Origin of the sequence: Psychrobacter piscatorii, assembly GCF_043641605.1 — a bacterium.
Taxonomy (GTDB): Bacteria; Pseudomonadota; Gammaproteobacteria; order Pseudomonadales; family Moraxellaceae; genus Psychrobacter; species Psychrobacter piscatorii_C.
Genome location: NZ_JBHZRK010000019.1, coordinates 1 through 52,028, shown reverse-complemented (window position 1 = coordinate 52,028; position 52,028 = coordinate 1). Strand labels below are relative to the sequence as shown.

Sequence of the window (52,028 nt, the reverse complement as noted above, 5' to 3'; positions counted from 1 at the left end):
ACTTGCATCTTAAAGTCCAGATCGTAACGCATAAAAATACCCCATAAGTTGTGTCCAACTTATGGGGGTCAGTTCATTAGCGGGGTTTTTTAATGCCTATCAATAAATATTTGATAAAGAAAGTGTGTGCTTAAGATTGTATTAAACAGACCTCAAATATAAAAAATGTACGCACTATTCATTATTACTATTATTAAAAAAACAAAACTTATGTTTATATTATTTTATCTTTAGATGGTATAAAACTACTATTAAATCGTTTATTCAAGATATATGGCTACGGCTATTCATTTATAAAATTAGTCTTATAAAGACAATATTTATCATTGTTTTCATTATCAGTTTTTATATTGAAATTTATAAAAACTACCTTTCATACCTTATATAAACCGTTTGTGCTATCCAATTCATTTAGTGCTAACAGTCTATTAATGACATTGATATACTCTATTTAATTAAATAGTGTAGCTGATTTTAAGCGCCAAGGTTGCATGTAAAGCATCAGTTAACAATGAATTTAAATCTATCAGAGTTTGGCCATTCATGGCTGAAAAGAACAAAAATTATCTGGGTCGGCGTCTTATGAGTAAAGTGCCTACCTTGCTGTCAATATTGAGTATAAAGAATGAACTACGGTGACGTGTTTCGCAAAAGCGATTTAGGTAGAGCAGAAATAAAGTCTCAAAGTCTCGGTATATTGCCTCGAGAAGCGAGAACATTGCTGATTATGATTGATGGCAAGCGCACGTATCAAAACTACCTTGATACACTTGATAATAGCAAAATGTTTGCTGATTTTGGCGGTGTCGGGCCTTTATTTGAATTGCTTGTAGAGCTTGAGTGTATTGAACTGATTGGTGCTGCTAACTCTAGTTCGCAAATCCAAAAAGCGCCTCAGGTATCTACTGTAACCGAAGCACCTACTATTCCTCAAGTACCAGTCGCAGAGCAACCTCAATCTACAGACAACTCATTTGATGTCAGTACTGAGATAGAGTTCGATCGTACTTTTAATAGCAAACCGCCAAGCAAAATTGCAGAGGTTGGCAAAAAGTCTATCGGTAATATGTTTAAGGCAAAAGTTGCTGGTGCCAACTATGGAACCCTTAAATCTGACTTGGCGACCTACATTGAAAAAAATGCACCACCTGCAGAAGCTTGGGGCTATTTACTGAGTCTAGAGCAGTGTGAGGACAGCGCGCAATTATTATTACTGGCACAAGAAGTACAAAAGAGCAGTAACGCGAATCTAGCACGTGGTATGAGCGAATTTATCAAAAAGATTCAACAGTCACGTTAGTACGGCCATTGATGAGTGATTAGCAATACCTGCACCGCCTTTTTTTATAAATCTAGCAAATTAATTGGGAAAAATTATGGAATCAGTCGATCTTTCAGAGTCAAATAGTCTAAAAATGCGGCAGGGTGAGCATATCATTCTACGTTTGACTTATATCAGTCGTTATAACAACGATAACCTCAACGGTGAGGTGACTCGTATCCTTGAGCAGGCTCAGCAAAATAACGAGCGCAATGGCATCACTGGTGCTTTGGTATTTAACCATAACTACTTTTTACAAAGTATTGAAGGAGCAAGGCCAGTTATCAATGGCTTGCTTAGAAAACTTGTGCAAGATGAGCGTCATCATTCTTTGCAGGTGATAGAGTGCCGTGAAGTTGAGCAGCGTCATTGGAGTAAGTGGTCAATGAAGTACTTGATTCCAAGCGAGGAGAATAAAGGACTGGCGTTAAAATTCTCGACAGGAAGTGAGTTCAATCCTTACTTAATGAGTACCAACCAAATCACGATGTTGATTGATACATTATCTGAGCTGCAAGAGCAACAAGCAAAGAGTGACGTGCAGACCATTCAGAAGAAAAAACCTTGGTACGATTTTAGCTAGTCTATCGATTCTGATAACCAGACCTGCACCCACGACACTTGTATAAGAGAAAAGCTATGAACTCAGTAACGACAGATGCACACATTTTAGTTAGCATGACCTATGCCAGCCGCGCAAACCCAAATGTATCAGCGACCGATTTCAATGAAATACTACAGCAAGCTCAGACAAATAACGCTGCTAATGGTATCACTGGAATGCTCACGTTCAATAAAGATTATTTTTTGCAGACGATAGAAGGCCCAAGAGCGCAAATTAATCGATTGCTATACAGTCTCATTTCCGATGAGCGTCATCACGATCTACAGATTATTGAAACACGTGAGTTAAAGCACAGAGAGTGGTCAAAATGGTCGATGAACTATGCGTCTCCGACTGAAGAGAACGCTGCAATTTATTTGAAGTACTCTACGACTATTGGTTTTAACCCTTACCTGCTAAATGCTGAATCTGCCCATGGGTTAATGAATGAGCTGAGTGCACAAAAAGGCTAAATAAAAGTAATCAGGGTTTAGACAAGCGTTCGCAAGTTCATACACTCTTGCTACAATGCTTAATTACACTATATTAATAAATCTGATTTATTAATATAGTGTATTAATGAATATTATTTTATTAAAAAACAAAAAAGTACTAATATTCAAGAAATACCGCATTCAAGAAACACTATAGAAAATAGAAATTTGTTGGGTTAAGTTTCAATAAGTAATTATTGTCGATAGATATTTTCTATATAAGGTATAATGAATGCTTGTGGTTACCAGCAATATTTTTATTATTCATGTTTATTAAAATAATTATGAATAATCTTTGATTAATTAAAAATCAAATGAACCCTTAAAAACTATTAATTTTTAATAATGAATGAGTCATCATTCAGGTATCTCAATAGGTACAATGTCTCTATTGAGGTGATATTTTTTATCCGACAGTTGGACTTACTATGAGTAAAAATAGCGCAATCGATTTAGATAACTTAAACGTAGATGAACTACGTGCCATCACCGAAAATGCACAACAGCTTATCGCCAAAAAACAGCATCAGCGTTTGTACGATGCTTATATGCAATTCGAACAAATTGCAGAAGACAGCAATGCTACGATTGAAGAGATCTTAAAAGCTGGTGAAAAGCTAGAGAAAAAACGCAGTATTAAGTACCGTAATACTGATAATAAGGAAGAAACTTGGACGGGCCGTGGACGTAAACCAACGTGGTTGGTTGAAGCCCTAGCAGCAGGTCGTGACCTTGAGGATTTTGCTATCTAATTAGGCTATCCAATTAAATAGTTTCGAGTCGTGACACAGTACGAGGCGGAGCTTATCAGTCTTATGGATAATGGTTTATTTACAATCATTTAGTCATAAACGCTGAAGCTTTGCCAAATAAAAAAGCCAGTATCTCTATTGCCAATATTTTGGTAAAAAGATACTGGCTTTTTTTCTGTCATCTATAGGTCATTGTTTGTTATGATAATGACGTTTTTGTCTTATATAAGAGTTGTGCAACCGTGGCCCAAGTATCTGAGTTGTCTCATAAGCGTCCCCGCAAGCTTTGGTGGCTGATCGGATTCGTATTGTTCGCATTATTTGCTGTATTGCAAATGCCAGCGGCATGGCTGCTTCAAAAGTATGCACCCAATACGCCTTATGTGCAGCATGTGTCTGGCAATGTATGGCAGGGCTCTGCCATTTGGCAAATTCCTCTATCATCGACACCGCTCACAGGGATGGCCGAATGGTCATGGCAGCCATGGCAACTGCTCACAGGAAAGCTTGGTGCAGATGTGAATATCAACTCAGATCAAACGAGGTTAAACGGACAGGTAAAACTGGGTTTAAACTCATGGCAAGTCGATGATATGAGCGGAAAGATTGCTCCTGAGACTTTGGCAAGTGTGGTTGATTGGCAACTGCCTAACACACCCATTCAAGTCAATGGCGTTTCGTTAAAGCGTCAGTCTAGCGACAATGCATCATCGGAATCAGCTGAGAATGAGTCTGCTAAAAATGCGGCGGGATTTAGTGAAGCGGATGGTCAGTTGACCTGGGTTGGCGGTGAAGTCGGCTATCCTAGTGGTGGTAAGGTTTTTTATATTACTATGCCTGCATTGCGAGCTGAGCTGAGTGCTGAGCAAAAAAACAATAAAAACCTGCTGCACATCAATCTATTGAATAATCAAGATAAGCGTTTGGGCGATCTGTATATAGACGGGGACAACATGCTAGATGTTAGTCTGACTCAGCGCCTATTAGAAAACATGCCTGAATACAAAGGGCAAGCACCGCAGGATACACCAGTCGTTAGTGTGCGCCAGCCGCTGCTAGCTGGTTTGGGGGCGCCCTAAATGTCAAATATTACTGCCAGCTTAAAGCCTGTCGTGAATACTCTCAATCGTTTTTCAGGGTGGTTGTTACTACTGGCAATCGCTTGGCTATGTTGGACAGCGGCGCGTCTTTTGTGGTTACTATTAGCAGCGCCCTTAGCACCTGCTTTGCCGCTAGCCCCTTTGCAAAACAATACAAAGTCTGCCAATGACTATAGTGGTTTGTTTGCGATATTTGCTGATCCTGACCCTATTGCGGCAGCAGTCCAGCCACCACCCAATGTTGAGCTTAAAGGCGTACTACTCGCCATACCGGAGAGCATGTCTTCAGCATTGCTTAACATTAATGGTGAGGTAAAAAATTACCGAATTGGTGATGGACTAAAAGACAGCGACTATATTCTTGTCGCTGTTGACTGGAATTCGGTTATTATCGCGGATGCCAATGATAAAGAAACAGTGATTAGCATGCCAGATGCTATGCCGCTAGATCAAAGTGACATGCTGGCAGGCGGCGTCAGTAATCAGCGTTTGCCCGATAATAATATGTTACCGACTGCTCCTCAGACATTACAAGATACGCCGCCTGAACCGACAGAGACGAATGGTGAAAGCAGTCCGCAAACGGCGATTGAAGAGGCGGTCACCGCGCTGCAAGAAAACCCTGCCAGTTATTTGAGTAGAATGGGGGTGATGGCCTCAGGTGAAAGCTATCAAGTTACCGCAGCGATGCCATCAAAATTACGCAATCGACTCGGACTAGAGCCAGGCGACAAAGTGTTGACGGTAAACGGGCAAAACGTGGGCAATAATCCTGCTCAAGATGCTGGCGTATTACAGCAAGTACAGCAAGCAGGCGAAGCACAAATCGAGGTTCAACGTGGTGAGCAAGTTATTACTATCCGTCAACAGTTCTAATAAGACGGACTTTTAGCAAAGATTGCTCGTTAAAAACTCAGTACATATGACGCAATATCACTGTAGGTAATTATCAATATGGTAAGTTTTCATCAATTTTCAGCCACACCTTTACACCGTATCCTGCCGCGTTTGATGCGCCTGTGTCGTCCTCTTTGCCTAGCTGTACCCTTATGGGCTGCTAGCATGGGCCTAGCGAGTGCTGAGAGCTGGAAGGTTAACCTGCAAGATGCTGATATTAAAGCCTTTATTAATGAGGTAGCAACCATCACTGACCAAAACTTTGTCCTTGATCCTCGTATCAACGGCAATGTGACGGTCATCTCAAACAAAGCATTGTCCCGTGATGAGATTTATCAGCTGTTCTTAAGTGTCATGCAGGTCAATGGGATTGCAGCGATAGAGTCAGGTACGACGATCAAACTGGTGCCAGATAATGTCGCCAAGCAGTCTGGTGTCGCCGTTGACTTGCGTGGCAATAGTGTCGGTGAGTCGCTCGCAACCCGAGTGATTTATTTGACGAATACTCAAGCAGCAGAAGTGCTGGGCGTTATAAGACCTTTGATGCCGCAGTCTGCACATGCGGCGGCTGTGCCTGGTGTAAACGCGCTGGTGCTATCAGATCGTGCTGATAGCCTGAACCAACTCACCGCACTTATCCGTGATTTGGACAGCAATGTCAATGACAGTTTGCAAGTGATACCACTACGCCACGTCGATGCCGAACGTATGATGGAGTTAATCAGTGCCTTGGTGGCAAGCGCTGGTAGCGGACAAGCACAAGGTGGTAATAATCAACTTAAAGTGATCGCTGATTCATCAAGTGATAGGTTGCTGGTCAAAGGCAGCCCTGAGATGATTGCCAAAGTTCAGGAGATGGTTAATCAACTAGATACCACACCGACAAGACGATTAAGTGGGTTACGTGTCTTTCGCCTAAAGTATGCCAGTGCTAGCCATATTGCCGATATGCTACGAGGGCTGCTGGCCAATCAATCGATCAATAGCGCTGGTGCAACCTCAACGTTAGAGTCCGCTTCTTTAAATGATGCAAGCAGTACAGGGGCAACCATTAACAGTGCGGCGAGTGAGAGTATTGGCAGTAGCAGTAGTACATCAGTTGTGCCTGCTAGCAATACAGGTGGAAGCGGTACAGGCGCCGGTGGCAGGCCTTTTAGTATCATTGCTGACGAGACACAAAATGCCGTCATCGTCAATGCTGCCCCTGAGCTCATGTTTGAGATTGAAGATGCGGTCAACCAATTGGACAGTCGCCGCGCACAAGTATTGATTCAAGCCGCTATCGTTGAAGTTTCAGGCGATGATGCGACCCAGCTAGGGGTTCAGTGGGCGCTAGGTAATGCCAATAGTGGTTATGGCGTCGTCAACTTCAATAACGTTGGAGCGAGTGCGACAACTTTAGCAGGTGCTGCATTGGCAGGTAGCGGTGTCGCGGGTGCAACGGCGCTTAGTCAGGCTGCCAGCTCTATCGTTGGTGCATTGGTTGGGATTGGCGATAGCCGAAAAGACAGTCAGGGTAATACGGAATTTTATGGCGCTATTTTGCAGGCGCTTGATAAATCTACCAGTGCCAATCTGTTGTCTATGCCATCTATTTTGACATTGGATAATGAGAAAGCCAGTATTCTAGTTGGTCAAAACGTACCTTTTGTAACTGGTTCCTTTACTACCAGTGGGAACAACTCAAACAACCCTTTCCAGACCATCGATAGGCAAGATATTGGTATTAATTTGAACGTCATTCCTCATATTGGTGATAATGGCACGGTACGCTTGGAAGTCTCACAGGAAGTCTCTAGCATTGCACCGACTAGTAGCGGTGTAAACGGCTTGATTACCAATAAAAGTCTCATTAATACAACGATTTTAGCAGACGATCAGCAAACCATCGCTCTAGGTGGCTTGATGCGTGATAACAGCACCACCAGTCAACAAAAAGTCCCAGGGCTTGGTAATGTACCAGTGATTGGCAGATTATTCCGTTCTGATAACGACAATACCCAAAAGAGCAACTTGATCATATTCTTACAGCCAACGATCTTGCGTGATGGCGGTGCGGTAGCGAGTGTGACCGAGCGTAAATTCAATCAAATGCGTGTACTGCAATTGGTCATCGATAAAAACGGCACCATCAAACAACTGCCCTTGAGCGGTACGGAAGGTTGGGATGGCAATGTCGATGCAGATTACGAATTAATGCCGCTTAACCCACTCATTCCTAAGCGTGATCAAACCCCGCGGTCAACCTCTCAAGGTTTCACCAAGGTAGACAGTCCTAACAGTGGTATGACGACGTATCCTCTCAATCGTTAGAGCAGTTATTAATCACCACTTTAAACAACCGATATCTTCAAGCAGCATAGGCCAATGTACGATGTAATAAACAAAAGTTACATCGTACATTGGCTTGCGTATTCGTAACACAGATAAACATAGCCATAGCCATATTTTTCGTATACTAAACATTAGTAGGATAATGTTATATATCTGCTTTTTACGTTCTAAGGTTTATGGTTAAATGATAGGTAGAGATAAACAATGGCAAACCATGAAAAGTTAAAAAAATGGCTGGTCTTGAGTGCGGTTGCTACGGCATTATTGGTCATCCCTCGGCGTAGTAGCCGAAAAGCTGATGAGATGACTGACTTTAATATAGCAAATTTGAAAAATAATGGCAGTCATCACGGTGATAAGGACGCCTAATAAGGAGTCGTAACGCTTTATATTGAACGCGGCATAGATTGAATAAGCTGTTACTACAGCCATTTGTATAATATGATGATTGACAAAGTATTTTGCTAAAGACGTTAATTTTTGGAGTGTATCAGTGTCTGTTCTTGAATCATCGGCTAAGGCAAAACAAGTATCAACCAGTATGTATCCCCTTATCGATACACACACGCATTTCGACGCGCCAGTATTTGATAATGATCGAGAGCAGCAGGTTCAAAGCGCTTACCGTCAAGGTATACGGCATCTCGTACTGGTTGGTTATCTGTATCAGCATTTTGAGCGTATGTATGACATTAAGCAGTTGATCGATAAGTTATCAAAGCGTTTTGGCATAGATACCGATGAATATAACGAGTCTGATTTCTGTACGCATATTGCGCTAGGCTTACATCCTTTTTATATCGAGCAGCATACTGATGCTCATTTGATAGAATTGGCGCAAATGGTTGCTGACCGTCGACCATTAGCCATCGGTGAAATAGGCTTGGATACCTTTACTGATGCAATGAAAGAGCCTGACGTATTTGATAAACAAAAGCGGTTCTTTGAGGCGCAGCTAGATATCGCTGTAACCCATCAGTTGCCCGTGATGCTTCATATTCGTAAGGCGCATGCCGAAGCGCTCGCTATATTAAAAGCGCACGAATACGATGCTCTCACATTGGGTGGTATTGCGCATAGTTTTAGTGGCGGTGAACAAGAGGCCAAAGCTTTTGTAAAACTAGGGTTCAAGCTGGGCGTTACAGGACAGGTGACCAACCCGAATGCCAAAAAACTGCGCCGCGCTATTCAGGCCGCTGTGGATACATATGGTATTGAGTGCTTAGTGATTGAGACAGACTGTCCGGACATGACACCGATTATGTGTCAAAATTCAAATAGTCAGCATCCAGCCGTTGGACAAAGCCCAGACAATGAATGGGAGGCAGCCCACACACATGATAGGAATGTTCCTGCTAATTTGCCTTGGGTATTGTCGAGTTTAAGTGAGTTATTGGGGGTCTCACAGGATAAACTTGCTAAACAGTTATGGAAAAATAGCTGCGATGCCCTAAAAGTAAACTGGGCTTACCCAACATAATTATTAAACTTATAATCAAACGATGAAGCAAGCACAGTCAAAATATTTAAGAAGAGTATTTGAAAAGCTATGAATGAAACCAGACAAATTGAGCACCCAGTCGTAGAGCCAGTTACTGCCGAATATGATAATGTACAAGCTGGCGTAGATGAAAAGAATGAGCAGTATGACCGCCGCTTTCAAGGGACGCGCACGCTTTATGGCACATCAGCTGTCGATACGTTTGCAGCGTCGCATGTCTATATCATTGGGGTAGGTGGTGTTGGTTCTTGGGCAGCAGAAGCGTTGGCGCGAACGGCAGTAGGAACCATTACTTTAGTTGATTTGGACGTATTGGTGGCCTCTAATGTCAATCGGCAGCTACCGGCGTTAGACAGTACGTTTGGTCAAAGCAAAATCGTAGCAATGGCGGCACGTATTAAAGAGATCAATCCTCAAGTCACCTTAAATCTCGTTGATGATTTCTTGACCGTCGAAAACGTCGCAGCGCTACTGCCGAGTCGCCATGAAGCAAAAGCAGCCGCTGATCAAGGTAGACCTACTGTGATTTTAGATTGCGTGGATGATATGAATGCCAAGCTGGCGATTGCCCTGCATTGCCGTTTTAATAAATTAAAGCTGGTCTGTGCAGGCGGTGCAGGTGGTAAGATAGATCCAAGCCAAATAAGAGTGAGCGACTTGCGCGACAGCTATCAAGATCCATTACTTGCTAAATTGCGTAACAAGCTGCGTCATGAAAAAGGTATCAATAGTGCGCTAAAAGAGAAGTTCGGTATCAAATGTGTCTATTCTACCGAGCCACCACATGTGGATAAGAGCTGCCAAGCAGGCGGATTACAATGTGGTGGTTATGGGTCGGCAGTGGTAGTCACATCGGTGGTCGCAATGATTATGGTGAATGAAGCGTTACAATTATTGATAAAGCAGACGAGTCACCAATCGAGCGTCTGATATTATTTAATGGAGTCTATCTTGTCTATATCTAACTCACCTAAAAGCAGCTACCCAGTAGCGGTAGATGAAGTAGAGCGTGTCAACAAGTTGAAAAAATATCAGGTACTCAATGAAGATGAGGAGCCTGCATTTGATCGACTCGTTGCACTCGTAAAGCTGTTTTTTGATGTGCCAGTGGTAACGATCACTTTTATGGATGAGGAAACGCAATATTTAAAACCAGCCTGCAAATTCGACAGTATGCCTGACAGTGTCAGTATGGCACCACGTGAGACGGCCTTTTGTAATTATACGATATTGTCCAATGAGATGTTGATAGTAGAAGATACATTAGAGGATAGTCGTTTTAGCCAAAACCCAATGGTTGTTAATGCACCCTATCTACGATTTTATGTTGGCGCACCGATTATTTTATATGAAGACAATAAAACTTATCGTCTAGGCACTTTATGTCTCATGGATACCAAGCCCAACCATAGCTTTAGTGACCAACAAAAAGAGATATTGGCGCAGTTTGCGCTGATGGCAGCAGATGCGTTGAAGCTACAGGATAAAGAACGTGATGCCAAACACGCCAATGAGATGAAATCTAACTTCTTGGCCAATATGAGTCACGAAATACGGACACCAATGAACGGTATCATTGGTATGGTAGAGATGCTAGGTGACACTGAGCTTAGTGCTGAACAGCGAGAGTATGTAGATAATATCAAAGTCTCTAATGAGCATTTGATGGTGATTATTAATGGGATTTTGGACTTATCAAAGGTTGAGTCTGGAAAAATGTATATTGATTCTATTCCACTCAATTTATCTACATTATGTAATGAGGTGGTCAGCCTATTTTCTATTAAGGCACGTCAACGAGGGTTGACGCTAGATTACCATTATACCGAGTCGTTATCACCTTATGTAAAAGGGGATCCAGTACGCCTCAAACAAATCATCGCAAATCTTGTCAATAACGCGATTAAGTTTACCCGTGAAGGCGGGAGAGTGAGTATTGATGTCAAGCATATGAATAATTGCTATCGCGAAAATATTGACAAAAATAGCATGAGGCAGGAGACGTTAGAACGTAAGGCGGATAAAAATATGACCTTATGTATTGAGGTCACAGATACAGGTGTCGGTATAAAAGCTGAGTCATTAGAGGCAATATTTGATGCTTATGATCAAGCCAATAAATTCACGCATCGCCTCTATGGTGGTACAGGTCTTGGGCTCTCCGTCTGCAAATCTCTTGTCGATCTGATGGGTGGGTATATTTGTGTCGATAGTACCGTAGGCGTTGGTACTACATTTCGAGTGTTATTGCCGCTACCGACTATTGATGAAGAGAAATACGAAACATGGCAAGACTCCCATGATCTCACAATGGCAGAGCCTAGTCACGAGCGTGCAGGTCATATCTTGTTGGTAGAAGATGATACCGTTAATGCCATTATTGCTAGAAAGGCACTGACCAATAGTGGTCATACCGTCACTCATGTGACTGATGGCCAGCAAGCGATTGAAGCTTTTGCTTTATTTCCCAAACGTTATGATGTCATCTTGATGGATCATCACATGCCGATTTTGGATGGCGTACAGGCTACTATTAAGCTGCATGAGCTTTATGACCCTCAAGACCTACCACCTATTATTGCTTTGACTGCCAATGCCATGGATGGAGAGCGCGAAAAGTACTTAAAAGTCGGTATGCAAGATTATTGCACCAAACCTTTTAAACAGGAGCAGCTAAATGCTTTGGTACAATATTGGTTGATACAAAAGCAATTAGAAGAAGAGTAGGTCACAGGTCATTATCGTGATAACTGCTATGACAATGACTATTAGATATTAGGCACGACTAACTAAATACTAAGAGCTACTAAACGTTAAAGGCGACTATGCGATAATAAATACAGCCGCTGTAAATACAAAAAAGCTTAACCGTTTATATAGCGGTTAAGCTTTTTTATTAGTGATCAGCACAACAATCTCAGCGATCAATCACGCTTATTGCGCTATTAGTTTACACGAGTTTGGTAGTCGCCCGTACGCGTATCAACACGGACGATTTCACCTTGCTGTACAAATAGCGGTACACGTACCACGGCACCAGTTTCTAGCTTAGCCGGTTTACCACCGCCACCTGAGGTGTCACCGCGTACACCAGGATCGGTTTCTGTGATTTGTAACTCAACGAAATTAGGCGGCGTTACTGATAAAGGCGCGCCATTGAATAAGGTAATGATACACAGCGCATTACTGTTCTCTTTTAGCCATTTGGGTGCATCGCCTATGGCGTTTTTGTCAGCTTGGATCTGCTCAAAGCTTTCAGGATGCATAAAATGCCAAAACTCGCCATCGTTATATAGATAGTTCATTTCGGTATCCATCACATCAGCGGCTTCTAAGCTATCGCCTGATTTGAATGTTTGCTCCAATACTTTACCACTACGAAGATTACGCAGCTTAACGCGGTTAAAGGCTTGACCTTTACCAGGCTTAACAAACTCGTTTTCAAGAATGGCACAAGGGTTGCCATCAAGCATGACTTTTAGACCAGCTTTAAATTCATTAGTAGAAAAACTTGCCACAAGAGACTCCTAGGGGTTGTAGATATGGTAGTAGATAGATATGAGGCTGACTGTACCAAAAGTTGCTGCCAAGCCAAGTGCTTACGTATTAGCGGTATACTTTGATAGGGTAGACACTAAGGGCGTATAATATCCGATTTTGGGCACAGGTAGTAGGCTGTCATGATAAACCATTTAATCACACAAAAAAACTGGCAAACGCAATTATCGGAAGCCATTACCTCTGTTGATGAGCTGCTCAGTCTCCTAAAACTTGAATCATTGCGCGCAGACGTCTATGTGCCGAAGCATTTTGAGCTGCGTGTGCCGCGTGGCTTTGTAGCAAAAATGACCATCGGCGACCGTGATGATCCGTTATTAAAACAAGTACTGCCAGACCAACAAGAGCAAATCAACGTAACAGGCTATGTGGCGGACCCTTTAAGCGAAAACAGCCAAAACCCTGTCAAAGGTATGCTCCATAAGTACCAATCAAGAGTATTACTGACGATCACTGGGGCGTGCGCGATTCATTGTCGCTACTGTTTCCGTCAGCATTTCGACTATAGTGCCAATATGCCAACTGCTGATGCAAAAGAAAATATCATCAACTACATCAGCGCGCATCCTGAAATCAATGAAGTGATTTTGAGCGGGGGTGATCCACTAAATGTGACTAATAGACGATTGTTTTCATGGTTGGATACTTTGGAGTCTCTTCCTCAGATTACTACCATTCGGCTGCATACGCGTTTGCCATTGGTGATACCCGCACGCTTGGACGCTGCATTGTTAGAAAGGCTATCCCGAAGCCACTGCCATATTGTCATGGTGATTCATTGTAATCATGCCAACGAGATTGATGATCTGACAGCAGAGTACCTGCAACGTGCTCGCGCAGCTGGCGTGACGATGCTAAATCAAGCAGTACTATTAAAAGGTATTAACGATAATATCGAGGCTCAGACAGAATTAAGCCAGCGTTTGTTTGCTTGTGGCGTGCTACCATATTATCTACATGTTTTAGACAAAGTGGCTGGTGCCGCGCATTTTGATAGCGACGAGCGGTCGTCAATTGAGCTCTACTGGTCGTTATTGACAGCATTACCGGGATATCTGGTACCTAAGTTGGTCAGAGAACTGCCGAATAGACCATTTAAGGTGCCGATTGACATTTACAATCACGATTAATATAGGCAATATAGGGTTTCGCAAAAATTACTAAACAAAGGATGGTTTTTATTAAAATCATCAGCCAATTGTTAATGGTTTTAATAATAGAGCGTTTAGGGTCGTTGTGCTCATCTATCGATGGTATCGCTAGAATATATTCGCATAGAATGCGAATATATCTACTGAATGGCATATAGCATTTGATTTTACGACTTTGACTGCTTTAATTCATATACTGCTATATAGCATTTAAAAATACACTACCTAGAAGTACAGCGGCTAAGCATTGATAGTACCGCTTCCTTAAAAAGAACGGCAGCATGCATTCTTTTTATCTAATATTGCTCTACTTTGTGTGGTTGCATACCTGCCTCTTGCAAACTTACTCAGAGTGACCAACAGTGAGTAGGAATACTGATGATAACTTTATCTATGTTTCAAGAAGCCCTTTCTTACAAAGAGCCACTACCAACGCCAAATCAATCAGTGAACGGCCAAGAGCATCATTTGCTCAAACTACTGACAACGCTATCTTCACAAACCCAAGAGCAGCAAGCTGAACACTTAGAAAAAGTCCTCTCCGTATTATGCGAGGCTAATATAGATGAGCTTCAACGCCTTAAACTGATGACGGCTGTGAGCGATGTTTCAGATCGATTGATTGCCACACTACGGCAGCAGTATATTTATGAAACAGGCGCGCTGAGTGAGGTGCAGTTGGGTTATGTGGCTCAAGTAAAATCCTTGCATTATTTAATTATTTTGGCTTATGACAAGGTTGTACGTCGTCAAGAATTAATATCAAACAGTCAGCCAAAAAAGATTTCAAAGAAAGGTTTTCCACGCTATTTTAATACTAATAAAAAGCGCACCAATACGCTTACTGTTGCCATTTATCAGTCGCTACTGAGGTACCACAAGCTATTGTGTGAAGAGGCACTTTGCTATCGCAAGCCATCAGATTATCTCTGGTTCAGAATTAATCAGCTGTATCATCTCGCCTATCAACAGCGTGTGTCTCATCTCGATTTGAATCGAGAAACAGTGACACCCTACACAAATAATATTCATCAGCTTTATTGCCAAATATGCTTGCACAGTTTATTGAATGTACGTGCCATGCGTCGTCCTAACATTCTATTGGTGCAACGTTTATTGCCTGAATGGTCTCAGTATATTGTCGCGACAATCGAACCAACGACGGAAACACGAGTGTTCGTGGATTTACAGAGTGATAAACCAACAACGTATTTAACGCCCAACTCTGAGATAAATCCCTATGAAGATCACCATGACTGCTTGTTTCTAGAGCTGACTCCTATGGTGCAGTATTTTAATTCACGTAGGCAGGTATCTATTGAGGGCAGCAATGTAGGGATAGGACATGGTCTGCTAAATACGATCTCAATGACAATCAGTTATCGTTATCTACAGCCACAGCTCACGCTGCCTACTAAATATAGTGTCAAACACCGTGCGAGCTTAATCGCTGGTTTTAACAGTATCCACCACCATGTTGGTGATTCGAGCAGCTTTGCTAGCTTGATAGCAATAGACGAGCTATCCATAGACGAGCGCCCTCGTTATGACACGGTTAATGCAGAGCAAAAAAATAACAGCGCGTTAGACATAGAAGTGTTTGACAGCCATGACCGTCTGTCACTATTTCGTACACTGCGATTGGTACCAACAGTAGATGTCTTGAATGAAGAGCATGTTAGAGGGGAATCTCTTGACATGGATACGATAGACGGCGAGCTTGTTACAACACCGCCATCACTACATATCATGAGTTTGTTCTTGGTCTGTCAACCTGATGTGACAGAGCAGCCTGATCAATCAATAGGGGTGGTGCGTTGGCGACATTTTGATACCAAAGACAAAGAGATTGAATGGCAATTGATTGGCCATCAGATCGTGGCATGCGGGTTACGCTTGGAAGGGAGGGACCCACAGAACCATCATTTTGTGCCGGCGCTGATTCTTGGCAAAGATGAGCAGCTGCAAACCATGAGTTCGCTTATTGTACCTTCGTCTTACTTTCAGCCTGATGATAGAGTCATCATGCGTATCAACAGTAAACAGACCCATTTACGTTTGGGTCGTAGATTACTGATGACTGACGGGTTTAGTCAATACGAAATAGCCAAATAATGACTATTTATAAATTTACTGAAAGAAAGATAGGTTGTACCGTATAAGAAAAAAGGCTGATGTTTTTTTGATAATGATATTAAACAAACAAGGTCATAAGTTAACCTGCAGTCAACCGAATTATTGTCTATAATGAGGGATATTGTTACTCTGATTTATAAGATGCCTCGGGCGCTAGAATATATCATGCCAACTAAAACTCAGCCACTATCACAATACTTACTGAGCCTACTCTCTATAATGTTTTCTAAGCTAGGTTAGTTTTTGGAAACAGTATAAGGTGTCAAAAATAAGAGATAAAGATACAACCATAAGATTAAAAGGCCAACTATGCGCATTCAGTCCACCTTAAATTTATTAGTGATTAACGATGATCAGCTCTATGCTGAGCGTCTTGTACATCTACTGAGTGATTATTATGACAGCGTGAATTTAGGATTTTTGGATGACAAAGAAGAGCTACTAAAAGTACTGCGCCAGTCATGGGATGTGCTGGTATTCGGTAGTGCTTATGATATGAGCTTTACGGATGTGGTTGGTATCATTCAAGAGCAGAGCATTGACTTGCCGATGATTTATTTGATGAAGGATGAGGCGATATCGACCGCGTGTAATGATGAGGGGTTGCCTGCGGTGATGAGCGGAACCATGGTCAAAGCACTCAAGGCTGACCAAGAGATGGCTGTCGTTATGGCTATTTGCTTACAGCACGATAGCTTGCGTAGTCGCCGCGAGCTCAAGAAACTACGCCATGTCCTATCAGAAGCAGAGCAACGTGCCAATGTGCTGATTAAGAACTCAAAAAGTGCAGTTGCCTATATCGATGAAGGTATCCATATCTTTGCCAATGATCCTTATCTTCAACTGTTTGGCTTTCGGTCAATGAATGATGCCATAGGTGTGCCTGTTATTGATTTAATTTCAGGGGGCGATAGTGTCAAGGACTTCAAGCAATTTCTACGTCAGTTCGATAAAGGTAGCCGTGACGAAGTCGAGTTTAACTTTGAAAGCGTGCGCACGGATGGCAGTACTTTTGAGGCAAAATTACAGTTGGCATCTGCGACTTTAGATGGCGAACCCGTTACTCAGATTATCATACAACAAAATGCTAGCAACAGCGCAGAGGTTGCCAAACGCTTGGCTGAAGCAGAGCGTAAAGATAACCTGACAGGTGTGAATAACCGCCGAGGCTTTGAGGAGCAAATGGCGATAGTGCATCAGCAAGCAACTCAAGGCGTGCTGACAGCAGCACTGCTCTATGTACAGCTCGATAACATTGGAAAAATAAGAAGTAGCCTCGGTCTGCAAGGAGTAGATACGACTGTCAAACAGGTTGCCTATGCATTAGATGAACTGGTATCGGATGGACATGTCAGCCGCTTTAGTGATACCGCATTCATGATACTTGTCAAAGAAAAAACTACCTCAGAGCTCGAAGAGCTCGCTGAGAACATCGGTTCGCGTATCAGTGAGATGCTCATTGAGGTAGATAAGCGTACGACGAGTACCACGGTGAGTATTGCGATCGTCAAAATCGAAAAAAACACCGCAGAGCCCGCTATAATAATAGAGCGTGCTATGGATGCTATTAGCCAGATCATGGTCGAAACCTCTAACCATGGTGGCACTTATCATCTATATGATCCAAGTGAGCATGCCAATAGTGATGATCATGCGCTTGCTGAGTCTCTAATTGATGCTATTACAAATAGTCGGTTTGAGCTGTCATTTCAACCGATATATGATATCAATCAAGATCGTAGTGACTTTTTTGAAGTGTATCTGCGACTACCATTGGCCGATGCCGATAACACGGTATTGACTCCTGATCAGTTTATGGCTGTTGCCAAGAAACATAAATTACTTGAAAAAATAGATCGCTGGGTACTCATTAATGCTTGTAAAAAAGTAAATGATGTCCGTAAAGAGTATCCTGAAGCCAGACTATTGGTGCAGCTAACCAGTGCCTCATTGATTGATAAGAAGCTGCCCAATGTGGCAAGCCAACTGATCAAGGCAGTAGGCGGCGCTGCTGGTGTGTTAACATTACAATTTAACGAAAAAGACATCTCGGACCATTTAACTGTGGCAAAATCTCAGTTTTCGGCCCTTAATGAAGTCAGCTGTCAAATGGGCATCAATAACTTTGGATCTTCTGCCAAATCTATCGAAATTGCCAATTTAGTGCAGCCGGACGTCGTGCGTTTGGCCCGTAACTATGTTCAAGATATCCACTCAGCAGATAACTTAGACACGGTTAAGTCACTTATCACGCGTACCAATGAGGTAAATGTTGATGTGCTAATGCCGTATATTGAAGATGCAGCGACTATGTCAGTCGCATGGAGTGTGGGGGCGCGCTATCTGCAAGGATACTATTTAGAAGAGCCTAGCAAAACGCTAAAGATCGCCAGTTAACATATCGCGATGCTACAAAATCTTTATCGCTAATGCTCACCAACCAAAGATTGCAAAAATGTCTATTATTAATAAATATCAAATAAGCAGTCTTTTTGCCGCTGTTTTATTGCTCACCGCTTGTGAGCATACACCGCCTGATCATCGCGACCCTGTGACCTTGCCATTGTATACTGAAGGAGATGCAGTTAACGGCGCGTTGATCTATAAAGATGCCTGTGGTCAGTGCCATCAACGTAATGCTGGTCTCAATAAAAAGGGACCACAATTAATGAATATATACGGCGCACCAGCTGCTGAGCTAAAAGATTATACCTATAGCAAAGGGCTCACAGAGTCAGGATGGGTATGGGATGCCAAAACACTCGATCCCTATATCGCGGATGCACAAAAAGCCATGCCAGATTCAAAGATGCTATCAGACCCTATGCCAGATGCCAAAGAGCGCGCGGATGTTATTGCGTATTTATCAACCCTCCGCGCTGATGCGCCGATTGTCGTAGATGATGCGAACTGACCTTAATGGTTGATCGTTATGACCCAAAAAATGAGCCGATAATTTACTATGACCCATGCCCCTAACGATAGAGCACCATCACCCACATATCAAAAAATAGCCAAAACGCTTAGTCAGTCCGCTCCTAGTGCCGTCGACTTGCAACGCAATCAGCAGAAAATTGCACAACTGATGACGCAATTGAACCAAATTGTATTGGACAAACCGCAAGCAGTTAAATTGGCACTCAGTGGCATACTGGCAGGTGGGCATTTATTGCTACAAGATTTGCCTGGTATGGGCAAGACAACTCTAGCTCAAGGTTTGGCTCAGCTGTTAGGCCTGAGTTTTAGCCGAGTGCAGTTTACCAATGACATGCTACCTGCCGATATCTTAGGGATGAGTATTTACGATCAAAGCAAATTGCGCTTTGAATTTCGTCCCGGTCCTATTTTTACTCAACTGCTACTTGCTGACGAAATCAACCGCTCCAGCCCCAAGACGCAAAGCGCACTCCTTGAAGCCATGGAAGAGCGACAAGTGACGCAAGATGGGCAGACCTATCCCTTGCCGCAGCCGTTCTTTGTTATTGCAACCCAAAACCCACTGCAACAAGCTGGCGTCTATCCGTTACCTGAATCACAATTAGATAGGTTCTTGCTGTGTCTGTCATTGGGCTACCCGTCACCTATGGCAGAGCGTGAACTACTAAAAGGTCAAGATCGCCGTGAGTTGCTAAAAGATTTAGATACGGTGCTTGATACTGAGGCTGTGCTATTGGCACAACAAGGCGTAAAACAAGTTTATGTGGCGGACGTGGTATTAGATTATTTACAAAGACTCGTTGCAAAGACTCGAGCAAGCCAAGAGTATCATGGGTTATCACCACGTGGCGTGCTATCACTACAGCGTGCTGCACAGGCTTATGCTTATGTGTCAGGGCACATGGAGGTGACGCCTGAGGATATTCAAGCGGTCTTTGCCGCCGTGGCTGATCATCGTCTCGGTCAGCGTTTTGCACCTGCACAAGTAGTAGGTGGGCAAGCACCGCAGACCATCGCCCAACGCATCTTAGCAGACGTGCCAGTCATCGTTTAGCTGTCCATGTTGTAGTACGAGCAGGTTTGATAATACATGGCCATATCATTGAGTCCGTTAGTCTGAGGACGAGCGACTAGGGTCAATTACATGGTAAGAATAGGGTAGTCATGAGCTTTTTACCAAAAGCCTTAACCGCGTCAATCAGGTCAGCAATGAGCCGTTGGTTTGCCTCGCGTGCACCCAAAAATGATAGCGCGACGCTCAATCTACGCAACGTCTATATTTTTTTTAGTCGTGAGGGCATGCTATTTGCCGTGCTATTAGTGATTACCTTTATCGCGGGTATCAATTATGGCAATAACTTGGTACTTGGCTTGTGTTTTTATCTGGTCAGCGTTTGGTTGATTAGTTTTCATGTGACTTTTGCGCACATATCGGGTCTGCAAGTGCGTCTGCTAGAAGTGACTATGACAGAGGCAGGTACGCCCGCTTGGGTAACGCTGCAACTCAAAAGTGAGAGCCGTCAACCACGGCGACAGTTATTATTTGAGTTTGAGCAAGCAGCTGACAAGAAAAATAAAGCTGGCACGAATCGGCAAAGCTCCATACTCGTAACGAGTTTACAAAGCGAGCAAACTATCCGCCTACCTGTTCAAACCTACAGTCGCGGCCATTTTGAGCTGCCACGGCTAATAATCAAAACCGTTTATCCTTTGGGTATTATGCGTGCTTGGTCTTATGTTTATTTTGAACGAAAGGCTTGGGTATATCCCAAACCTGAAGTATTTGACTGGCAAGCGCAGTATTCAGTTGCAAGCTCGGAGGATCTGCCAACTGGTGGGCAATATCGGCAAGGACAAGACGACTTTGAGCGACTGGATAATTATGTCGAAGGGGAGTCGCTGGCTCGAGTCTCTTGGGGCCATGTAGCACGGGGCCAGGGTATGTTTACCAAGCACTTTGCAGACCCTGTTGGGCATGAGCAGACACTTGATTATGCAGATATGCCCGCCGCCCATCACGAACAGAAGCTTGCGCAATTGGCTCATGGGGCGTTAACATTGGGTCAATTAGGCGTGCCCTTTCAAATGCGTTTACCCAATGATATGCCTACTAGCGCAGCGGTGGGTGATGGCGAGACTTTTGCGCAAGCGTGCTTGCTAAGGCTGGCGAAAGCACCATGACTGAAATTAAGCAGTTTTCTGCAACCGATGCCACAAAAACGGCAAGCTTTGAGCAGTTAGCACTCGGTCAAAATATACAAGCGAAAAGTGGCATAGCAGCTGATAATAAATGGTATCGGCGACTACTGGCTCTACCAGCCTACTACTGGGTGCTAATTGCTCAAATAGCAGTCGTGTTGCCACATGCTGCTCACTTGCCACTATGGTTAATCGGGTTTGCGGCAGTTAGTATCATTGCCCAACTACCGCGTCTCAAGAGTCGGCTAAAAAAACTCTCGCATTTAAAACGTGTCTATCAAGGCATGCAAATGCTGGGTTTTTTATTAGGCCTAGTAGGCCTGTGGCTGACTTACAACACAGCCTTTGGGCTAGATATGGGTGTGGCATTTTTGGTGCTATGTCTCGCTAGTAAGCTTTGGGAGTTATACAAGCGCCGCGACGCTTACGTGGTGTTGAATCTATCGCTATTTGTACTTGCGGCCTTATTTCTGATGGACCAAGGGTTGCTGACGACGTTAGAGGTGATATTAGGCGCAGTTATCGTCTTACTGGCGTTTATTGCGCTCAATGATGATAGTAATGCTCGCGGTGATGGGCGCCTGCGTACCTTGGGCGTATTGGGAGTTGGCGCGTTACCCTTGTTAGTCGTGCTATTTTTGTTTTTCCCAAGACTGCCACCGCTGTGGTCAGTACAATTATCAGGTCAGCAAGCGACCACAGGTGTCTCTGATAGCATGTCACCCGGCGATTTTGCCAATTTAGGTCAGTCAACTGAGCTGGCTTTTCGCGTAGAGTTTGCTGATGATCGCCCGCCGCAACAGCAGCTTTACTGGCGCGGCCTCGTATTTAGTGATTTTGATGGGGTTACCTGGCGTCCAAGTAATCAGGCAAGTCGGTGGTCAGTGAGATCACAAGCCCCTACATGGATCCAAAATGCCTTCGATACCGTTCCTGAGCAAGTGCAAGCAGCACCTACTCGCTATCAGGTCATCCTAGAACCTACTCAGCAAAACTGGCTATTCGGACTCGATTATCCTTTTTCTCAGCAGCCAGATATCAACATTACTTCAAACTTTACATTATCAAAAGATCAGCCAGTGACGCAACAGCTCCGCTACGATGTATTGCAGTTTGCGCCCATGCGTATTGACCCGATTTTAACCGATGCATTGCGACGTGTGAATCTGGCTCTGCCACCTGATGGCAATCCGCAAACCCGCGCGCTTGCTAAGCAGTTATTTGCGCAATCAGGCTCAGACCCTGTGCGCTACATGGCTGCTATCGAGCGCTGGATCAATCAAACAGAGTTTCGCTATACGTTGTCGCCGCCACGACTCAATACTGATCGTATCGATGAGTTTTTATTTGAGACCAAAGCAGGATTTTGTGAGCATTACTCTTCAAGTTTTACTTTTATGATGCGCGCAGCGGGCATCCCAGCACGGGTGGTCGCAGGTTATCAAGGGGGCGAGCCCAGTCGCAATGGTAATGTATGGGAAGTGAGGCAAATGGACGCGCATGCATGGACGGAGGTTTGGCTTGAGGGTCAAGGCTGGGTACGCGTCGATCCAACGTCATTTGTGGCGCCTGAGCGGGTTGAGCAAGGTATGAATGCGATGACCCAGCAGCAAGGGGCAGCTATGTTTGGTAGTGGTGCCAGTGCGCAAATCAGTTATCAGCAGTACCAAATGCTACAAACGCTCAGGCGCTTATCTGACCAAGCCAGCTATTATTGGCAAAAAGACGTGGTTGGCTATGACCAAGACAAACAAGCAGATTCGCTCCTAAAATGGTTCAACATCCGCTCTATCATGCAGCAAATTATCTGGTTGGCTGGCAGCGCTATTTTGGTCATGGCTACCTTAGTATTCTTCATTTGGCGCCGCCGCCGCAAACGCTGGCACCCAGTAGATTTGCCCCTTGCTCAGCTCTCAAAACGTATCGGTAAGCGTGATAAATTATTGGCTCGAGAAAATAACGAAGGACAGTTGGCGTGGCTAGAGCGTTTGGCATCTGCTATCGATAGTCGCCTTGATGACGATACTCACCGTAATGCAAGTCATTTAACAGACAGTGAAAATCCAATAGCGATTCAGACAAAGCTGATTGAAATTAGACAAAACTACCGTCAGTTACGCTATGGACGCTTGAGTAACTTGGATACTGGCCATAGTGAGTATCAACAATTACTCAAGCAACTCAAAAAAAATGTGCGTGAATTATTGTAACGTTTTAATGAATGGCGTTGATAATTTGAGTGAGATTAAAGATGCTGCCACATAGATATGTGGCAGACATCAGCAAAGGTTGTTTTGAGAAGATAAGTTAGTAAGAGAGAGTGTCTTATGGCGGTATATGTAGATTTTGTACAGATAAAATTCAAAGGCTATAGGTGGTGCCATATGCTTGCGGACAGTTTGCAAGAGCTGCATGATTTTGCAGCATTCATTGAGGTAGATCCGCGTTTATTCCACCGTAATGCCAGCTATCCACATTATGATATCACCGTACAAATGCGCGAAACGGCTATTGCACAAGGGGCAATTCCTGCAGACAGAAAAAAGATTATTGAGTGCGCCAAAAAATTAAAAGTAGAGTTGCAGTCTGAAATGTCGCTATCTGATAGTGACTGATGCAGCTTATAGGCCACACAAAGAAAAAAGGTGGGTAAAGATTTTGCTCACCTGCCTTTTTCTTTGCTCAGATTATACCTTTCTCATTTGGTATTATTTGGCAACTGCCGCCGTGCTGATAGCGTTAAGTGCTTTTGAAATATTATCAATAACGGTATCGCAGCCTTTTATATTGTGGCGCGTCTTTAGATATTCAGGATTATTGTATGAGAGCCATACTTTTTTATCCGCATCTTCACTGATTAATATTTTTTGTGGTAAATCAATGGCGACGGTTTGCTCGCAATTCATCAAAGGCGTGCCCGCTTTGGGGTTGCCAAACATGATGACTTGTGTTGGTCGTAATGACAAGCCTGCACTCTGAGCATTTTTTTGATGATCGACGCGTGCAAACACTGTCATACCTTTACTTTCGATAATTGAGACCAGCTTATCTGCAGTATCTTGGACGGAATGATTGCTTGGTAAGGTTACTAGGCCTTTTTCAGCATTGATTGACTGGGTTGTTTCTGTGATTGAACCAGTAATATCAGTTTTATTCAAAAACGTATCGACACTGGCACAAGATGACACGGCCAATGCTAGAGCGGCGATAGAGACAATTTTAATCATAGTGATATCCTTGAGCGATCCTTAGTAGGTGGCAATACCCAATACTCATTGTGCGTCATCAGACCAGTGATGGCAACACGTCTGAATAGATCGCTAAACCAAACGCTCTGCCAGATAATCAACCAGTAGTCGGATTTTTGGCGATAAGTGACGGTTATGTGGGTAGATGGCCCAGATGCTTTCTTCAGGTTCTCTATAGTCATCAAGTAAGCTCACCAACGCGCCCGATGCCAGATATTTTTGTACATAATAATCAGGCAGCTGTACGATACCAAGCCCTTTTAGCGCCGCATCAACCAGACTATAGCCGCTGTTGTACTGTATGGAACCAGAGACGCGCAGGTTTTTTTCTGTGCCTTTTTCGACAAAATGCCAATAGTCGCGTGTACCCAGTAGGCAGTTGTGCTGGCTGAGATCGTCTAGCGTGCGCGGCATACCATATTGATGCAGATAATCAGGTGTCGCACAGACAAAATTTGTGCGCAGGCTAAGCTTTTTTGCCATCATCGTGGAGTCGCGCAACTTGCCAATACGAATGGCCAAATCATAGCCGCCCTCGACCAAATCAATCTGTTGATTGCTCAAAAAAGCGGTCACTTCGATCTCACGATACTGCATCATAAAATCATTGATTAGCGGCAGTAGTTGCTGCTCGCCATAAGTCACAGGCGCGGTCAGCTTAATTCTACCTTGAGGCTTTGATTGCAAATTGCTCACCGCTTGCTCAGCCGCGTCCAAACCATCGAGCACACTGCGGCAATGCTGATAAAACACGCGGCCCTCTTCAGTGAGTGAGACCTTGCGTGTGGTACGATAGAGCAGCTTTATATTCAGTCGCTCCTCTAATGCGCTGATCTGGCGGCTGACTTGCGCAGTCGAGATACCAAGCGCCTTTGCAGCGCGCGTGAAGCTCTCATACTCTGCCACACAGACAAACTCACTAATCCCTTCCCAGCGCATGATTATTACCAATATGTAAAAGATATTTGCAAATATAGCATATTGTTATCCGCTCAGAAATAAATATAATGGTTAGTATCAATGTAAATAGATGGTGTTTTACTGTCATCGATGCTTGCCTACAGAAGGCAGGCAAGATAAGCTCAGTCTATCTTTATCTGTTTTAATCATAGAAATCGTGACGATTAAAACGAACAGATACCCTTATTAAACAAAAAGAATTATTGGGCGTGAATGACGTTTTAAGTTTACGCTACGCCACAATCCATCAATAACAATCAAAAAGAGAGATTCCTATGTCAGATAAATTTATCAAATCAAAAGCCGCCATCGCTTGGGGCCCAAAACAGCCACTGTCTATCGAAGAAGTGGACGTCATGCTACCGCGTAAAGGCGAAGTATTGGTAAAAATCGTTGCCAGTGGTGTCTGTCATACAGATGCTTTTACCTTATCTGGTGAAGACCCAGAAGGCGTATTCCCAGCGATTCTAGGCCATGAAGGTGGCGGTATCGTTGAGCAAATCGGCGAAGGCGTGACCAGCGTTCAGGTCGGCGACCATGTCATCCCGCTATACACGGCAGAGTGCGGCGTTTGCAAAATGTGCCGCTCAGGCAAAACCAATCTTTGCTCAGCAGTACGCGAGACACAAGGTAAAGGCTTGATGCCAGATGGTACCACACGTTTCTATAAAGACGGCGAGCCAATTTACCATTATATGGGATGCTCAACGTTTTCTGAGTACACGGTTTTACCAGAGATTTCTTTGGCTAAGGTCAATAAAGACGCGCCATTAGAAGAAGTTTGCTTGCTTGGTTGTGGCGTGACTACGGGCATGGGTGCGGTCATGAATACAGCAAAAGTCGAAGAGGGCGCAACGGTTGCTATCTTTGGTCTTGGCGGCATTGGACTATCCGCAGTGATTGGTGCTGCGATGGCAAAAGCCAGCCGTATCATCGCGATTGATATTAACGAGAGCAAGTTTGAACTGGCTAAAAAACTGGGCGCAACGGATTGTATTAACCCGAAAGATTACGACAAACCAATTCAAGAAGTCATCGTTGAGCTGACCGATGGCGGCGTTGATTACTCATTTGAATGTATCGGTAACGTCGATGTCATGCGTTCAGCGCTAGAGTGCTGCCATAAAGGTTGGGGCGAGTCGGTCATCATCGGTGTGGCTGGTGCTGGACAAGAAATCTCAACCCGTCCATTCCAGTTAGTGACGGGTCGCGTCTGGAAAGGGTCAGCATTCGGCGGTGTAAAAGGTCGCACAGAACTACCAGGTTATGTCGAGCGCTATCTAGCGGGTGAGATTCCTTTACAAGACTTCATCACACACACGATGCCAATAGAAGATGTCAATGAAGCGTTTGACTTGATGCACAAAGGGGAGAGCATCCGTACGGTTGTCAATTTCTAAGCGTCGTTACTGACAGTAATATCAGTATCACGGTTTTAACCTCATAACAATATAATAAAAAAAGCTGCTTCGAAATTGAAGCAGCTTTTTTTATACGTTATTCTTAAACACAGCCTATTAGCTTGAAGTATCAACCATGCTTTTCGCCAACAATTTGATCCGCTAGTGTCGATAAATCTGATGCGATCAAATTTGGTACGGGTACATTTGGGGCACTCAGCATTTCGTTATATGGGCGAGTCAAAAAGGCACCGCGACAGCCTACTGCTTGCGCGCCGATGGTATCCCAGAGATGACAAGCAACGAGACATAAGTCTGACGTATCAACATCAAGCGTATCGGCTACCATTTGGTAAGTTTCAGGTGCTGGCTTGAACTTACTAACAGTCTCAACACTAAAATGCTGCTCAAAGAACTGACTGAGTCCCGCTTTTTCTAGCGGTGTTGGAGACGCACTGCTCGCTGAATTGGTTAGTGTGACCAATCGAAATCCTGCATCGCGCAGTCGTGTGAGTGCTGGTGCTGCATCAGGATGCGCTGGCAACGCACTCATTCTCTCTTTAAACTCATCGATATCAGACTCTGTCAGTGTCACTTGCCTGATATCTGCAATCATCTGTAATGTGCCAATGCCAATCTCACCGAAAGGCGTATAGAGGCCAGATAGCGTCATGGTTTGAGAATATAGCACCAGCTGAGCGAACCATTCACGTAAGACATTTTGCTTACCAAACACTCGCGTAAAAAAAGGCGTGAGCGTATCGATATCGAGCAGCGTCTCATTGACATCAAATACAATGATAGAAGGAAAGCGTTCAGAAGACATAAAGCATCCTTGTATAGAATAACATTTTTATAATGACAGACGGTTTAGTCAGTCATATTCGCCAATTGTTCCAATATGCTGACGTAATTTTCAACCCCTTGCGCACCGCTGACCAAATGGCGCTCGTTGAAGATTATCGCTGGCACGCTTTGAATGCCTTGCTGCTGCCAATGCTGCTCTTCTGCTCGCACTTCTTTTGCAAAGAACTGACCTTCTAGCACTGCCAGTGCCTCACTACGGTCCAATCCAGTCTCTGCTGCAATGTCAGCAAGCACGTTGATATCAGAGATATTCCTATTATCGGTAAAATGCGCGACAAACAACGCTTGTTTTAACTCATGCATACGCCCTTGCTGGTCTGCAAAATGCAGCAGCTGATGCAAATTAAATGTATTGTGCATGCGTGTGTCGTCATTGAAGTTGAATTCAAAGCCAACTTCGCGGCCCGCTTCTCTCATTCTGACTCGGCTAGCATCTGATTCTTCTTTAGTTGAGCCATACTTTTCAATAATGTGCTCACGCAAGTTTTGCCCCTCGCTTGGCATATTGGGGTTTAACTCAAACGGATGCCAATGAATGGTGTGTGCGGTATTGGTTTGCTCAAGGGCTTTTGCCAGTTGGCGATAGCCGATGACGCACCAAGGGCAGACAACGTCTGAGACAATATCGATTCGGAGTGGTTTTTCTGATGTGCTCATATATCCTCGCAGGTATTGTTATTTGTATTTTATTTGAGATTTTCGTAGATGGGTATATCGGGCAGCGCTATCTAAAAGGATTGGCTCGCTGCAAAATAACTCAGTCAATACTAAGAGAATGAGGGAGTGATTACAATGTAGTCTGCACAGTCTGCGTTATCACTTAGGTAGCTCAATTGTAACTATTATCAGTAGGATAGCCGGAATTTTTGCAAAAACAGTGTAACAACTGACGCATTGATAACAAAACCTGTGATTACTTAACCAATCTGCCGTGGTCACAAAATAGGTTTTTATTTAAAGTTGCTCCATTGAAATTAGCGATGATTATTTATAAACAATGCTAATACTAATAAATTAATAAGAAATAAAAACTTAACAATCACTATGGGGTCATATATGAAAAATATCACTGAAGCGATGAGATGGCGTTACAGCACCAAAGAGTTTGATACCACTAAAAAAATATCAGCAGAAGATTTTCAGAGTCTAAAAGATATCTTACGTCTCAGTCCGTCGAGCACCAATATTCAACCTTGGCATTTTGTGATTGCTGATGACGAAGCTGGCAAAGCTCGAATTGCCAAAGGCACGGAGGGCATGTATGAATTCAATGATGCCAAAGTAAAAGATGCCTCGCATGTCATCGTATTCTGTAGTCGGGTCTATGCTGATGACGAGTTTTTGAACGAAGTGCTCGACAAAGAAGATGCTGATGGTCGTTTTGCAGAACCAAAATTTAAAGAACAAATGCATCAAACGCGTAAAATGTTCTTGGATATCCGCCGTTACGAGCAAAAAGACGAGCCGCATTGGTTGATAGAGCAACTATATCTCAACATGGGGGCTTTGCTACTAGGCGCCGCAATTTTGGGTATCGATGCTGTACCAATGGAAGGCGCAGATTTAAAAGCACTTGATGAAGAGTTTGATTTACGTAGTAAGGGCTATACAGCGGTCGCAATGGTTTCTCTTGGCTATCGTAGTGAAGATGATTTTAATGCTGATCTGCCTAAGTCTCGATTTGACGAAAAAATAATCATCACCAAGGCTTAGTTTGACTTTTTTGAGTTGAAATGATTATTCTAAAGTAGAGTCGTAATAGCCCTATAAACTCCTGTTTGTGGGGCTTTTTTTTATTGAAATCTATTTAATATACTGCCTATTTCTAAAAAATAGATTGTCCACTTCACATAGCATATTGCTAAATCATATGGCCTAAATTTGAGTGCTGATAAATTAAAACCGATTAATACTAGCTAGCAGCGGATGGTTAGGCCAATTGAAGTAAATGATTATCAATTAGCCTACAGCGATTGGCAGTGCTCACTTTCAGGTACTCTCTCGGTTTAAAAACTACACTGTAATAACTACAAAGTTAACACAAAATATCGCCTTCAATAAGACATAATCAATTTATTGACGCCGTAACAACGAGGCGTTTTTATCATTCCTTTATATTCATCTGCCAGCGAGAAGCCAGCATGTCTACCTTGACGTTAACAATCAATAAGCAGGATTATCAGCTCGAGAATCTTGACGCCCGTACGACATTGCTCGATGTCTGTCGTCAGCACTTACAAATCACCGGACCCAAAAAAGGCTGTGACCACGGTCAATGTGGGGCCTGTACCATGCTCATCAATGGACGACGGGTTAACTCCTGTCTGACACTCGCCGTCATGCATGATGGTGATGAGATTACGACCATCGAAGGCATCGGGATGCCGGACTCACTATCGGCGCTGCAACAAGCGTTCAAAGATAACGACGCGTTTCAGTGTGGCTATTGTACCCCAGGTCAGATTTGTTCAGCGACTGCATTGATAGAAGAAGTAAAGCAGAATTGGCCAAGCCATGTGAGCACCGATCTACAGAATCCTGATAGCCTTCTTGTACAAGAAATCGCTGAGCGTATGAGTGGCAACATCTGCCGTTGCTCTGCTTATCCCAATATTATTAAAGCCATTTCACAAGTGCTAGAGAATGAAGTATCAGCGTCTACATCCAAGACAGCTGACAACGCTGCACAAAATTCAAGCGTGACAGGTATTTGGTCGCCGCCGCCCAGCGAGACGCAACTTGGCAAAGCGTCAGCAAATAATAAAACAGCAACTGGTACAGCAGGAGGCCGCTCATGAAACGCTTTGAATATAGCCGTGCTAATGCACCAGAGCAAGCCGCAACATCTGCCAGTAGTGAGGATGCTGCATTTATCGCAGGTGGTACCAACTTACTAGACTTAATGAAGTTAGAGATTGAGACGCCCATCAAATTGGTGGATATTACGCGTCTTGACTTAGAACAAGTAGAAACCACTGCCGATGGTGGTTTGCGTATTGGCACACTTGTGACCAATAGTGATCTGGCCGCGCATCCTGATGTGATAGCCAATTATCCAGTATTGTCCCGAGCTATTTTGGCAGGGGCGACCGGTCAGCTACGTAACAAAGCGACGACGGGCGGCAACTTCTTGCAGCGCACTCGTTGCTATTATTTTTATCAAACGGATAGCGCTTGTAACAAGCGTGAACCGGGCACAGGCTGTCCTGCCATTAATGGTGAAAACCGTACGCTTGCGATTCTCGGTACAAGTGATGCCTGTATTTCTCAGCATCCATCTGACATGGCAGTGGCTATGCGTTTGCTGGATGCCACGATAGAGACAGTGAAGGCGGACGGGTCGACGCGTGCTATCGATGTCAAAGATTTTTATTGCTTGCCAAAAGACACCCCACATATCGAAAACGTGCTGGAAGCTGGCGAGCTGATTACTCATGTTGTACTACCTGCCCCTATTAAGGGCATGCATACCTATGACAAAGTGCGTGATCGCGCTTCTTATGCCTTTGCACTGGTATCTTGTGCCGCAGTCATCGATGCTGACGACAATGGCAACCTAAAGACAGTACGATTGGCGTTCGGCGGCATCGGTACCAAGCCATGGCGTAATGAAGACGTTGAGGCACTATTAACAGACACCGATGGCAATAGCGACGTTATCACGCAGGCTGCCGATCTGTTATTGCATGATGCCAAAGGTAATGGTCAAAACGACTTTAAAATACCGTTGACGCGTCGCCTACTAAAACAAGTTATTCAGCGCGCATTAGCGGGCGAGGGAGCATAATCATGGCATTATTTGAATCAATCACCCAGTCAGAACCGACCAAAAAACTGACCATGGATGCGCCTGTCGAGTCTTTATTTAGCAAGACGGCAAGCAAATTGGTCGGTAAGCCAATCAACCGTGTTGATGGTTCGCTAAAGGTTAGCGGTCAAGCAAAATACAGTGCCGAAATACACTTGGACAATCAAGCCTATGGTGTATTGGTAGGCGCGACTATTGCCAAAGGTCAAGTTGAGAGTATCGATAGTGACTCTCTAAAGGGCATTCCTAATATTATTAAAGTCGTGACCGATCCTGAACACTTTTTGCGTAACTCCCAGCAAGGGACACAAACCAAAGCACCCAAGCAAGGGGTTAGCGAGATTTTTTATCATGGTCAGCCTATTGCTGTCGTGGTTGCTGAGACTTTTGAGGCGGCAAGAGAAGGCGCTAAAGCGCTGAAAGTGACTTATAAGGATGAGACTGACCAAGCGGCATTGAACTTTACTCAAGAACTCTCTAACGCACATGCGGTAGATGAAAAAAAAGGCTCTGATAAAAATAATGTCCAAGGCGATCCAGACCAAGGCCTAGCAGATGCTAAAGTAACGATCGATCGTTTTTATCATACCCCAAGTCAAAACAGCTCAGCCATGGAGCCACATGCGACGTTGGCGCATTGGGAAGACGACAAGCTCGTTCTTTATACAGCCAATCAAATGCTGGCTTCTTGTAAGCAGCAAGTGATGGATGCGCTAGACCTAAATGAAGACCAAGTTCAGTTGATCGCGCATTATGTTGGTGGCGGTTTTGGTAGTAAGCTTGGTATTGCCCCTGAATCCATTGCTGCTGCTATTGCTTCAAAGGATCTTGGTCGTCCGGTATTGATTACCATGACTCGTCCACAAGTGATGGAAGCAACGGTCAGACGCTCAAACACACGTCAGCGTATTGCCATTGGATGCGATGAGCAAGGAGTCATTAATACTCTGATTCATGACTCTATCAGCAGTAATTTACCTGGTGAAAGCTTTTTTGAGCCATCTGCCTTGTCTACCCATTATTTATACCGCGGCGAAAACCGCCGTGTGAATTATGAGATGGTAGATATGAACCAAGTATTGTCAGGTTCTATGCGTGCGCCTGGTGAAGCGGTAGGTATGATCGCGCTTGAATGTGCCATGGACGAGCTTGCCACACAGTTGGAGATTGATCCAGTTGAGCTACGCCGTCGCAATGAGCCAGAGCAAGATCCGAGTCAAGACATTCCTTTCTCAACGCGCCAATTGATTGCCTGTATGGAGCAAGGTGCTGAGCATTTTGGTTGGAGTGAGCGAAATGCCAAGCCTGCCAGTCAGCTAGACGGGGACTGGTGGATAGGTACAGGAATGGCAGCGTCTTCTCGTGGCAATTCGTTACAGCAGTCAGAAGCCCGAGCAACGTTGCAAGTTGATGCCTCAAAAGAGCTGGGCGTCAAAGCTGTGATTGAGACAGACATGACAGACATCGGTACTGGTTCTTATACGGTGTTTTCACAAATCGCAGCTGATATATTGGGTTTACCAATCGATCATATTGAGATGAAGCTCGGTGATAGCGCACTGCCACCAGCGGCCGGTTCGGGCGGTAGCTTTGGTGCTGCAAGCTCTGGTAGTAGTATTTACCTTGCTTGTGAGCAGCTACGAGATATGCTAGCTGACAAAGTCGGGCTTTATGCTGACACGATTCAGCTTGATAAAGGTTTTATCAAGAAAGCAGGTGAACACGATCTGACTGCGGTAGAGAAAGCTAAAGAAAGCAGCCAAGCGTTCGCTGATAGCACCATTGATAAGATATCGGAAACAACAGGGATTTCATTATCAGAAAATGTGCTAGCGGAACAGTCAGAATCAGAAAAATATAACTTTGATAATACAGAGTCTTACGCGCTTGCAGAAGTAGTCGCTGGCTATGATGAGCAAAAAATCAGTGCCAAAGGTCAGATAAATCCAGGTAAGAATGGCAAAAAATATCGTCAATCGTCGTTTGGTGCTAACTTCGCTGAAGTCGCTGTTCATAAAGTGACAGGTGAGATTCGGGTCAAGCGCATGACAGGTGCATTTGCCGCTGGCCGTATTCTTAACCATAAGACAGCAACCTCACAATGCTATGGTGGTATGGTATTTGGTATTGGCTCAGCGTTGATGGAAGAAGTCATCCATGATAAACGTGACGGTCGTCTCTGTAACCATGACCTTGCCGAGTATCATGTGCCAGTTAATGCGGACGTACCGCAGTTAGATGTCATATTGGTAGAAGAAGACGATCCTTATACCAATCCAATGCATATCAAAGGTATCGGTGAGACGGCTATTGCAGGTGCTGCCGCCGCAATTGCTAACGCTGTCTATAATGCAGTTGGTGTCCGTGTGTACGATTTCCCTATTACGCTAGATAAGCTACTTTATGAGATGCCAGAGTAGTTTTATCAGCTTATGTATGACAAGAACCCGCTTACTGAGCGGGTTTTTGTAACTGGGTCGGTAGTATATTTTAGTACTATCAAAAAATTCATTATCAAAGAAATAATTATTAAATAAGAGGCATTATGAATCAAGTCGCTGACATTCTTAAGTTGGCAAGCGAGGCTCAGCAGCAAGGTATCGATGCTGTATTGGCAACGGTCGTACATACTGAAGGCTCAGCATATCGCCGTGCTGGTGCGATGATGCTTATTTGTGAAGATGGTCGCTCAGTTGGAATGATTAGTGGTGGCTGCTTGGAGCCACATATTATCAAACGTGCCTTTTGGCTCACGCGTGACGGTGCCAATGTGCAGGTTTATCAGACGGGTGATGACATTGAATATGCCGAAAATGGTCAAGCGCAGGTACAGGTAGCGATCAACAAAGAAGCTGGTGATACAGATGATCTAGACGACTTGGATGGCCTGGATGACATGGACTTTGATGAGTTGAATTTTGGACTCGGCTGTAATGGACGTGTGCATGTGCTGTTTGAGCGTCCGGCAACAGCTGCACCATTGTTAGAGTTAGTTCGTCAGGTTCGACGTAATCAGCAGCCAGTTATGGTCGCTACTTTGATACGCGCCAACGGTTGTCAGAATAATGAGTTGCCAATAGGCATGCGCATCAATTTAGAGGAATATCACAATTCGAAAAATTTACCAGAACAAGAGATAATAAATTCTTCGAATATAATTGCCGATATCGTAGAAGCGTTAGCAGAGTACAAGCTGTCTGAGAGCAATACTGAATACGTGACGATAAAAACGGACGAGGCAACCACCGAGTGGCTCGTACAACGCTTGCAACCACAAGTGCGTTTATTAATTTGTGGCGCAGGTAATGATGTGATGCCATTGGTGACCATGGCCAAGCTACAAGATTGGCATGTGACAGTTATAGATAGCCGCGTGCAATATGCGACTCGTATGCGTTTTCCTCAAGCAGATGTTGTGATGTCGCTATCTTTAGATGACAGTGATACGTTGCTAAAGCTGAGTGATAACGCTGCGGTTGCTCTGATGTCACATAGCTTGACTCAAGACCGCGCTCGCTTGGCGATATTGTTAGCACATTCGCAAAATTATAGATATTTAGGTCAGTTGGGGCCGCGATATCGTACAGAGCGCTTGATCAATGAGATAAGCGCCAATATGGATCATCCTGCTATCTTGGATGCGGGTATCCATAAATTGCACTATCCGATTGGCTATAAGCTTGGCGGCGATGGCCCTGAAGCGCTCGCGCTTGGTATCATAGCGCAGATAAATGCAGTCATGCATGGGCAAGCTGCACCACAAGAGTTTGCTCACAATGAAGTCTCGAATTTAGTAGCAAGCGGTGGTGATATGGACGCCGATATTGTGGCAAGTCTTGTATGAGTAGTGGCACGCCTATGAAAGACGCTAATAGACCGACACAGAATCATGCAGTCATTGTATTAGCAAGTGGCCTCAGTCAACGTCTTGGTCAACCTAAGCAGCTACTCGTTAAAAATGGCGAGCCACTGATCACTTATATGATTGGGCAGGCAGTGAGTACCAATCCGCAGGCCATCGTTGTTGTGGTTCCTAATAAGCATTCGGTAATTGCCAATATAGTGACCCAATGGGCTGATCAATATCCAGCGGTTAAAATGGTAGTAAATCCAAAACCTGATACAGGCATGGCGAACAGTTTGCGTTTGGGTATTGAAGTCATCGCTAGCCTTGAGACTGCGTTAATCGAGCGCGTGCTCATTATGGGTGTTGATCAAATTCTACTAGATGAGCCACATTTAACCGCTTTACTGGCTGGTGAACAGTCTGTAGTGGCAAGTCGCTATTATAGTTGGCACAACTGCCAAAATTTAGGTGAAGCAGAACTTAATAATAACTCTGCCACCAATAAATCCACAAGCAATATCATTGGTCTACCTTTAGTCATTAACTATAAACTGCTTAGACAATGGCAGGCAATGTTAGCAGGAGATAAAGGGTTAAGGCATTTGATTAGAGGGTTACCAGCCGATCAAATAGGTACAGTGATCAACGATAATCTTACCTATGATATTGATACGCCCGAACACCTAACCTATGCTAGACAACAAGGCTGGCTGGATAAGAAATTCTAGCGATAATAAGTATTAAGCGACCGACATGACAAGTATGATAGAAACCGAACGACTGTACTTAAGACAGTGGCAAGCGAGCGACTTTGCGCCATTCGCTGAAATGAATGCCAATCCTGAAGTAATGGAATACTTTCCCAAATTATTACCTACTTCTGTGAGTAATACTATCGCCAAAAAATGCCAGACGCTGATTGAGGATAATGGGTGGGGGTTTTGGGCGGTGAGTCGCAAGGGCTGCTCAAACAAAAGCGATGATTTTATCGGTATGGTTGGGTTAAATAACGCGCATGCTGATATGCCGTTTTCTCCTTCTGTTGAGATTGGTTGGCGATTGCACAATGATTATTGGGGATCAGGGTATGCGACCGAGGCCGCGCAGGCTGCTTTGCGCTATGCTTTTGATGTTTTAGAACTTAACGAAGTCGTTGCCTTTACTGCCGTGATCAATAAGCGCTCGCAAAAGCTTATGGAGCGTCTTGGTATGACTGATACGCAAGACAATTTTTATCATCCTATGCTTGATGCCAAGCACCCACTTGCTGAGCATGTTCTATATAAAATCACGCGTCAGCAGTGGCAAGCCCTTAGCGCATAATGGACTCTATTTATCTGATACGGCCGATCTTGAAAACGTCAAAATATGTCCCTTAAACGGCAACTCTAGATAAGTCGTATTTTCAGGTTTGACATGCTGACTACTAAAGCCAAACTCGATCATTTTATTGGTTAGCTTGTTTTTGCGACCGCGACCAGGGTCGACCACGATGACTTCACAGGTTGGCAGCGCATGGCGCTCGATGAATTCAGCCAATATATCGATATGCTGGTCTTCATAGAGCAAGTCACTGCCGATAATGATATCAAACTTGCCAAGATGGCTATTGTCCTCTGACCAGTCCAAACGCTCAAAATTAATCTCTTTGTTATTATTTAGCGTGGTATTTCTATCCAGGAAATACTCAACCGTTGGATGATAGTCGGTCGCTGTGATGTCCGCATGTCTATGATTGAGCAGGAGACTAGATAGCGCCATGCCGCAGCCCACCTCCAAAATCCGTTTGCCCGCGATATCGTAATCGAGCATATGATTGGCAAGCACTAAGCTTGATGGCCATATGACGCCAAACATCGGCCAAGACGCCGAGCAAATGCCTAAATTCAACGCCTCATCATCAGGGTCGCTAAATTGCTGATTGTCACGCAGGGTGCAAATATGAATGTCAGTGTTGCCAATTTCGATCGTTTGATAGCGCACGCGCACGGTGGTCAGCGAAGTCATAAACTGTCCTAAAAAAGAAGCAAAAATGCAAGGTTTGGCAGAGGTTGCCACTGTCGATGAGGTAGGACGTTGGAGGCGATAATTTAAATCTTTGAAATGGTATAAACTCGATTTTGTAGAAGCTGATATCTTGCAGAAATTTAATCGGCAACAAGATAAGCGTGCGAAGAGTATGCATCAAATATTGACAAGTTATTGTTAATTCTGAAGGTATTGTTATTGCTGCGCAAAATCGCCCAGCACTAGAAAGTAATAGAAAGGAAAGTTATTAAGAAGCGGATGGTTATAAGAGAGGAAAGGGCGCTCGACCTAAGACAAGCGCACTTATGTTACTATGGTATGAAGGAATTGTGTTGAGTAATGGCTTAACTCCATCAACTAAGAAACTTTAGACCAGATGTCTTGAGCGCCCATACCAGCTCTACAAAGGCGCGACTGTTGGTTAAGGGTTCGCCATCGATGATGAGCACATAACCTGCGCCATCGATCCATAAAAACACAAAGCTGGTCTCAGGAATAAGTAAATCAACTTGCTGAAAAAATGAAATCGCTTGACTCTCTACTGCCCAGCCGCGCTGTTTTTGGCGAAGCATAAATCCTGAAAAATCAGCAGCGGCGACACTGAGCATGTCCGCTTCTTCTTGACTATAACCAATCCGAGCCAAACAAAATCCTTCATCAGAGCCAATCGCTGCACGGCGTTTGCCAGATAAGCTCGCGACCACATAAGGCAAAAATTGATCCAATGGCAAATTGGGTGCTGGCAAAAGCAAAGACAGTTTTTCAATCCAGCCTTGCTCGATAAAGCTTTGTAACCATATATCAGAATAACGCTGCAACCAATCAGCGGCGAGTAGCGTCTGCCCATAAGACAATAAATCTTGTAGCGCCAACTGCTCGTCAGTCGGCTCATTTTGTGAAAACGCCTCAAAAATACCAGCGGGCGTTAAGGTCAGATAGGTTTTATCAGCATTCAAGTAAGAGGACATAGCGGCTACCGTAGTGATGAAAGGGTGATAAAAAATATTTAAGGTGATAAACGAATGATGATCTATCGTGTAGTAGAAGGTCTAATGGTTTGATCAAGATGCTGTTGGCAATTGTCCCAGCGCTTATCAAACTGCCAATCACTTTTGCCCAAGCTAAACCATACTAATGAAAATGCCAGACGATCGTTGCGCGCCGTACAGTAGGCAAAAAACTCATTCTCAATTTGCTCAATGGTGCCCCAGTCCTGGCTAGCACGTGCTTGCATCAACTCGCTTGTGATGTCTTTAGCGATTTCTTTGGCATCATCACTACTGATACGCAGTCGTTGTTTTTGCTCATTGAGCGAAGGCGACACCAGTACACTCCAGCGAGTGGCAAGCATACTGTTGCGCTGAATATAGCTTTTTTTATCAATACAATCGCGAAACCCTTGCTGGGCATCAGGGTACAAGCGATCTTTAATACGCGTAAATAGATTATTGACATCGTACGGAATATCAAACCAGCAACCATAGAAAAAGTCCGCTACAGCGCCTTGTAACGGTTCTTTTTCAGTCATCAGTAAGGCGGCGTTGATGCGCTGCTCGTGAAAGTGACGGTTATTGGGTGCCAAAAACACCTTGCGCGAGTAAAGTCGAAATACTCGGTGCGCGACTTTCTCATTTTCTTTGATCAGGTCTGCATCAGACATCATAGTATCCTCTTGTCATAGCCGTGATGGCAAAAAGCGCAACAAGCCACAGCCTAATTCTGTAAAACGAAGTGCGATATCAATAAAGCTAATAAGCGATCAGTCCAATAACGTCTGCATCAAATCAATCATGAACTCAGCATCTTCTTCACTCATCGCCTCAAACCCCTGCGGCATACCTAGTTCAGTCAAGGCTTCTTTACCATCGTCATCGCTATGCAAATCAAGAATGGCATCTATAAAGAGTTGCGCATCTGGGAAGTCATCTTTGATAAGCAGGACGTGGCTAATATCTGCCAAATCGCTCTCAATCAGTACCGATAGCTGAGCTTTGGTTAAGCGTGAAAAGCTGTGAAATATCTCCGCTAAGAAAAAGGCAGCTTGGGCATCGCCTTTGATCACTTTGCGGGCGGCTGCTTGATAGGTCTCAGTCACATCCCAGTTAAGATCAGATTCTTCTATATCGACAGCTTCTAGTAAACGCAAACCAATCAGCTTGACGTCGCGGTTGTCTGCCATCGCCACAGTTGCACCCGCATGGATATCTTCTAGGCGGTCGATATCGCTATTGGCCGCTGCTGCAATCACCATCTCATCAGACTTACCGATAGGACGCGCAATGGCTTGATAGCCTTGCGCGCGTATCAGGGCGGCTGCATCAAAGGGGTTGGCGTAGATAATTTGAATATCACCTGCATCGATCAATGCCTCTTGCTCAGCATGTGATGCTGGAATATTAAGATGCATATTTAGGTTGGCACGTTTTTGTATCAACGTATTGAACATGTGCCAGCCTGCAAAGCGCTCAGGCGAAAAATCAGGGGCGATTAACATATTGTGTGTCGTCATGATTTAGCCTTCCTCATGTTGTTTCATTTGGGCGTACTGAGCCATTGCCGCTTCGATTTTGCTGCGTGATGGCTTACGGCGTACTGAGGTATATCCTACAGTTTCGCCGCGGCGAACGTTGGGCACGACCGTGGCATATACCCAGTAGTGACTACCGTCTTTACATAAATTTTTGACATAGCCATGCCATTTTTGTCCAGACTCAGCAGTATCCCACAGGTCTTTGTAAGCGGCTTTTGGCATATCAGGATGACGCAGAATATAGTGCTGTTGGCCAATTAGCTCATCGACGTGGTAGCCACTAATCTCGACGAAGGCGTCGTTGACGTGAGTGATAATGCCGTCTAAATCGGTACGCGAGACAATGAGCTTACCATCTGGGTAGGGACGCTCTACACCTGTATCATAGACAGTCCGTGACGTGCCATCATAATAGGTTAGGGTGATTTGCTCAGCAGGCAGGTCAGGCTTGTGTGCATCAGGGATTGGAGAACCCATGGTCATCTCCTTTATTAGTCGTTATATTTATAATGAGTAAAAAGCGAATAAATAAGGTGCTTGTCAAAAGCTAAAGCTACCAATCAAATGAGTTTTGCAAGGGCTTCTGAAGCACGCTTGATGTCTAAGAATATCAAGCCAAGCTTGGCATTGGGCTTTGCCATGATGGTGAGGACTGCTTCTTCGCCTGATGAAGTCATGATCACATAGCCTTTTTCGCCTTGAATCATGATGCGATCGATACTGCCGCGTGCCAATTCACGGCCTGCACGGTCGCCCAATGATAGCAGTGCCGCTGACATCGCCCCAACACGGTCTTCATCAACGCCAGTTGGTAGAGCTGAGGCAATCATCAGACCATCGTTAGAGATTAGGGCAGATGCTTCAACATCTGCTGATGAGCTGTTTAAGTCTTCCAATATCTGTTGAAATGAATCTGTACGCATATCGCTTTCTCTATACTGTGTGTTAATTTTTATTTATGAACTATAGTTAGCCAAAAATAACCCTGTTTAAAAAAGGGTATTATAAATCCTTACTAAAAATATTGATATAGTAAGTCCCTATTTAAACTAAGGTTATAAAGGTTTTTTCTTTAATTTCATAAATTTTTTAATATTTTTACCAAAAAAAGCCCCAATCATTGTATGACTAGGGCTTTTTAATTGAGATAAATAAAAATGTATTGACTATATGGTCTCGCGCCATTGTCCTTGAATCATAATCCCTTGGATAGGGTTCAGCCCCATCTGATAGGCCAAGTCAGCAGGGCGGGCGATATCCCATAGTGCTAAATCAGCATCACAGCCAACTTCGATTTTTCCTTTATTAGGTAGCCCCAAAGCCTGCGCCGCATAAACCGTCGATCCTGCCAATACTTCTTCAGGGGTGAGGTAAAAAAGCGTACAGCCCATATTCATCGTCAATAGCAGCGACGTTAATGGTGAGGTGCCGGGGTTACAGTCAGTTGAAATCGCCATCGGGACGCTATGCTTGCGCAGTGCCTCAATCGGTGGCAACTTAGTGTCACGTAACGTATAAAACGCTCCGGGTAATATCACCGCAACCGTATTACTAGCAGCCATTTTTTTGATGTCTTCTTCTGATAAATGTTCTAGATGATCGCTAGATAGCCCTTTGTATTCGGCAACTAAAGCGCTACCGCCGATATCAGATAACTGCTCAGAGTGCAGTTTGACCGGCAGGTCTAATGAGCGCGCAACCTCAAAGACGCGTCTGATTTGATCGCTACTAAACGCAATGTTTTCACAAAAGCCATCGACCGCATCGACCAAGCCTTCTGCATGTAGAATCGGTAGCCACTCGCAGACTTGCTCGATATAGTCGTCCGCACGGTCCTGTATATTAGACTTGTACTCAGGTGGCAAGGCGTGCGCTGCTAGATACGTGGTACTCACATGAATGTCATACTTTTCGCCAAGCTGGCGCGCAACAGTAAGCATTTTGCGCTCAGTGTCTAAGTCGAGACCATAACCTGACTTGATTTCGATACTGGTGACGCCTTCTTTCATCAGCGCGACTAGGCGTTTTTCACTTTGGGCAAATAGTGTCTCAATACTAGCCGCGCGGGTGGCGCTCACGGTTGCGACAATACCGCCACCTTGTGCGGCAATGTCTTGATAACTGGCACCTTGCAAACGCGCTTCGAACTCATTGCTGCGGTTGCCGCCATAGACAATGTGTGTATGACAGTCGATAAGCCCTGGGGTCAGCCATTTACCATCGGCGTCTGTAATTTGGTTCTCTTGATAATGAGGCAGATGAGTAGCGATTTGCTCCTGTGTACCAATCCAAGCAATTTTGCCGTCTTTAATACCGATAGCGGCGTTCTCTAGCTGACCGTATGGGATGTTATCAGTATCTGAATTCTCGTAAATATCGAAACCATAGTGTGCTGAAAACGTTGCAATGTTAGCATTGATAATGAGTTGATCAAACGATGTCATCGTAGATTCGTAGAGCATCTGCTCTTTAAAATTTTCTGATTCATTCATAGTATGCTCCTAATTATTGGGAGGCGAGCGATCTTTGTTTGCAAGACCTTTACTTGTAAGATCTAAGCGCTAAGTAAGTGCTGCTCTACAATCGTTGCCAGCAGTCGAGCAGCGACTTTGCAGCTACGATTATCCACATCAAAGGTCGGGTTGATCTCAGCAATATCGGCCATTTTTACTTTACCTGATGACATAATCAGCTTGACCATACGCTCAACAAAAACCAGCTCAATACCAAAGGCGGCAGGTGCACTGACACCCGGGACGACACTAGAGGGGAGGCAGTCCATATCAATGGTGAGATAAACAATATCAACCTGATCTATGAAACTTTTGATCTGCTCAGCAAGTGTATCCCAAGGCTGATAATGACAGTCTTCATCGCTAATGACTTGCACGCCTAATTGCTCGGCGCGATCGAAGAGCGCGGCGGTATTAGAAAAGCGACTGACGCCTATACAGCAATAATGAAAGGGCTGATCGCGTGTATCAAGGTGCTCAGCAATTTGACGAAACGGTGTCCCAGAAGTCGCCACATCAGACTGACGAATATCCAAATGCGCGTCAAAATTAATGATTCCGATAGTCGGTGCTGTATGTGTGCTGGTAGCCGTATCATTTGTTTCTTTCAACGCCTGCCATAATCCCAAAAAGCTACCATAAGCGATGGCATGACCACCGCCAAGGCCAATAGGTAGGCCACCTTGTTTGACGATAGTGCTCACTGCATCGGCGTATTTAATCTGAGTTTGCTCAAGGGTACGCTCGGCAAAGCCATCATTATCATCACAATGAATGTCACCCGCATCACCCAGTAATGAGGGTAGTTGACCATCAAAGCGTTGTTGCAACTCGGCAATGACTGGCAATGCAGCGAACGCGCGACGAATCAAAGGTGGTGCTGCTCTTGCACCCACGCGCCCTTGATTGCGTCTGACCCCTTGGTCACACGCAAAACCAACCAGCCCAATATGCTGCTGCTCATAAGGCTGGGCGAGCTGATACCAGTAGCGGGCGCGTGAAGTTTCGAACGGCTCAGCACGGCCTGTCCACTGAGTCATATCAGCGCCTGTATAGCTAATGGGTGTGGTTGCTACTGTCATCATTGCTTTCCTTGTACCAATTAACCGTTACTTAGACTCGTACCAGTCGTGACGTAGTTCTTGCCAATGCTCAGCAAGTGTACCGTCTAATACCAGCTGCTTGGCGGCTTCGATATCAGGCGCTAGGTAGCGATCTTTATCATAGAACGTGACTTGCTCGCGTAGTTTCTGATGCGCAACTGTCAACGGCTCTGATGTCTCTAAACCGCGATGGAAGTCGATGCCTTGACCAGCGGCGAGCAGCTCAATACCGATGATAGTCGCTGTGTTGTGTGCCATCTCATATAGTCGGCGAGCACAATAGGTGGCCATCGACACATGATCCTCTTGGTTGGCAGAAGTCGGGATACTATCGACGCTACCAGGATGAGCGATAGATTTGTTTTCAGAGGCCAATGCTGCGGCGGTCACATGCGCAATCATAAAGCCTGAGTTTACCCCAGCGTTATCGACTAGGAATGGTGGCAGACCGCCTGACAGCGTCGCATCAATCAGCAAAGCAACACGGCGCTCAGACATCGAGCCAATCTCGGCGATTGCCAAGGCCAAAATATCCGCGGCAAAGGCGACAGGCTCGGCATGGAAGTTGCCGCCTGAGATAGCAACTGGGCCATCTTCGTTATTAAAGATAAGCGGATTGTCTGTTACCGCATTCGATTCGATGAGTAGCGTTTTTCCTGCTTGGTTGATGATATCAAGACAAGCACCCATGACCTGCGGCTGACAGCGCAAGCAGTAAGGGTCCTGTACGCGATCGTCTTGCTCACCATCATGCGAGGCGCGGATAGCACTGCCTTTGATTAATTGACGGTGTGCTTTGGCGATTTCAATTTGACCATGATGACCACGTACTTCGTGAATACGGGCATCAAATGGTGAATCCGAGCCTTTGGCCGCATCAATCGACAGTGAGCCGACGATGGTGGCTGTCTCAAGTAAATCTCGCGCTAAGAAATAACCACGTAATGCTAGTGCCGTTGATACTTGTGTACCGTTGATGAGCGCAAGGCCTTCTTTGGCTGCCAATGTAATCGGCTCAAGTCCGTGCTGCGCTAAGGCATCAGCGGCAAGGACTTTTTTCCCATCGACATAGACGTGACCTTCACCCATCATAGCTAATGTCATATGTGATAGTGGCGCTAAATCACCAGAGGCACCAACTGAACCTTTGGCTGGGATATTTGGCGTGATTTGATTGTTGATTAAACCAAGTAAGCTATCAACCACCTCACGGCGTACACCAGAAACACCTTGTGCTAGGCTGGCAACCTTCATCACCATAATCAGTCGTACCACACCGTCTGGCAATGCGTCACCAGTACCTACCGAGTGAGAAACGATCAGGTTACGCTGTAGCAGCTCAAGCTGGTCATCACTGATACGTGTCTTGGCAAGTAAACCAAAACCAGTATTGATGCCATAAGCGCTCTTGTCACGGGCAATGATGGTGCGTACATCTTCGTGCGAGGCATCAATCGCCTCATAAGCACTTTCAGGCAGTGTCAGTACAACGGGCTGATCGTAAATGTCACGTAGCATCTCAAAGCTAAGCTGGCGTGGGTGTAGGGTTAATTGTTTAACATTATTCATGGAGGTAATCCTAGTATTGTAAGCAGTGTTAATTATATTATTTTTAAGGCATATCGTTGTGAGGTTAAGCTGTTTGGGCCCTTTTAGATCATTTAATGTATCTTCTTTGATGTCATTTTTATTAACCAATCCAGTTCATATACAGTGCCAATTGTCCAAACGCTGCGGCTAGCAAAATACTAAGAACCACGCGTTCAAACCAAATAATGACCATTTTACCAACAGAGACTGGGATTTCGGTAGCCAGTACACAAGGTATCATGGCTGAGAAAAACAGTACGCTGCTAATAGAGATGACCCCTGCCACATAGCGCGTCAGTATATCTGCGTCACTTAGCAGTAGTGCTGGCAAGAACATTTCAGCCAATCCTGCTGACATTCCTTTGGCAGCGACAAGAGGGTCTGGTAGGCCGCCAAGCCATGTGAACGGATAAAGCAGCAAGCCTAACGCATCGAACACGGGCGTATATTTTGCTAATAGTAATCCGGTCAGACCGACAGCGATGATAGAAGGCACAATAGCAGCGGCCATCGTCAGACCATCACGAAAATTAGACCATAAGATTTGTTTGAGGTCAGTTGCTTGACGGGAAGTGGACAAACCCAAATCAAATGCTGCTGCTAGTCGTTTACCTCTTGCGTGATCAAGGGTTGGACGATCAACCTTATCATCAAACAGACTGATGGGCGGAATCCGAGCAGTAATCGCAGTGACAATAAAGGTAATTACTAGCGTTGACCAAAAAAAGAGGTTCCAAAATTCCATTATCCCAAGCGTTTTGGCCACAATCACCATAAACGCTGCTGATACCGTCGAAAATCCAGTCGCGATGATAATGGCTTCACGCGCTGAATATTGCTTTTGTAAGTACACGCGATTGGTAATGAGTAGACCGATAGAGTAGCTACCGACAAAAGAAGCAACGGCATCAATCGCCGATGATCCGGGCGTTTTCCAAATAGGTTTCATGATTGGCTGCATGAGCACACCAACCATTTCGAGCAAACCAAACCCAACCAAAAATGCCAATATCAATGCCCCGATTGGTACAATCATGCCGACTGGTAATGCCAGTTTTTCAAACAAAAACGGCAGCATGTCGGCTTCCATCATGAAGGCAGGCGCAGCGCCAGCAACATACATCACCGCCAATATTAGACCAATCACTTTAAAAGTGGTCATAATCATGTGAGTGATATTCTTATTCCACGAGCCGTCGATAAATGGTTTACTCACGCCATAGAGCATGAGTAAAAACAATAACGTGACCGACAGAGTATGCTGCTGAGTAACCAAATAGGTCGCGCCATGATCGAACAAAATCGTGCTTTTTTCACCAATGGTAAACGGCACAAAAAACATCACCAGACCGATAGCACTAAAGACAATGAGCTGTATCAGTGCCACAGGGGTCGAGAGCAGTTTTTTTGACGATGTCGTTGCATTGTCATCGTGCAGATCAGATGTTGTATTTTGCTCAATCATATTATCCTCCTTGATAAATCGGCGGTTATGTCCTTATGTCAATTCATCGCTCATAAGGATAATAGTTAAACTATTTAATCATTGGCAGGTTTAGACCGTAATCTTTCGCTGTTTTAATTGCTAACTCATAACCTGCATCGGCATGACGCATAACGCCTGAACCGCAGTCATTGACCAGCACGCGTGATAAGCGTTTGGCTGCGGCATCTGTACCGTCTGCGACGATGACCATACCTGAATGCTGCGAGTAGCCCATGCCGACGCCGCCGCCATGATGCAATGAGACCCAAGTCGCGCCGCCTGCGACATTGAGCATGCCGTTCAACAGTGCCCAATCAGATACCGCGTCTGAGCCATCTTTCATGCTTTCTGTTTCGCGGTTGGGGCTGGCAACAGAGCCTGTATCTAAGTGGTCGCGACCAATGACAATGGGGCCTTTTAGCTCACCGTTTTTGACCATTTCATTAAATGCCAAACCTGCTTTGTCACGTTCGCCAAGACCTAACCAGCAGATACGCGCAGGCAAGCCTTGGAATTGAATACGCTCTTTTGCCATATCGAGCCAGCGATGGATATGTTGGTTTTCAGGGAACAGCTCTTTGATTTTTTGATCGGTCTTATAGATGTCTTCTGGATCACCTGAGAGCGCCACCCAGCGGAATGGGCCTTTTCCTTGGCAAAACAGCGGACGAATATAAGCGGGGACAAAACCTGGGAAATTAAAGGCATCTTTGACGCCTTCGTCAAACGCAACCTGACGGATATTATTGCCGTAATCGGTCGCTGGGATATCCATCGCTTGTAGGTCCAAAATCGCTTGGACGTGTACGGCACAAGATTGAGCAGCGGCTTTGGTCAATCCTGCATGTTGCTCTGGATCTTCTTGAGCTGCTTTCCATTCTTCAACAGTCCAACCGCTTGGTAGATAGCCATTGATCAGGTCATGCGCTGAGGTTTGATCGGTGACCAAATCAGGCTTCATGCCGCCAGCATTAGCGCGTTTAACCATTTCAGGCAAGATATCTGCGGCGTTACCGAGTAGGGCGATAGAGACGGCTTCGCCCGCGTCCGTATGTTGTTTGATCAACTCATAAGCATGGTCAAGATCGTCTGCTTGCTTATCGACATAACCAGTACGCAAACGGAAATCGATACTCGATTGCTGACATTCGATGTTCAATGACGTTGCGCCTGCAAAGGTTGCGGCTAGTGGCTGCGCCCCGCCCATACCGCCAAGACCCGCGGTCAAAATCCAGCGACCCTCCCAGCTGCCATCATAATGCTGACGACCTGCTTCGACAAAGGTCTCGTAAGTCCCTTGCACGATGCCTTGCGTACCGATATAAATCCAGCTACCTGCTGTCATCTGACCATACATAAACAGGTCTTTGCGATCGAGCTCATTGAAGTGCTCCCATGTCGCCCAGCGCGGCACAAGATTAGAATTGGCAATCAAGACGCGCGGTGCATTTTCGTGTGTTTGGAAGACGCCTACGGGCTTACCAGACTGTACTAATAACGTTTCGTCGTCTTCTAACGCTTTTAGCGATTCTAAGATCTGATCATAGCTCTCCCAATTGCGGGCTGCACGTCCAATACCACCGTATACCACAAGGCTTTTTGGGTTTTCTGCTACATCAGGATGTAGATTGTTTTGCAGCATGCGATACGGTGCTTCGGTCAGCCAGCTTTTGCAATGTAGTGTGCTGCCTGTAGGCGCGGCGATATCGCGAGACTCATCACGGCGGGTAAGTTTATTGTTGGTTCCGTTTTCAGTAGTCATGGTCATATCCTTGTGGTAGCTAATAGGGTAATAAAATAATCAGAGTAGGTGTTTTACAGTCAGTCTATAAACGCATCGAAATATCGAGTAGCTAGGTCAAGATTTTTAGACTGGTTATAAATTGTATATACAAATTATCAAAGATACTTTTTTCATGCAAGGATTTTTTGATAAAAATTAGAATTAATGAAAAAAAGAGCATAACTGATACAGTGATATGAATAAGAGTTCGCATGATTGTCGTGATATTATGGCGCTACTCTTATTAGCGGAACTGACGGTTTAAAACAAATATGACAAAAACGATTCCGGCGTATCAGCGGATTAAAAATGCGATATTAGACAATATTCATTCTGGCAAATGGCAAGCAGGCAATGCGATCTCTACAGAAATGGCACTGGCTGAGGAGTTTGGCGTTTCGCGGATGACGGTGAATCGCGCGCTCAAAGAGCTAAGCGAAGAGCGTGTATTGGAGCGGCGTCAAGGCTCAGGGACGTTTGTCGCACAGCAGCAGTTCAATCATACCTTTGTGGAAGTGCGTAATATCGCAGAGGATCTCAAATCTGCCAATCGCGATTATGAAGCAAAGGTAGTGAGTAAGCGCGCGGTCACAGCCCCGATGCTCGATGATGAGTTGCGCCGCAAGTTTGGTATTGATGAAATGGCTACCGTGACTCATACAGACGCTAGTGATGCACCGATTTTATACGAGGTGAAAATCATTCACGTTGCAGATGGTCAGCCCATACAGTTTGAAGAGCGCTGGGTCGATGCCAAAAAAGTGCCTGAGTTTATCAAGCAGGATTTTACCGTGGTTAATACCAGCGATTATTTGGTCGCCAAAATACCGCTAGAGAGTGGTAGCTATACCATACGTGCGCTTGCAGCACCAGTAGAGGTGGCAGATGCGTTGCAGATTGCAGCGCAGTCACCAACGCTCGTGTTGCGTCGCCAGACTTATTCAGCCGGTCAGGTCGTCACTTTTGTGAAGATGTGGCATGCCGGTGATCGATATCAATTCTCGGGTGAGCTGTAGTCCGGTATTAATGACAGTCACTACCTGACTTATACTCACTGATTTTGTACGTTTTTTCTGTCTAAAGTGAGATACTATATCCATGAGCTGCGATTTACTTAGCAGCAGTAGCGATTTATTAAAGAGCAATCCGATCGTAATACGCTTAAAAAATTCAGAAATAATAGGGAAGCCGCATTGAAAAATATGCTGAGCGACCTCAAATCGAGCAGCCAAAGCCGAATATTGCAGGGCGGTTACTATATTGCCCTCTTGTATCGGCTTTTCCCTATTTATTGGCGCTAACCATTTTCACTTATTCATTTACTCTTATAAGGACGTCTTATGAAACGTCGTACTCTTTTAGCCCTTGCTGCTAGTACTGTTTTGCTTGCCGCTTGTGGTCAGTCTAATACTAATGAAGCTGATACTACTGCCACTGACACTGCGTCGACAGGCGGTTCTGATTTGCTGCAACGTATCAATAACGGCGGCACGATTAACGTCGGTACAGAGGGTACGTATCCTCCGTTCACGTATCATGATGAGAGTGGCAAGCTGACAGGCTATGACGTCGAAGTGACGCGTGCGGTCGCGGAAAAACTGGGCGTTGATGTTGAGTTTAAAGAGACTCAGTGGGATGCGATGCTAGCAGGTTTGGATTCAAAACGCTTTGATATGGTGGCCAACCAAGTCAGCTTAACGACGCCTGAGCGTCAAGCTAAATATGACAAATCTATGGCTTATAGCTGGTCAGGCGCGGTTGCATTGGCACCGACTGATGACAACCGTTATAGCTCTTGGGATAACCTAAAAGGTTTACGTACGGCGCAATCACTTAGCAGTAACTACGGCGAGCTGGCAGAAAAATACGGCGCAGAAATTGTCCCTGTCGATGGTATGGCACAAGCGATCCAATTGGTTAAACAAGACCGTGCTGACTTTACGATGAATGACAATCTAGCGGTACTCGATTATCTCAAAAAATTCCCAGATTCTGATCTTGAGATCAAACTGACAGCCCCACCAAGTGAGCAAACAGGCTCAGGTCTCGTGCTTATCAAAGGCAACGATGAAGTTGTGGCAAAATTGGATGAAGCAATGGCAGCACTCGCCACTGATGGTACACTCACCAAACTTAGTGAAGAGTTCTTTGGTGCTGATGTAAGTCAACAAAAATAATGTTAGCTTCTATCACATCTGTGCTCGCTGAATTATTGGCATTATTGCCATTCATGAGTCCTGATCGAGCACAGATTGTCATCTCGTCGTTTTGGCCAATGCTCAAAGGCGGTATCTATTATTCGATACCGCTGGCATTGATCTCATTTGCTATTGGTATGGCGATTGCTTTGACCGTTGCATTGATTCGGATTGTACCGCGTGCTGGTTGGTTCCATGAGATCATTTATCGCTTGGCTCGTATCTATGTATCCGCGATTCGTGGTACACCGATGCTGGTTCAACTGTTTATTATTTTCTATGGTTTACCAAGTGTGGGCGTCAAGCTCGATCCGTTTCCTTCAGCGATTATTGCATTCTCGCTCAATATTGGTGCGTATGCATCGGAGACGGTACGCGCTTCGATTTTGTCTATTCCAAAAGGGCAATGGGAAGCGGGTTCAACTGTTGGCTTGACATATCTACAGACATTTCGTCATGTGATTTTGCCACAAGCGCTGCGCGTGTCGGTGCCGCCATTATCTAACACCTTTATCAGCTTGGTAAAAGATACTTCACTTGCTTCACTGGTATTGGTCACTGAGCTATTTAAACAAGCGCAGATCATCACAGCACGTAACTATGAATTTATGCTGGTGTATACCGAAGCGGCGATTATTTATTGGGGTATCTGTCTGTTCTTGACCTTTATCCAAGGCAAGCTTGAAACCAGATTGGATCGTTATGTAGCAAAATAAGCTACGTAGTAAAATAAGTCATGGCTCAATAGACACTCGCAAATATAGACCAGCACAACAGGAATTTTTATGATCAAAGTCACTAATATTAATAAAGCCTTTGGTGGCAATCAAGTGCTGAAAGGCATCGACTTGACCATTCATAAAGGCAAAGTGGTCGTCATATTAGGACCTTCAGGCTCTGGTAAAACCACATTTTTGCGTTGTCTTAATGCGCTGGAGATTCCTGATAAAGGTGTCATTGCGTTTGATGATGATAGCTTAAAAGTTGACTTTGCGACTAAGCCAAGCAAAAAAACGCTGCTCGCTTTGCAGCGTAAATCTGGCATGGTGTTTCAGTCTTATAATTTGTTCCCGCATAAGACAGCCATTGAAAACTTGATGCTTGGGCCTACTGTCGTACAAGGACAAAGCAAAGCGCAAGCACGTGAGCAGGCTTTGGTCTTGCTAGATAAAGTAGGGCTATCAGACAAAGCCGATCTCTATCCATTCCAATTATCTGGTGGTCAGCAGCAGCGTATTGGTATCGCCCGTGCGCTCGCGATTGAGCCGTCGTTGTTACTGTTTGATGAGCCAACGTCTGCACTAGATCCAGAGCTGGTACAGGATGTCCTTGAAACCATGAAGCAGCTCGCCTCTGAAGGTTGGACGATGGTCGTGGTCACTCACGAAATCAACTTTGCCCGTGATGTGGCAGACCACGTGGTCTTAATCGAAGACGGTGTCGTTGTCGAAGAAGGCAGCGCTAAGCAGTTGTTTGAAGATTCAAAGCATCCACGTACGCAAGCGTTTCTACAGCGTATCAGTGAATAGTGATACTCAGATTAACGCTATTGATTGAGCGTTTACTATATTAATCTGAATAAAAAAAGCCCCAATCATGTGGTCATTGTGAACTGACCCCCATAAGTTGGACACAACTTATGGGGTATTTTTATGCGTTACGATCTGGACTTTAAGATGCAAG

General features: G+C 44.7%; 47 protein-coding genes. 31 read left to right on the top strand and 16 right to left on the bottom strand.

All coding sequences use genetic code 11. The features are described from left to right. The first annotated feature begins 625 nt into the window (after window positions 1-625). From ACHUET_RS13920 to ACHUET_RS13870, 11 genes are all read left to right on the top strand, one after another. The gene (locus tag ACHUET_RS13920) at window positions 626-1,300 is read left to right on the top strand and encodes a hypothetical protein (protein WP_394213669.1); all 675 of its coding nucleotides are present in this window, start codon (window positions 626-628) and stop codon (window positions 1,298-1,300) included. A gap of 76 nt (window positions 1,301-1,376) precedes the next feature. Then, entirely contained in the window at window positions 1,377-1,904 is a 528-nt protein-coding gene (locus tag ACHUET_RS13915; protein WP_371531890.1) for a BLUF domain-containing protein, read from the top strand. A 56-nt stretch (window positions 1,905-1,960) separates the two neighbouring features. Continuing rightward, window positions 1,961-2,398 carry a BLUF domain-containing protein gene (locus ACHUET_RS13910; RefSeq protein WP_394213667.1) on the top strand — a complete coding sequence of 146 codons (438 nt, stop codon included), beginning with the start codon at window positions 1,961-1,963 and terminating at the stop codon, window positions 2,396-2,398. A gap of 449 nt (window positions 2,399-2,847) precedes the next feature. Beyond that, window positions 2,848-3,171: an H-NS histone family protein gene (locus tag ACHUET_RS13905; RefSeq protein WP_371531892.1), complete on the top strand. Its 324-nt coding sequence runs from the start codon at window positions 2,848-2,850 to the stop codon at window positions 3,169-3,171. 242 nt (window positions 3,172-3,413) lie between these two features. After that, window positions 3,414-4,250 carry a type II secretion system protein N gene (gene gspN, locus ACHUET_RS13900; RefSeq protein ID WP_394213664.1) on the top strand — a complete coding sequence of 279 codons (837 nt, stop codon included), beginning with the start codon at window positions 3,414-3,416 and terminating at the stop codon, window positions 4,248-4,250. After that, a complete protein-coding gene (locus tag ACHUET_RS13895; RefSeq protein WP_394213662.1) occupies window positions 4,251-5,147 on the top strand; it encodes a type II secretion system protein N in 897 nt (298 codons plus the stop codon). It abuts the gene before it with no gap. A 78-nt stretch (window positions 5,148-5,225) separates the two neighbouring features. Next, window positions 5,226-7,481 carry a type II secretion system secretin GspD gene (gene gspD, locus ACHUET_RS13890; protein ID WP_394213660.1) on the top strand — a complete coding sequence of 752 codons (2,256 nt, stop codon included), beginning with the start codon at window positions 5,226-5,228 and terminating at the stop codon, window positions 7,479-7,481. 225 nt (window positions 7,482-7,706) lie between these two features. Next, window positions 7,707-7,871, top strand: a complete 165-nt coding sequence (locus tag ACHUET_RS13885) for a hypothetical protein (RefSeq protein WP_394213658.1) — start codon at window positions 7,707-7,709, stop codon at window positions 7,869-7,871. A gap of 172 nt (window positions 7,872-8,043) precedes the next feature. After that, on the top strand, window positions 8,044-8,982 hold the full coding sequence (locus ACHUET_RS13880) for a TatD family hydrolase (protein ID WP_394213675.1): 939 nt from the start codon (window positions 8,044-8,046) through the stop codon (window positions 8,980-8,982). 69 nt (window positions 8,983-9,051) lie between these two features. Next, window positions 9,052-9,933, top strand: coding sequence for a tRNA threonylcarbamoyladenosine dehydratase (locus tag ACHUET_RS13875; protein WP_394213656.1), 882 nt, complete (start codon window positions 9,052-9,054; stop codon window positions 9,931-9,933). Between the two features lie 21 nt (window positions 9,934-9,954). Next, window positions 9,955-11,730 carry a GAF domain-containing hybrid sensor histidine kinase/response regulator gene (locus tag ACHUET_RS13870; RefSeq protein ID WP_394213654.1) on the top strand — a complete coding sequence of 592 codons (1,776 nt, stop codon included), beginning with the start codon at window positions 9,955-9,957 and terminating at the stop codon, window positions 11,728-11,730. 218 nt (window positions 11,731-11,948) lie between these two features. On the opposite strand, the gene efp is transcribed toward ACHUET_RS13870, so the two are convergent. Next, window positions 11,949-12,521: an elongation factor P gene (gene efp, locus ACHUET_RS13865; RefSeq protein WP_201602581.1), complete on the bottom strand. Its 573-nt coding sequence runs from the start codon at window positions 12,519-12,521 to the stop codon at window positions 11,949-11,951. A gap of 162 nt (window positions 12,522-12,683) precedes the next feature. On the opposite strand from efp, the gene epmB reads away from it, so the two are divergent. From epmB to ACHUET_RS13825, 8 genes are all read left to right on the top strand, one after another. After that, a complete protein-coding gene (gene epmB / locus ACHUET_RS13860) occupies window positions 12,684-13,691 on the top strand; it encodes an EF-P beta-lysylation protein EpmB (RefSeq protein ID WP_394213651.1) in 1,008 nt (335 codons plus the stop codon). A gap of 399 nt (window positions 13,692-14,090) precedes the next feature. Continuing rightward, a complete protein-coding gene (locus tag ACHUET_RS13855; protein ID WP_394213649.1) occupies window positions 14,091-15,827 on the top strand; it encodes a hypothetical protein in 1,737 nt (578 codons plus the stop codon). 330 nt (window positions 15,828-16,157) lie between these two features. Then, window positions 16,158-18,245 (top strand): EAL domain-containing protein, encoded by a 2,088-nt coding sequence (locus ACHUET_RS13850; RefSeq protein ID WP_394213647.1) that lies wholly within the window; start codon window positions 16,158-16,160, stop codon window positions 18,243-18,245. A gap of 58 nt (window positions 18,246-18,303) precedes the next feature. Continuing rightward, the gene (locus tag ACHUET_RS13845) at window positions 18,304-18,762 is read left to right on the top strand and encodes a c-type cytochrome (RefSeq protein WP_394213645.1); all 459 of its coding nucleotides are present in this window, start codon (window positions 18,304-18,306) and stop codon (window positions 18,760-18,762) included. A gap of 48 nt (window positions 18,763-18,810) precedes the next feature. Then, the gene (locus ACHUET_RS13840) at window positions 18,811-19,839 is read left to right on the top strand and encodes an AAA family ATPase (protein ID WP_394213643.1); all 1,029 of its coding nucleotides are present in this window, start codon (window positions 18,811-18,813) and stop codon (window positions 19,837-19,839) included. Window positions 19,840-19,949: 110 nt separating this feature from the next. After that, window positions 19,950-20,966, top strand: coding sequence for a DUF58 domain-containing protein (locus tag ACHUET_RS13835; protein ID WP_394213641.1), 1,017 nt, complete (start codon window positions 19,950-19,952; stop codon window positions 20,964-20,966). Further along, complete coding sequence (locus ACHUET_RS13830) at window positions 20,963-23,194, top strand: transglutaminase TgpA family protein (RefSeq protein ID WP_394213639.1); 2,232 nt, start codon at window positions 20,963-20,965, stop codon at window positions 23,192-23,194. Before ACHUET_RS13835 ends, ACHUET_RS13830 begins: the two co-directional genes overlap by 4 nt. Window positions 23,195-23,311: 117 nt before the next feature. Beyond that, window positions 23,312-23,599, top strand: a complete 288-nt coding sequence (locus ACHUET_RS13825; protein ID WP_394213637.1) for a DUF4031 domain-containing protein — start codon at window positions 23,312-23,314, stop codon at window positions 23,597-23,599. Window positions 23,600-23,692: 93 nt separating this feature from the next. Here the strand turns inward: ACHUET_RS13825 and ACHUET_RS13820 are convergent, their stop codons facing one another. Both ACHUET_RS13820 and ACHUET_RS13815 read right to left on the bottom strand, forming a co-directional pair. Next, a complete protein-coding gene (locus ACHUET_RS13820) occupies window positions 23,693-24,211 on the bottom strand; it encodes a DUF302 domain-containing protein (protein WP_394213636.1) in 519 nt (172 codons plus the stop codon). 93 nt (window positions 24,212-24,304) lie between these two features. After that, window positions 24,305-25,171 carry a LysR family transcriptional regulator gene (locus tag ACHUET_RS13815; protein ID WP_394213635.1) on the bottom strand — a complete coding sequence of 289 codons (867 nt, stop codon included), beginning with the start codon at window positions 25,169-25,171 and terminating at the stop codon, window positions 24,305-24,307. A gap of 296 nt (window positions 25,172-25,467) precedes the next feature. On the opposite strand from ACHUET_RS13815, the gene ACHUET_RS13810 reads away from it, so the two are divergent. After that, window positions 25,468-26,592, top strand: coding sequence for an S-(hydroxymethyl)glutathione dehydrogenase/class III alcohol dehydrogenase (locus ACHUET_RS13810; RefSeq protein ID WP_394213634.1), 1,125 nt, complete (start codon window positions 25,468-25,470; stop codon window positions 26,590-26,592). A 130-nt stretch (window positions 26,593-26,722) separates the two neighbouring features. Here ACHUET_RS13810 and ACHUET_RS13805 read toward each other — a convergent pair whose 3' ends face one another. Both ACHUET_RS13805 and ACHUET_RS13800 read right to left on the bottom strand, forming a co-directional pair. Next, window positions 26,723-27,418 (bottom strand): haloacid dehalogenase type II, encoded by a 696-nt coding sequence (locus tag ACHUET_RS13805; protein WP_394213633.1) that lies wholly within the window; start codon window positions 27,416-27,418, stop codon window positions 26,723-26,725. A 44-nt stretch (window positions 27,419-27,462) separates the two neighbouring features. Next, window positions 27,463-28,116 carry a DsbA family oxidoreductase gene (locus ACHUET_RS13800; protein ID WP_394213632.1) on the bottom strand — a complete coding sequence of 218 codons (654 nt, stop codon included), beginning with the start codon at window positions 28,114-28,116 and terminating at the stop codon, window positions 27,463-27,465. Window positions 28,117-28,515: 399 nt separating this feature from the next. Between ACHUET_RS13800 and nfsB the strand changes: the two genes are divergently transcribed. From nfsB to ACHUET_RS13765, 7 genes are all read left to right on the top strand, one after another. Further along, window positions 28,516-29,172: an oxygen-insensitive NAD(P)H nitroreductase gene (gene nfsB / locus ACHUET_RS13795; protein WP_394213630.1), complete on the top strand. Its 657-nt coding sequence runs from the start codon at window positions 28,516-28,518 to the stop codon at window positions 29,170-29,172. A gap of 428 nt (window positions 29,173-29,600) precedes the next feature. After that, window positions 29,601-30,257: a 2Fe-2S iron-sulfur cluster-binding protein gene (locus tag ACHUET_RS13790; protein ID WP_394213629.1), complete on the top strand. Its 657-nt coding sequence runs from the start codon at window positions 29,601-29,603 to the stop codon at window positions 30,255-30,257. Beyond that, on the top strand, window positions 30,254-31,246 hold the full coding sequence (locus ACHUET_RS13785; RefSeq protein WP_394213628.1) for an FAD binding domain-containing protein: 993 nt from the start codon (window positions 30,254-30,256) through the stop codon (window positions 31,244-31,246). Before ACHUET_RS13790 ends, ACHUET_RS13785 begins: the two co-directional genes overlap by 4 nt. 2 nt (window positions 31,247-31,248) lie before the next feature. Beyond that, window positions 31,249-33,687, top strand: a complete 2,439-nt coding sequence (locus tag ACHUET_RS13780) for a molybdopterin cofactor-binding domain-containing protein (RefSeq protein ID WP_394213627.1) — start codon at window positions 31,249-31,251, stop codon at window positions 33,685-33,687. 125 nt (window positions 33,688-33,812) lie between these two features. Continuing rightward, complete coding sequence (locus ACHUET_RS13775; protein WP_394213626.1) at window positions 33,813-35,111, top strand: XdhC family protein; 1,299 nt, start codon at window positions 33,813-33,815, stop codon at window positions 35,109-35,111. Further along, window positions 35,108-35,842, top strand: coding sequence for a nucleotidyltransferase family protein (locus ACHUET_RS13770; RefSeq protein ID WP_394213625.1), 735 nt, complete (start codon window positions 35,108-35,110; stop codon window positions 35,840-35,842). Before ACHUET_RS13775 ends, ACHUET_RS13770 begins: the two co-directional genes overlap by 4 nt. A 34-nt stretch (window positions 35,843-35,876) precedes the next feature. After that, window positions 35,877-36,437: a GNAT family N-acetyltransferase gene (locus ACHUET_RS13765; RefSeq protein WP_394213673.1), complete on the top strand. Its 561-nt coding sequence runs from the start codon at window positions 35,877-35,879 to the stop codon at window positions 36,435-36,437. Window positions 36,438-36,443: 6 nt separating this feature from the next. On the opposite strand, the gene ACHUET_RS13760 is transcribed toward ACHUET_RS13765, so the two are convergent. The 11 genes from ACHUET_RS13760 to hutU all read right to left on the bottom strand — a co-directional run bounded on the left by ACHUET_RS13760 (window position 36,444) and on the right by hutU (window position 48,126). Beyond that, window positions 36,444-37,121 carry a class I SAM-dependent methyltransferase gene (locus ACHUET_RS13760; RefSeq protein ID WP_394213624.1) on the bottom strand — a complete coding sequence of 226 codons (678 nt, stop codon included), beginning with the start codon at window positions 37,119-37,121 and terminating at the stop codon, window positions 36,444-36,446. 374 nt (window positions 37,122-37,495) lie between these two features. Continuing rightward, window positions 37,496-38,110, bottom strand: a complete 615-nt coding sequence (locus ACHUET_RS13755) for a hypothetical protein (RefSeq protein WP_201599568.1) — start codon at window positions 38,108-38,110, stop codon at window positions 37,496-37,498. A 62-nt stretch (window positions 38,111-38,172) separates the two neighbouring features. Further along, on the bottom strand, window positions 38,173-38,802 hold the full coding sequence (locus ACHUET_RS13750; RefSeq protein WP_238038111.1) for a hypothetical protein: 630 nt from the start codon (window positions 38,800-38,802) through the stop codon (window positions 38,173-38,175). A 99-nt stretch (window positions 38,803-38,901) separates the two neighbouring features. Then, window positions 38,902-39,651: a PhnD/SsuA/transferrin family substrate-binding protein gene (locus tag ACHUET_RS13745; protein WP_394213622.1), complete on the bottom strand. Its 750-nt coding sequence runs from the start codon at window positions 39,649-39,651 to the stop codon at window positions 38,902-38,904. 3 nt (window positions 39,652-39,654) lie between these two features. After that, entirely contained in the window at window positions 39,655-40,149 is a 495-nt protein-coding gene (locus ACHUET_RS13740) for a PAS domain-containing protein (RefSeq protein ID WP_394213621.1), read from the bottom strand. An 83-nt stretch (window positions 40,150-40,232) separates the two neighbouring features. Continuing rightward, window positions 40,233-40,595 carry a roadblock/LC7 domain-containing protein gene (locus ACHUET_RS13735; protein ID WP_040641606.1) on the bottom strand — a complete coding sequence of 121 codons (363 nt, stop codon included), beginning with the start codon at window positions 40,593-40,595 and terminating at the stop codon, window positions 40,233-40,235. Between the two features lie 243 nt (window positions 40,596-40,838). Beyond that, window positions 40,839-42,164 (bottom strand): imidazolonepropionase, encoded by a 1,326-nt coding sequence (gene hutI / locus ACHUET_RS13730; protein WP_394213618.1) that lies wholly within the window; start codon window positions 42,162-42,164, stop codon window positions 40,839-40,841. Window positions 42,165-42,226: 62 nt separating this feature from the next. Beyond that, a complete protein-coding gene (gene hutG / locus ACHUET_RS13725; RefSeq protein ID WP_394213671.1) occupies window positions 42,227-43,267 on the bottom strand; it encodes a formimidoylglutamase in 1,041 nt (346 codons plus the stop codon). 27 nt (window positions 43,268-43,294) lie between these two features. Then, a complete protein-coding gene (gene hutH, locus ACHUET_RS13720) occupies window positions 43,295-44,857 on the bottom strand; it encodes a histidine ammonia-lyase (protein ID WP_394213617.1) in 1,563 nt (520 codons plus the stop codon). A gap of 121 nt (window positions 44,858-44,978) precedes the next feature. Then, window positions 44,979-46,343 (bottom strand): YjiH family protein, encoded by a 1,365-nt coding sequence (locus tag ACHUET_RS13715; RefSeq protein WP_394213615.1) that lies wholly within the window; start codon window positions 46,341-46,343, stop codon window positions 44,979-44,981. Window positions 46,344-46,413: 70 nt separating this feature from the next. Next, window positions 46,414-48,126, bottom strand: a complete 1,713-nt coding sequence (gene hutU, locus ACHUET_RS13710) for a urocanate hydratase (RefSeq protein ID WP_394213613.1) — start codon at window positions 48,124-48,126, stop codon at window positions 46,414-46,416. 293 nt (window positions 48,127-48,419) lie between these two features. Between hutU and ACHUET_RS13705 the strand changes: the two genes are divergently transcribed. The 4 genes from ACHUET_RS13705 to ACHUET_RS13690 all read left to right on the top strand — a co-directional run bounded on the left by ACHUET_RS13705 (window position 48,420) and on the right by ACHUET_RS13690 (window position 51,874). Next, window positions 48,420-49,163, top strand: coding sequence for a UTRA domain-containing protein (locus ACHUET_RS13705; RefSeq protein ID WP_394213611.1), 744 nt, complete (start codon window positions 48,420-48,422; stop codon window positions 49,161-49,163). Between the two features lie 324 nt (window positions 49,164-49,487). Next, the gene (locus ACHUET_RS13700; protein WP_394213609.1) at window positions 49,488-50,324 is read left to right on the top strand and encodes an amino acid ABC transporter substrate-binding protein; all 837 of its coding nucleotides are present in this window, start codon (window positions 49,488-49,490) and stop codon (window positions 50,322-50,324) included. After that, window positions 50,324-51,061 carry an amino acid ABC transporter permease gene (locus tag ACHUET_RS13695; RefSeq protein ID WP_075106828.1) on the top strand — a complete coding sequence of 246 codons (738 nt, stop codon included), beginning with the start codon at window positions 50,324-50,326 and terminating at the stop codon, window positions 51,059-51,061. The genes ACHUET_RS13700 and ACHUET_RS13695 overlap by 1 nt, the downstream gene beginning before the upstream one ends. A gap of 69 nt (window positions 51,062-51,130) precedes the next feature. Continuing rightward, window positions 51,131-51,874 carry an amino acid ABC transporter ATP-binding protein gene (locus ACHUET_RS13690; protein ID WP_394213607.1) on the top strand — a complete coding sequence of 248 codons (744 nt, stop codon included), beginning with the start codon at window positions 51,131-51,133 and terminating at the stop codon, window positions 51,872-51,874. Window positions 51,875-52,028 lie beyond the last annotated feature (154 nt).

Coding starts and splice junctions, on each gene's coding strand:
- ACHUET_RS13920 (WP_394213669.1), top strand. CDS start 626: ATGAACTACGGTGACGTGTTTCGCAAAAGCGATTTAGGTAGAGCAGAA.
- ACHUET_RS13915 (WP_371531890.1), top strand. CDS start 1,377: ATGGAATCAGTCGATCTTTCAGAGTCAAATAGTCTAAAAATGCGGCAG.
- ACHUET_RS13910 (WP_394213667.1), top strand. CDS start 1,961: ATGAACTCAGTAACGACAGATGCACACATTTTAGTTAGCATGACCTAT.
- ACHUET_RS13905 (WP_371531892.1), top strand. CDS start 2,848: ATGAGTAAAAATAGCGCAATCGATTTAGATAACTTAAACGTAGATGAA.
- ACHUET_RS13895 (WP_394213662.1), top strand. CDS start 4,251: ATGTCAAATATTACTGCCAGCTTAAAGCCTGTCGTGAATACTCTCAAT.
- gspD (WP_394213660.1), top strand. CDS start 5,226: ATGGTAAGTTTTCATCAATTTTCAGCCACACCTTTACACCGTATCCTG.
- ACHUET_RS13885 (WP_394213658.1), top strand. CDS start 7,707: ATGGCAAACCATGAAAAGTTAAAAAAATGGCTGGTCTTGAGTGCGGTT.
- ACHUET_RS13880 (WP_394213675.1), top strand. CDS start 8,044: ATGTATCCCCTTATCGATACACACACGCATTTCGACGCGCCAGTATTT.
- ACHUET_RS13875 (WP_394213656.1), top strand. CDS start 9,052: ATGAATGAAACCAGACAAATTGAGCACCCAGTCGTAGAGCCAGTTACT.
- epmB (WP_394213651.1), top strand. CDS start 12,684: ATGATAAACCATTTAATCACACAAAAAAACTGGCAAACGCAATTATCG.
- ACHUET_RS13855 (WP_394213649.1), top strand. CDS start 14,091: ATGATAACTTTATCTATGTTTCAAGAAGCCCTTTCTTACAAAGAGCCA.
- ACHUET_RS13850 (WP_394213647.1), top strand. CDS start 16,158: ATGCGCATTCAGTCCACCTTAAATTTATTAGTGATTAACGATGATCAG.
- ACHUET_RS13845 (WP_394213645.1), top strand. CDS start 18,304: ATGTCTATTATTAATAAATATCAAATAAGCAGTCTTTTTGCCGCTGTT.
- ACHUET_RS13840 (WP_394213643.1), top strand. CDS start 18,811: ATGACCCATGCCCCTAACGATAGAGCACCATCACCCACATATCAAAAA.
- ACHUET_RS13835 (WP_394213641.1), top strand. CDS start 19,950: ATGAGCTTTTTACCAAAAGCCTTAACCGCGTCAATCAGGTCAGCAATG.
- ACHUET_RS13830 (WP_394213639.1), top strand. CDS start 20,963: ATGACTGAAATTAAGCAGTTTTCTGCAACCGATGCCACAAAAACGGCA.
- ACHUET_RS13825 (WP_394213637.1), top strand. CDS start 23,312: ATGGCGGTATATGTAGATTTTGTACAGATAAAATTCAAAGGCTATAGG.
- ACHUET_RS13820 (WP_394213636.1), bottom strand. CDS start 24,211: ATGATTAAAATTGTCTCTATCGCCGCTCTAGCATTGGCCGTGTCATCT.
- ACHUET_RS13815 (WP_394213635.1), bottom strand. CDS start 25,171: ATGCGCTGGGAAGGGATTAGTGAGTTTGTCTGTGTGGCAGAGTATGAG.
- ACHUET_RS13810 (WP_394213634.1), top strand. CDS start 25,468: ATGTCAGATAAATTTATCAAATCAAAAGCCGCCATCGCTTGGGGCCCA.
- ACHUET_RS13805 (WP_394213633.1), bottom strand. CDS start 27,418: ATGTCTTCTGAACGCTTTCCTTCTATCATTGTATTTGATGTCAATGAG.
- ACHUET_RS13800 (WP_394213632.1), bottom strand. CDS start 28,116: ATGAGCACATCAGAAAAACCACTCCGAATCGATATTGTCTCAGACGTT.
- nfsB (WP_394213630.1), top strand. CDS start 28,516: ATGAAAAATATCACTGAAGCGATGAGATGGCGTTACAGCACCAAAGAG.
- ACHUET_RS13790 (WP_394213629.1), top strand. CDS start 29,601: ATGTCTACCTTGACGTTAACAATCAATAAGCAGGATTATCAGCTCGAG.
- ACHUET_RS13785 (WP_394213628.1), top strand. CDS start 30,254: ATGAAACGCTTTGAATATAGCCGTGCTAATGCACCAGAGCAAGCCGCA.
- ACHUET_RS13780 (WP_394213627.1), top strand. CDS start 31,249: ATGGCATTATTTGAATCAATCACCCAGTCAGAACCGACCAAAAAACTG.
- ACHUET_RS13775 (WP_394213626.1), top strand. CDS start 33,813: ATGAATCAAGTCGCTGACATTCTTAAGTTGGCAAGCGAGGCTCAGCAG.
- ACHUET_RS13770 (WP_394213625.1), top strand. CDS start 35,108: ATGAGTAGTGGCACGCCTATGAAAGACGCTAATAGACCGACACAGAAT.
- ACHUET_RS13765 (WP_394213673.1), top strand. CDS start 35,877: ATGATAGAAACCGAACGACTGTACTTAAGACAGTGGCAAGCGAGCGAC.
- ACHUET_RS13760 (WP_394213624.1), bottom strand. CDS start 37,121: ATGACTTCGCTGACCACCGTGCGCGTGCGCTATCAAACGATCGAAATT.
- ACHUET_RS13755 (WP_201599568.1), bottom strand. CDS start 38,110: ATGTCCTCTTACTTGAATGCTGATAAAACCTATCTGACCTTAACGCCC.
- ACHUET_RS13750 (WP_238038111.1), bottom strand. CDS start 38,802: ATGTCTGATGCAGACCTGATCAAAGAAAATGAGAAAGTCGCGCACCGA.
- ACHUET_RS13745 (WP_394213622.1), bottom strand. CDS start 39,651: ATGACGACACACAATATGTTAATCGCCCCTGATTTTTCGCCTGAGCGC.
- ACHUET_RS13740 (WP_394213621.1), bottom strand. CDS start 40,149: ATGGGTTCTCCAATCCCTGATGCACACAAGCCTGACCTGCCTGCTGAG.
- ACHUET_RS13735 (WP_040641606.1), bottom strand. CDS start 40,595: ATGCGTACAGATTCATTTCAACAGATATTGGAAGACTTAAACAGCTCA.
- hutI (WP_394213618.1), bottom strand. CDS start 42,164: ATGAATGAATCAGAAAATTTTAAAGAGCAGATGCTCTACGAATCTACG.
- hutG (WP_394213671.1), bottom strand. CDS start 43,267: ATGACAGTAGCAACCACACCCATTAGCTATACAGGCGCTGATATGACT.
- hutH (WP_394213617.1), bottom strand. CDS start 44,857: ATGAATAATGTTAAACAATTAACCCTACACCCACGCCAGCTTAGCTTT.
- ACHUET_RS13715 (WP_394213615.1), bottom strand. CDS start 46,343: ATGATTGAGCAAAATACAACATCTGATCTGCACGATGACAATGCAACG.
- hutU (WP_394213613.1), bottom strand. CDS start 48,126: ATGACTACTGAAAACGGAACCAACAATAAACTTACCCGCCGTGATGAG.
- ACHUET_RS13705 (WP_394213611.1), top strand. CDS start 48,420: ATGACAAAAACGATTCCGGCGTATCAGCGGATTAAAAATGCGATATTA.
- ACHUET_RS13700 (WP_394213609.1), top strand. CDS start 49,488: ATGAAACGTCGTACTCTTTTAGCCCTTGCTGCTAGTACTGTTTTGCTT.
- ACHUET_RS13695 (WP_075106828.1), top strand. CDS start 50,324: ATGTTAGCTTCTATCACATCTGTGCTCGCTGAATTATTGGCATTATTG.
- ACHUET_RS13690 (WP_394213607.1), top strand. CDS start 51,131: ATGATCAAAGTCACTAATATTAATAAAGCCTTTGGTGGCAATCAAGTG.